Annotated in this window: 44 protein-coding genes and 1 pseudogene; 24 read left to right on the forward strand and 21 right to left on the reverse strand. The window is 71.1% G+C overall.

Annotated elements, in window-relative coordinates; all coding sequences use genetic code 11:
* The first annotated feature begins 124 nt into the window (after positions 1-124).
* Positions 125-511, forward strand: a complete 387-nt coding sequence (locus D7X74_RS06060; RefSeq protein WP_120531963.1) for a two-component system response regulator — start codon at positions 125-127, stop codon at positions 509-511.
* Position 512: 1 nt separating this feature from the next.
* On the opposite strand, the gene rpe is transcribed toward D7X74_RS06060, so the two are convergent.
* A complete protein-coding gene (gene rpe / locus D7X74_RS06065; protein ID WP_120531964.1) occupies positions 513-1,166 on the reverse strand; it encodes a ribulose-phosphate 3-epimerase in 654 nt (217 codons plus the stop codon).
* A gap of 174 nt (positions 1,167-1,340) precedes the next feature.
* On the opposite strand from rpe, the gene D7X74_RS06070 reads away from it, so the two are divergent.
* On the forward strand, positions 1,341-2,855 hold the full coding sequence (locus tag D7X74_RS06070; RefSeq protein ID WP_120531965.1) for an HD family phosphohydrolase: 1,515 nt from the start codon (positions 1,341-1,343) through the stop codon (positions 2,853-2,855).
* Positions 2,856-2,864: 9 nt separating this feature from the next.
* Here the strand turns inward: D7X74_RS06070 and pyk are convergent, their stop codons facing one another.
* From pyk to D7X74_RS06090, 4 genes are all read right to left on the reverse strand, one after another.
* Positions 2,865-4,295, reverse strand: coding sequence for a pyruvate kinase (pyk, locus tag D7X74_RS06075; protein ID WP_120531966.1), 1,431 nt, complete (start codon positions 4,293-4,295; stop codon positions 2,865-2,867).
* A gap of 99 nt (positions 4,296-4,394) precedes the next feature.
* On the reverse strand, positions 4,395-5,216 hold the full coding sequence (locus D7X74_RS06080) for a hypothetical protein (RefSeq protein ID WP_120531995.1): 822 nt from the start codon (positions 5,214-5,216) through the stop codon (positions 4,395-4,397).
* Positions 5,217-5,421: 205 nt separating this feature from the next.
* On the reverse strand, positions 5,422-6,882 hold the full coding sequence (locus D7X74_RS06085; RefSeq protein WP_120531967.1) for an NFACT RNA binding domain-containing protein: 1,461 nt from the start codon (positions 6,880-6,882) through the stop codon (positions 5,422-5,424).
* A gap of 114 nt (positions 6,883-6,996) precedes the next feature.
* The gene (locus tag D7X74_RS06090; protein WP_193429026.1) at positions 6,997-7,224 is read right to left on the reverse strand and encodes a hypothetical protein; all 228 of its coding nucleotides are present in this window, start codon (positions 7,222-7,224) and stop codon (positions 6,997-6,999) included.
* Between the two features lie 346 nt (positions 7,225-7,570).
* Between D7X74_RS06090 and D7X74_RS06095 the strand changes: the two genes are divergently transcribed.
* Positions 7,571-8,896, forward strand: a complete 1,326-nt coding sequence (locus D7X74_RS06095; protein ID WP_120531968.1) for a glycoside hydrolase family 1 protein — start codon at positions 7,571-7,573, stop codon at positions 8,894-8,896.
* On the opposite strand, the gene dusB is transcribed toward D7X74_RS06095, so the two are convergent.
* Positions 8,875-9,888, reverse strand: coding sequence for a tRNA dihydrouridine synthase DusB (dusB, locus tag D7X74_RS06100; RefSeq protein WP_120531969.1), 1,014 nt, complete (start codon positions 9,886-9,888; stop codon positions 8,875-8,877). The genes D7X74_RS06095 and dusB overlap by 22 nt on opposite strands.
* A gap of 110 nt (positions 9,889-9,998) precedes the next feature.
* On the opposite strand from dusB, the gene D7X74_RS06105 reads away from it, so the two are divergent.
* The 3 genes from D7X74_RS06105 (at position 9,999) to D7X74_RS06115 (ending at position 12,922) form a co-directional block, all read left to right on the forward strand.
* Positions 9,999-11,426, forward strand: coding sequence for a site-2 protease family protein (locus tag D7X74_RS06105; RefSeq protein WP_120531970.1), 1,428 nt, complete (start codon positions 9,999-10,001; stop codon positions 11,424-11,426).
* Positions 11,427-11,522: 96 nt separating this feature from the next.
* A complete protein-coding gene (locus tag D7X74_RS06110; protein WP_233595565.1) occupies positions 11,523-12,095 on the forward strand; it encodes an RNA polymerase sigma factor in 573 nt (190 codons plus the stop codon).
* Entirely contained in the window at positions 12,092-12,922 is an 831-nt protein-coding gene (locus D7X74_RS06115) for a DUF1109 family protein (protein ID WP_120531971.1), read from the forward strand. The genes D7X74_RS06110 and D7X74_RS06115 overlap by 4 nt, the downstream gene beginning before the upstream one ends.
* A 34-nt stretch (positions 12,923-12,956) precedes the next feature.
* On the opposite strand, the gene D7X74_RS06120 is transcribed toward D7X74_RS06115, so the two are convergent.
* Entirely contained in the window at positions 12,957-13,397 is a 441-nt protein-coding gene (locus D7X74_RS06120; protein WP_120531972.1) for a peroxiredoxin, read from the reverse strand.
* A 174-nt stretch (positions 13,398-13,571) separates the two neighbouring features.
* Between D7X74_RS06120 and D7X74_RS06125 the strand changes: the two genes are divergently transcribed.
* Positions 13,572-15,683: a chloride channel protein gene (locus tag D7X74_RS06125; RefSeq protein ID WP_199741776.1), complete on the forward strand. Its 2,112-nt coding sequence runs from the start codon at positions 13,572-13,574 to the stop codon at positions 15,681-15,683.
* Between the two features lie 70 nt (positions 15,684-15,753).
* Positions 15,754-19,311: a hypothetical protein gene (locus tag D7X74_RS42935; protein ID WP_158622191.1), complete on the forward strand. Its 3,558-nt coding sequence runs from the start codon at positions 15,754-15,756 to the stop codon at positions 19,309-19,311.
* 29 nt (positions 19,312-19,340) lie between these two features.
* Here D7X74_RS42935 and D7X74_RS06135 read toward each other — a convergent pair whose 3' ends face one another.
* From D7X74_RS06135 to D7X74_RS06145, 3 genes are all read right to left on the reverse strand, one after another.
* On the reverse strand, positions 19,341-20,429 hold the full coding sequence (locus D7X74_RS06135) for a glycosyltransferase (RefSeq protein ID WP_120531973.1): 1,089 nt from the start codon (positions 20,427-20,429) through the stop codon (positions 19,341-19,343).
* 227 nt (positions 20,430-20,656) lie between these two features.
* The gene (locus D7X74_RS06140) at positions 20,657-21,217 is read right to left on the reverse strand and encodes a peroxiredoxin (protein WP_120531974.1); all 561 of its coding nucleotides are present in this window, start codon (positions 21,215-21,217) and stop codon (positions 20,657-20,659) included.
* A 57-nt stretch (positions 21,218-21,274) separates the two neighbouring features.
* Positions 21,275-22,552, reverse strand: a complete 1,278-nt coding sequence (locus D7X74_RS06145; RefSeq protein ID WP_120531998.1) for an amidohydrolase family protein — start codon at positions 22,550-22,552, stop codon at positions 21,275-21,277.
* Between the two features lie 371 nt (positions 22,553-22,923).
* On the opposite strand from D7X74_RS06145, the gene D7X74_RS06150 reads away from it, so the two are divergent.
* Genes D7X74_RS06150 through D7X74_RS06160 form a run of 3 tightly spaced genes read left to right on the forward strand, consistent with a single transcriptional unit; the run spans position 22,924 to position 26,901 of the window.
* The gene (locus D7X74_RS06150; protein ID WP_120531999.1) at positions 22,924-25,113 is read left to right on the forward strand and encodes a serine/threonine-protein kinase; all 2,190 of its coding nucleotides are present in this window, start codon (positions 22,924-22,926) and stop codon (positions 25,111-25,113) included.
* A 10-nt stretch (positions 25,114-25,123) separates the two neighbouring features.
* Positions 25,124-26,143: a PHB depolymerase family esterase gene (locus D7X74_RS06155; protein ID WP_120531975.1), complete on the forward strand. Its 1,020-nt coding sequence runs from the start codon at positions 25,124-25,126 to the stop codon at positions 26,141-26,143.
* Positions 26,110-26,901: a carbohydrate deacetylase gene (locus D7X74_RS06160; protein WP_233601994.1), complete on the forward strand. Its 792-nt coding sequence runs from the start codon at positions 26,110-26,112 to the stop codon at positions 26,899-26,901. Before D7X74_RS06155 ends, D7X74_RS06160 begins: the two co-directional genes overlap by 34 nt.
* A 13-nt stretch (positions 26,902-26,914) precedes the next feature.
* Here D7X74_RS06160 and D7X74_RS06165 read toward each other — a convergent pair whose 3' ends face one another.
* Positions 26,915-28,813: an ATP-binding protein gene (locus D7X74_RS06165; protein WP_120531976.1), complete on the reverse strand. Its 1,899-nt coding sequence runs from the start codon at positions 28,811-28,813 to the stop codon at positions 26,915-26,917.
* A gap of 194 nt (positions 28,814-29,007) precedes the next feature.
* On the opposite strand from D7X74_RS06165, the gene queF reads away from it, so the two are divergent.
* The gene (gene queF, locus D7X74_RS06170; protein ID WP_120531977.1) at positions 29,008-29,367 is read left to right on the forward strand and encodes a preQ(1) synthase; all 360 of its coding nucleotides are present in this window, start codon (positions 29,008-29,010) and stop codon (positions 29,365-29,367) included.
* 30 nt (positions 29,368-29,397) lie between these two features.
* Here the strand turns inward: queF and D7X74_RS06175 are convergent, their stop codons facing one another.
* Positions 29,398-30,408, reverse strand: coding sequence for a serine/threonine-protein kinase (locus tag D7X74_RS06175; RefSeq protein ID WP_233595566.1), 1,011 nt, complete (start codon positions 30,406-30,408; stop codon positions 29,398-29,400).
* A 265-nt stretch (positions 30,409-30,673) separates the two neighbouring features.
* Between D7X74_RS06175 and D7X74_RS06180 the strand changes: the two genes are divergently transcribed.
* From D7X74_RS06180 to D7X74_RS06195, 4 genes and pseudogenes are all read left to right on the forward strand, one after another.
* Positions 30,674-31,474 (forward strand): hypothetical protein, encoded by an 801-nt coding sequence (locus D7X74_RS06180; protein WP_147446484.1) that lies wholly within the window; start codon positions 30,674-30,676, stop codon positions 31,472-31,474.
* Entirely contained in the window at positions 31,471-32,388 is a 918-nt protein-coding gene (locus tag D7X74_RS06185; protein WP_233601995.1) for a DUF3396 domain-containing protein, read from the forward strand. The genes D7X74_RS06180 and D7X74_RS06185 overlap by 4 nt, the downstream gene beginning before the upstream one ends.
* A 651-nt stretch (positions 32,389-33,039) precedes the next feature.
* A pseudogene (locus D7X74_RS06190) lies at positions 33,040-34,416 on the forward strand (HD domain-containing protein); the annotation flags it as partial.
* A gap of 157 nt (positions 34,417-34,573) precedes the next feature.
* On the forward strand, positions 34,574-35,797 hold the full coding sequence (locus D7X74_RS06195) for a zinc-dependent alcohol dehydrogenase (RefSeq protein WP_120531980.1): 1,224 nt from the start codon (positions 34,574-34,576) through the stop codon (positions 35,795-35,797).
* Positions 35,798-35,801: 4 nt separating this feature from the next.
* Here the strand turns inward: D7X74_RS06195 and D7X74_RS06200 are convergent, their stop codons facing one another.
* Positions 35,802-36,827 (reverse strand): S-adenosylmethionine:tRNA ribosyltransferase-isomerase, encoded by a 1,026-nt coding sequence (locus tag D7X74_RS06200; protein WP_120532003.1) that lies wholly within the window; start codon positions 36,825-36,827, stop codon positions 35,802-35,804.
* Positions 36,824-37,546, reverse strand: a complete 723-nt coding sequence (locus tag D7X74_RS06205) for an SDR family oxidoreductase (protein ID WP_120531981.1) — start codon at positions 37,544-37,546, stop codon at positions 36,824-36,826. Before D7X74_RS06205 ends, D7X74_RS06200 begins: the two co-directional genes overlap by 4 nt.
* Before the next feature lie 87 nt (positions 37,547-37,633).
* Here D7X74_RS06205 and D7X74_RS06210 point away from each other — a divergent pair, with 87 nt between their 5' ends.
* Complete coding sequence (locus tag D7X74_RS06210; RefSeq protein WP_120531982.1) at positions 37,634-38,191, forward strand: helix-turn-helix domain-containing protein; 558 nt, start codon at positions 37,634-37,636, stop codon at positions 38,189-38,191.
* Positions 38,192-38,208: 17 nt separating this feature from the next.
* Here the strand turns inward: D7X74_RS06210 and D7X74_RS06215 are convergent, their stop codons facing one another.
* Positions 38,209-38,931 carry a hypothetical protein gene (locus tag D7X74_RS06215; RefSeq protein ID WP_147446485.1) on the reverse strand — a complete coding sequence of 241 codons (723 nt, stop codon included), beginning with the start codon at positions 38,929-38,931 and terminating at the stop codon, positions 38,209-38,211.
* A 219-nt stretch (positions 38,932-39,150) separates the two neighbouring features.
* Between D7X74_RS06215 and D7X74_RS06220 the strand changes: the two genes are divergently transcribed.
* Entirely contained in the window at positions 39,151-40,677 is a 1,527-nt protein-coding gene (locus D7X74_RS06220) for a hypothetical protein (RefSeq protein ID WP_120532004.1), read from the forward strand.
* A 71-nt stretch (positions 40,678-40,748) separates the two neighbouring features.
* Here the strand turns inward: D7X74_RS06220 and D7X74_RS06225 are convergent, their stop codons facing one another.
* The gene (locus D7X74_RS06225) at positions 40,749-41,453 is read right to left on the reverse strand and encodes a hypothetical protein (RefSeq protein WP_120531984.1); all 705 of its coding nucleotides are present in this window, start codon (positions 41,451-41,453) and stop codon (positions 40,749-40,751) included.
* Positions 41,454-41,725: 272 nt separating this feature from the next.
* Here D7X74_RS06225 and D7X74_RS06230 point away from each other — a divergent pair, with 272 nt between their 5' ends.
* Positions 41,726-42,274 carry a hypothetical protein gene (locus D7X74_RS06230; RefSeq protein ID WP_147446486.1) on the forward strand — a complete coding sequence of 183 codons (549 nt, stop codon included), beginning with the start codon at positions 41,726-41,728 and terminating at the stop codon, positions 42,272-42,274.
* On the opposite strand, the gene D7X74_RS06235 is transcribed toward D7X74_RS06230, so the two are convergent.
* Entirely contained in the window at positions 42,256-42,858 is a 603-nt protein-coding gene (locus D7X74_RS06235; RefSeq protein ID WP_120531986.1) for a 2OG-Fe(II) oxygenase, read from the reverse strand. The two genes, D7X74_RS06230 and D7X74_RS06235, sit on opposite strands and share 19 nt — an antisense overlap.
* Positions 42,859-42,960: 102 nt before the next feature.
* On the opposite strand from D7X74_RS06235, the gene D7X74_RS06240 reads away from it, so the two are divergent.
* Positions 42,961-43,575, forward strand: a complete 615-nt coding sequence (locus D7X74_RS06240) for a DUF4230 domain-containing protein (protein ID WP_120531987.1) — start codon at positions 42,961-42,963, stop codon at positions 43,573-43,575.
* A gap of 11 nt (positions 43,576-43,586) precedes the next feature.
* Here D7X74_RS06240 and D7X74_RS06245 read toward each other — a convergent pair whose 3' ends face one another.
* Positions 43,587-44,840: a tetratricopeptide repeat protein gene (locus D7X74_RS06245; protein WP_120531988.1), complete on the reverse strand. Its 1,254-nt coding sequence runs from the start codon at positions 44,838-44,840 to the stop codon at positions 43,587-43,589.
* Positions 44,841-44,854: 14 nt separating this feature from the next.
* A complete protein-coding gene (locus D7X74_RS06250; RefSeq protein ID WP_120532005.1) occupies positions 44,855-46,897 on the reverse strand; it encodes a hybrid sensor histidine kinase/response regulator in 2,043 nt (680 codons plus the stop codon).
* Positions 46,898-47,071: 174 nt separating this feature from the next.
* On the opposite strand from D7X74_RS06250, the gene D7X74_RS06255 reads away from it, so the two are divergent.
* The 4 genes from D7X74_RS06255 to D7X74_RS06270 all read left to right on the forward strand — a co-directional run bounded on the left by D7X74_RS06255 (position 47,072) and on the right by D7X74_RS06270 (position 50,311).
* Complete coding sequence (locus D7X74_RS06255; RefSeq protein WP_120531989.1) at positions 47,072-47,860, forward strand: DUF2270 domain-containing protein; 789 nt, start codon at positions 47,072-47,074, stop codon at positions 47,858-47,860.
* A gap of 161 nt (positions 47,861-48,021) precedes the next feature.
* On the forward strand, positions 48,022-48,573 hold the full coding sequence (locus tag D7X74_RS06260) for a hypothetical protein (protein ID WP_233601997.1): 552 nt from the start codon (positions 48,022-48,024) through the stop codon (positions 48,571-48,573).
* A 19-nt stretch (positions 48,574-48,592) separates the two neighbouring features.
* Complete coding sequence (locus D7X74_RS06265; RefSeq protein ID WP_120531991.1) at positions 48,593-49,012, forward strand: hypothetical protein; 420 nt, start codon at positions 48,593-48,595, stop codon at positions 49,010-49,012.
* Positions 49,013-49,303: 291 nt separating this feature from the next.
* Entirely contained in the window at positions 49,304-50,311 is a 1,008-nt protein-coding gene (locus D7X74_RS06270; RefSeq protein WP_120531992.1) for an isocitrate/isopropylmalate dehydrogenase family protein, read from the forward strand.
* Positions 50,312-50,368: 57 nt separating this feature from the next.
* On the opposite strand, the gene D7X74_RS06275 is transcribed toward D7X74_RS06270, so the two are convergent.
* Positions 50,369-50,749: a translation initiation factor gene (locus tag D7X74_RS06275; RefSeq protein WP_120531993.1), complete on the reverse strand. Its 381-nt coding sequence runs from the start codon at positions 50,747-50,749 to the stop codon at positions 50,369-50,371.
* Positions 50,750-50,764: 15 nt separating this feature from the next.
* The coding region (locus D7X74_RS06280) for a thioredoxin domain-containing protein (protein ID WP_120531994.1) at positions 50,765-52,135 on the reverse strand (1,371 nt) is incomplete at its 5' end.

A 52,135-nucleotide genomic window follows, 5' to 3' on the forward strand; every position in this document is an offset into this window, starting at 1 on the left:
CCTCGACTGTTGTCCTACCTACCCTTCAGGACGGGACAATGTTCACCCGCTTCACAAGATCCAGGCCTTCCTGTAGTTCCAAGGAGTAACACGTTGCTCTGCCCCTGTTCCCCCACAGAGGACCATGACGCCCCCGACCGTCCTCATCTCGGATGATGAACCCCTCCTCGTCTCCGCCCTCGTGCGGGAGGCCAAGCGCTCCGGCCTCGTGTGCATCTCCGACACGACCTCCGAGCGCGTGCTGGAGCTGGCCCGCCAGCACCAGCCCGCCGTCATCATCCTGGATCTGAACCAGCACCAGGACGGCCGGGACCTGCTCGCGCAGCTCAAGAAGGACCCCACCACCCGCGACTGCAAGGTCATCATCCTCAGCGGCGTGGAGGACCAGTTCACCCGCCACGTGTGCTTCGAGCTGGGCGCGGACGACTACGAAGTGAAGCCGTGCGACCCCACCTTCATGACCCGCATCGCCCGGCTCGCCGCCGCCGTCGCTCACACCCGCGCCGCCTAGCTCAGGGCCGCAGCGACCGGATGGCCTGCGCGTAGTCCTTCGCGCCGAACACGTAGCTGCCCGCGACCAGCACCGTCGCCCCCGCGTCCACCACGCGCTTCGCCGTCTCCGCGTTGATGCCGCCGTCCACCTCGATGTCCACGTCCAGCCCCCGCGCGTCCAGCATCGCGCGCAGCCGGCGAACCTTGTCCACCGTGGACTCGATGAACGACTGCCCCCCGAAGCCCGGGTTCACGCTCATCAGCAGCACCATGTCCACGTCGCCCAGCACCTCTTCAATCGTCACCAGCGACGTGCCCGGGTTCAACACCACCGCCGGCTTCGCCCCTGCCTTGCGGATCTGCTGAAGCGTGCGGTGCAGATGCGGGCTCGCCTCCTGGTGCACCGTCAGCACGTCCGCGCCCGCCTTCACGAACGCCTCCACGTACTTCTCCGGCTCGACAATCATCAGGTGCACGTCCAACGGCTTTGTCGCCACCCGTTTGATCGCCTCCACGATGACCGGCCCCAGCGTGAGGTTGGGGACGAACCTGCCATCCATGACATCCACGTGAATCCAGTCCGCTCCGGCGGCCTCGATGGCACGGACCTCTTCGGCCAGACGGCTGAAATCACAGGACAACAGCGAAGGAGAGATGCGGACAGGGCGGCTCATGGCCGCGCTTCATAGTCGCTTCCGTCCGGCCACGGTACTTCCGCCCGGCTGGAGAGAAGGCTGGCGGACACCGGTGGACCTGGTGGGTGGGGGGGCCGGGCGGCCGCTACACCGTGCGTGCTACAACCTGGGGCGCAACGCGGCGGTCCGCCGCATCCCACGGAGCCCGCCTCGGTGCTTCCCCAGTCCGTGCCCGCCTCCCCCAACCTGTCCCGCCGGCTCGCCAAGCTGACCTCCATCCTGGATGTCGCCAAGGCGATGAGCGCCGAGCGGGACCTCGACCTGCTGCTGCCCCTCATCCTCTACGAGGCCACCAAGGTCGTGGAGTCGGACCGCTGCTCGCTCTTCATCCTGGACCGCGAGCGCGAGGAGCTGTGGAGCAAGGTCGCCCAGGGCTCCAAGAACGAAATCCGCCTGCCCATGGGCAGCGGCATCGCCGGCCAGGTCGCGCAGACGGGCGCCGTCATCAACATCCCGGACGCCTACGCCGACTCGCGCTTCAACAGCAGCTTCGACATCTCCAGCGGCTACCGCACGCACACCATCCTCTGCGTCCCCATGCGCGACGCCAACGGGGACGTCACCGGCGTCATCCAGGCCCTCAACAAGCGCGGCGGGATTGTCTTTGACGCCGAGGACGAGGAGCTGCTCCTCGCCCTGGGAGCCCAAGCCGCTGGCGCCATCGAGAACGCCCTCCTCCACGAGGAGATCAACCGCCTCTTCGAGGGCTTCGTCTCCGCGTCCGTCGTCGCCATCGAAGCGCGCGACCCCACCACCGCGGGCCACTCCGGCCGCGTCGCCGACCTCACCGTGTCCCTGGCCCAGGCGCTGGAGCACCACACCACCGGCCCCTATGCCCAGGTGCGCTTCTCCCCCGTGGAGCTGCAGGAGCTGCGATACGCCTCGCTCCTGCACGACTTCGGCAAGGTGGGCGTGCGCGAGAACGTGCTCGTCAAGGCGGAGAAGCTCTACCCCCATGAGCTGGACAGCCTGCGCGCCCGCTTCCAGCTCGCCCGTAAAGACTTGCAGCTGCAGAGCTCCCGCCGCCGGCTCGCCTCCGTGGAAGCGCGCGGCCTGTCCGCCCTGCCTACCATCCACCAGGAAGAGGACGCGCGGCTCGCCACCGAGCTGGCCCAATTGGATGAGGTGATGGGCTTCCTGCTCACCTGCAACAAGCCCACGGTGCTGGCGCAGGGCAACTTCGAGCGGCTGCTGGAGCTGGGCAAGCTCACGTTCACCGACGCGCACGACCATGGGCAGCCGCTGCTGTTGCCCACGGAGATCCAATCCCTCTCCATCACCCGCGGCACGCTCTCACCGGAGGAGCGCCGGGAGATCGAGAGCCACGTGGACCACACGTACCGCTTCCTGTCTCAGATTCCCTGGACGCGCGCGCTGCGCCGCGTGCCGGAGATCGCCTACGCGCACCATGAGAAGCTGGACGGCACCGGCTACCCGCGCGCCATCCCGGACACAACCATCCCCGTGCAGTCCCGGATGATGTCCATCTGCGACATCTACGACGCGCTCACCGCGAGCGACCGGCCCTACAAGAAAGCCGTGCCGCATGTGCTCGCGCTCGACATCCTCAAGAAGGAGGCGAGCTCCGGACAACTGGACCCGGAGCTCTTCTCCATCTTCGTCGGAGCGGAGATTCCCCGCCGGGCCCTCAAGAAGAGCCCGGCGTAACACGCTGAATCAGGCGCTGATGGTGTGCAGCCGGAGGCTGTTGATCTTCCCCGGCTGTCCCACCGGCGCTCCGAACACCACGACGATGCGGTCACCCCGGCGCGCGAGGCCGCGGGACACCAGTTCCTCCTCCACGCGGCGGAGCATGGTCTCCGTCTCCTGGATGGGCTCCAGCACGCGCGGCACCACGCCCCAGAGCAGCGACAGGCGGCGGCGCACCTCCTGGTTCGGGCTGAAGGCGACGATGGGCACCGTGGGCCGGTAGTGCGCGAGCAGCCGCGCCGTCACGCCCGACAGGGTGAAGGCCGCGATGAGCGTGGCACCGCTCGACTTCGCCGCCTCGCACGCCACGCGCGCGATGACGTCCGGGAAGTGCAGGGGCAGGCCCAGCGGCGCCTCGATGCTGCGCGGCAGGTACTGCGCGCGCACGGAGGACTCGGCCGCCAGGATGATGCGCTCCATCATCTGCACGGAGTCCACGGGGAACTTGCCGCTCGCCGTCTCACCCGAGAGCATCAGCGCGTCCGCGCCGTCATACACGGCGTTGGCCACGTCGCTGGCCTCCGCGCGCGTGGGACGGGGGTTGTCGATCATCGAGTTGAGCATCTGCGTGGCCACGATGACGGGCAGGCCGCGCAGGTTGGAGCGCCGGATGATGTCCTTCTGGACGGCCGGCACCTCCTCGGGGGGAATCTCCACGCCCAGGTCGCCTCGGGCCACCATCACGCCGTCCGTCTTGTCGAGGATGGCGTCCAGGCGCGCGATGGCCTCCGGCTTCTCCAGCTTGGAGATGATGGGCACCGTGCGGCCCACCTCCGCCATCGCCTGCCGGGCGGCGTCCAGGTCCGACGGCTGACGCACGAAGGACAGCGCGATGTAGTCCACGCCCGCCTTGAGGCCGAAGATGAGGTCCTCGCGGTCCTTCGGGGTGAGCGCGTCCGCGCGCACCGCCACGCCGGGCAGGTTGATGCCCTTGTTGTTCTTCAGCGTGCCGCCGTGGATGACCTCCGTCTTGATGAGCTGCTTCTTGTCCGTCTCCACGACGCGCAGCTCCAGGAGGCCGTCGTCCAGGAGGATGCGGTCGCCCGGGTTCACGTCCGCCGCCAGGTGCGGGTACGTGGTGGACACGATTTCATCCGTGCCCTTCACCGTTTCGTCGGTGGTGATGTGGAAGGTGGCGCCGTGCTTCAGCTCCGTGCTGCCGGTGACGAAGCGGCCGGTGCGGATCTTCGGGCCCTGCAGGTCGCCGAGGATGCCCACCGCCTTGCGGACCTTCAGCGAGGCCGCGCGCAGCATGTCGATGTTCGCCTGATGCTGCTCGTGGCTGCCGTGGGAGAAGTTGAGCCGGGCCACGTCCATGCCGGACTCCAGCAGCGCCTCCAACATCTCCGGGGTCTGACTGGCGGGACCGAGGGTGCAGACAATCTTTGCTCGTCGCATAGGTGCGCGAACATCCGGCCCCACCGCGTTTCGGTCAAGCACGCACAAGACGTGCTCGGTCAGGTAAACCAGTAAATGTCCAGGCCGCTCGGCGGGAGTTCAACCGCGCAGGAGCGTGCCCAGATTCTCGCGTTCCCAACGCAGCGCGGCGCCGTAGTGCGGGTACGTCCGCTCACGCTCGCGGAAGGCGCGCGGATGGTGCACGCGCCTGCCCATCCGGCCGCTGCTGGGGAACAGCTGGTGGAGCATCTCGTGGAAGACGATGAACTCCACGAAGAAGGCGGGCACCTCCGGCCTGTCGAGCGCGGGGTGGATGCGGATCTCCCGCGTCTGGTGGTCGTAGACGCCCAGGCGGATGGACTTGCGCCGGCGACGCGGAGGCATGCGACCCCAGCCGATGCGCGCCTGGATGCCGTTCTGGAAGTAGATCTCGTTGACGCCGTTGTAGAGCGCCCGCAGGTCGAAGCAGCGGCCGAGCGGGTTGAGCTCCGCGTCGGATTCCCGGCGGAGCTGGCGGATGAGCGGCTGCTGGCCCCGGATGTACTCGTCCAGGAGCTGACCCGCGGCCCGGTGTCCCCGGCCCGCGTAGTCCGCCACCGCGCGCACCACCGTCTCCGGCGCCTCCAGGAACATGTGGTGCAGCCGCAGTTGCAGCACCTGCGAGCCCCGGCGGAAGGACACCATGGTGGAGCGGTTGTCCGTCACGGCCAGCCGCACCGGCATCCCCAGGTTCGCGCTCAGGCGCCACGCGAGCGACTCCGCGCGCGACCACAGCTCCTCGCGCGTCGTCGTCGAGGAAAGGACGCGCGGCGCCTCCTCCGCGACGCGGTTGCGCGGCGGCAGGGGCGCGGGACCTTCGGGCACACGCGAGGCGGGAACGGCGGCGCGTTCCGCGGTCGAGCCACGCGGGAACAGGGACATCTGGCGGAAGGCTTCGGGCGTCACGCGGAGGGCATCGTACCCGGCACTTCCCCGGACTCAAGGCCGGGGGTTGGACGCCCGTCTGCCCGTCGACCACGCCCACACGCAGCGCGTGACACCTCGGGTCGAAGCTGCCCCCGGCGTGCCCCGAATCCCGCGGAGACTCCGCGGGCTTCCGTGGGCTCGGAAACGCGAGGCTCGTCCTTCAGGGCAGGGGGGGCTGTTCACCGTGGCGTGACTTGAGCAGGCGCTCCAGCCGCTCCGGCTCCATGCGCACCACGAAGGTCTTCTCCCGCGCGTACGTCACCTGCCCGGGGGCCGCGCCCTTCAGCTTGCGCACGAACTTCACCGGCATGTAGCTGACCTCGCCGCGCGGCTCGCCCTTCGCCCCCGAGTGGTGCAGCGCCAGGTGCGCCGCGTCCAGCAGCACCTCCTGCGCCACGTCCCCGTTCTTCTCCAGCGGCACCACCACGTGGCTGCCCGGCAGGCCCCGGGCGTGCAGCCACATGTGCCAGGGCCTCGCCACCTTGAAGGTGAGCGCGTCGTTGTCCTCCGCGCCCCGCCCCACCCAGATGCGCGCGCCGCCGTGGCCCACGTACTCCTTGAAGGGCAGCCCCTCCTTCGGGCCCTCCTCCCCCTGGGTCACCTGGAGGACCTCCACCTGCGCGAGCAGCGCGGCGCCGTCCATCGCTTCAATCTGCTGGAGCGCCACCTGCGCGTGCGCCACCTCGCGCGACAGCTCCGCCTCGCGGTGGCGCGCCGTCTCCACGCCGCGCAGGAGGCGCCGGTACTGGTGGAAGTGCCAGTCCGTCTCCTCTTTGGGGGTGCGCTTCGGGTCCAGCTTCACCTGGACCTCCTCCACGCCGGACTCCGTATAGGCGGTGAGCGTCACCTCGGAGGCGCCCCGCTTGAGCCGGTGCAGGTTCTGCGCGAGCAGCTCGCCCACCTCGCGGTGCTTCTCCGCCTCCGGACCCCGCGCCGCCTCCGCGCGCACCTTCTCCAGCGTCCGGGAGGAGCGCTTCAGCCGGGCGCGGTACGGCTGCGCGAGCCGGCGGCGGATGGTGTCCGCGCGGCTGGTGCGGTCCTTCTGCCCGAGCACCCGTTCGGCGGCCTGCAGCTTCGGAAGGAGGTCCCCCTCCTGAGGCTCCAGGCGCGAGGGCTGCGCGCGGCCCTTCGTGAGCGCTTCTTCGGACACGGGCTCCGGTGGCGTCCAGGCGGCGCCCGCATAGAGGTTGCGCCGCGAACCGAAGCCTTCTCCGGAGAGCATCAGCACCCGGTTGTTGTCGCTCAGGAGCAGCAGCCCCCCGGGGGAGCCCAGCTCCAGCACCAGCCGGCGGCGCACGGTTTCGCGCTCGAACTCCAGCACCACCGTGCGGTTTGGCTCCAGGTAGCGCGCGCCCTGGAGCTTGAAGCCGGTGAGCTCCTGGCGCAGCCAGCGCTGGAAGGGGGCGGGTTCGCCCGGCGTGGGGAAGCGGTCCTCCGCGACGGACAGGCGGGACAGTTCGCCTTCCGAGCACAGGCACAGGACCACCGATCTGCCCGGGACCCGCAGCTCCACGTAGGCCAGGCGGGGCAGCGGGCACCAGGCCTTCTGGGCCACCGCGCCCACCAGCCGGGACGCGACCTCCGCCACGACCTCTTCGAACTCCACCGGACGCAGCGACATGGCCCCTCCCGGACGGGCGGGGTGTCACCCCAGCCCGCAAAAAGCAAAACGGCCCGGCGGGTTTCGCCGAGCCGTTCACTGGACGTCAACCGACGTCCATCATGACGCCGTACTTCAGGACTGAGGGGCCTCAGGGGCCGCCGGCGCCGTCTTGGCGCTCTTGCGCTTCGCGGGAGCCCGCTTGGCGGCCTTCTTCGCCGTCGTCTTCTTCGCGGCGCCCTTCTTGGCGGCCGCCTTGCGCGGAGCAGCGGCCGTCTTGCGGGCCGTCTTCTTCGTCGCGGCCTTCTTCGCCGTCGTCTTCTTCGCGGGCGCCTTCTTCGCGGTCTTCTTCTTCGCGGCCATCGGAATCCTCCGTTCAGGTTGAGGCCCGCGGTGACGCGAGCCCTGCACCCACTTTGGACTGAACGTGAGTGCTTGAAATGAATGGTACGGGCGACATGCCAGTGTGTCAACGCATGGTGATGTATTGCAGTGCGCGGCGAGGCCGATTTCTAGGCGTCGGGCGCTTCCAACCGTTCGTGGCGGTCACTTCGGGGGGTGGAGCGCGTCGCGTGCGGAGGCCAATTTCCGGCTCCGGACGCATTCCGCGGGTCCGAGCGACAGGCCTGAGTGTCCGCTGCCGCGCATCCGCGCGCGTTCCTCGCGTCGCTTCCCGTCGTTGAAGCGCCGGCCTACGGTGCGCGCCCGCATGCGCACTGCCCCGCTGACCTTCCCTGAGTCCTTCACCTTCGGCGTCGCCACGTCCGCGTACCAGGTGGAGGGCGGCATCGAGAACGACTGGGCCGGGTGGGAACGGCTGGGGAAGTTGAAGGAGCCCCACGTCCGCTGTGGCCGGGCGGTGGACCACTGGCACCGCTACGAGGAGGACTACGCCCTGGCGAAGGCGGTGGGGGCCACGGCGTTCCGCCTGTCGCTGGAGTGGGCGCGCATCGAGCCCGAACGCGGCCGCTTCGACGGACAGGCGCTGGAGGCGTACCGCGAGCGGCTCCTGCGCCTTGGCGCGCATGGCCTGCGGCCGGTGGTGACGCTGCATCACTTCACCCACCCCACGTGGTTCCACGCGGCCACGCCCTGGCACCTTCCGGAGAGCCTGGAGGCCTTCCGCCAGTACGTGCGCCGATGCGCGCCCTTGTTGGAGGGGTTGGACGCGCTCGTCATCTCCTTCAACGAACCGATGGTGCTTTTGTTGGGCGGCTACCTCCAGGGCCTGATGCCTCCGGGCATCGCGGACGGGGCGAAGACGATGGCGGCGCTGGAGAACATGGTGCGCGCGCACGCCATCGCGCGCGAGGAGCTGGGTCAGCGCCTGGGCCGGGTGGAGCTGGGCATCTCCCAGAACATGCTGTCGTTCGCGCCGGACCGCTGGTGGCATCCGCTGGACCGCTCGCTGGTGCGGCTGGCGGCCCCGGCCTACAACCACGCCTTCCACGAGGCGCTGTCCTCCGGCCACCTGCGCGTCTTCATGCCCGGCGTGGCCTCCACGGATGTGCGCATCCCGGAGGCGCGCGACTCGGTGGAGTTCGTGGGCGTCAACTACTACACGCGCGCGCACCTGCGCTTCATGCCGCGCCCGCCCTTCATCGACTTCAAGTACCGGGACCCGGATGGGCGCGGGCTCACCGACATTGGCTGGGAGCAGCGCCCGGAGGGCTTCGGTCAGCTGCTCCAGGAGGTGAAGCGCTACGGCAAGCCGGTGTGGGTGACGGAGAACGGCATCGACGACAGGAAGGGCACCGTCCGGCCGGAATACATCCACGCGCACCTGAAGCAGGTGCTGGACGCGCGCGCCTCCGGGGTGGACGTCCAGGGCTACCTTTATTGGAGCCTGCTGGACAACTTCGAGTGGCTGGAGGGCTGGGGCCCGCGCTTCGGCCTGTACCACGTCGACTTCGACACGCTGGAGCGCCGGCCCACCCCGGCCTGCGACTACTTCCGCACCGTGGCCACCGGGCGCGTGCTGGTGCCGCCGTCCGAAGCCGGCGCCACCGCCACTCAGCCCAGCGCGGCCCGGTAGTCCACCTCCGGCTCCTCTAGAGGAGCCGAGGGGTCGGTGTCCGCGCCCGCGAAGAAGCGCCGGACGCTGTCCTCCACCGCCTGGGGCGAGTCGAGCTGGTTCACCTCCGAGCGGAAGTGCGCCGCGCCCTTGAGGCCGTGCGCGTACCACGCCAGGTGCCGGCGGAAGGAGCGCACCGCGCCCACGGGGTCCCCGAAGAACTCCGCGTGGGCCTGGGCGTGCTCCAGCACCAGCTCGCAGCGCTCCTCGGGCGTCGCCGGAGGTCCGCCGGTGAGTTCCCGGAAGAGCCACGGGTTGCCCAGGGCGCCCCGGCCAATCATCACGAAGTCGCAGCCGGTGGCGTCCAGCATCCGGTGGGCGTCCGCCACCGTCTTCACGTCCCCGTTGCCCATGATGGGCAGCTCCGGGAAGTGGCGCTTCAGGGACGCGATGTGGGACCAGTCCGCCTGGCCCGAGTAGCCCTGGGCGCGCGTGCGCGCGTGGATGGCGAGCCCGGCGCAGCCTGCTTCCTGGAGGGACTCCGCCATCTGGAGGTAGTTGAGGCTCTGGGCGTCCCAGCCCGAGCGGATCTTGCAGGTGACGGGCAGGCCGGTGGCGTCGCGGATGGCCCGGACGACGGCGGCGGCGCGGGGCACGTCGCACAGCAGGCCGCTGCCGGCGCCGTTGCGCACCACCTTCTTCACCGGGCAGCCCATGTTGATGTCGATGATCTGCGCGCCCGCGTCCTTGCCCACCTTCGCCGCCAGCGCCATGGCCTCCGGCTCGCCGCCGAAGATTTGAAGCGAATAGGGCTTCTCCACCTGGGCGTCGTAGCGCAGGTACTTGAGCGTGCGCTGGTTCTGGCGCATCAGGCCCTGGGCGCTGACGAGCTCCGTGGGGCACAGGGCGGCGCCCAGCCGGAAGGCGATGACGCGAAAGGGGCGCTCGCTCACGCCCGCCATGGGCGCGAGGATGTAGGGGTTGGGGAGCGTGTAGGGACCCAGCTTCAGCATGGCGGCGACACCCTATCGACGTTTGGACCCTGGCGGGGCGGGAACAGAAGCGCGCGCGAGGGGCACAACGGCCCTGCGCGGGTGGGGGTCAACGATTAAGGTCCCTTCCCATGTTCCGTTTCAGGCTCGGGAGCGTCCCCGTCCACGTCCACATGAGTCACCTGCTGTTCTCCGCGGTGCTCGCCTACAACTCCCTGCCGGTGCCGGGCAGGAGTTCGAGCGCAGGGTGGCTGGGGGACCGGCTGACCGACCCCGACTCGTCGGGCTACGCGGGCGCGGTGGCGGCCTACGTGCTGTCGTGGATGTTCATCGTCTTCGTGTCCGTGCTCGTCCATGAGCTGGGGCACGCGGTGGCCTTCCGCTTCTTCGGCTACCAGCCGAGCGTGGACCTGGTCTTCATGGGCGGCGTCACCCGGCCCAACACGGACGCGCCCCTGCCCTGGCACAAGGATGTGGTCAGCAGCTTCGCGGGCCCCCTCGCGGGACTGACGCTGGGCGTCCTGTGCTGGTTGGTGCTGATGCAGGTGCGGGGCCGCTCGGAGATGGCGGACTTCTTCCTGAACAACTTCTTCTTCGCCAACATGGTGTGGGCGGTGCTGAACCTGCTGCCCGTGCCCCCCTTGGATGGCGGCCACATCAGCACGGCGCTCGCCACGCGGATGTTCGGCCGGCGGGGGTTCATCGTGTCCCATGTGCTGGCCCTGGGCCTGTGCGTGGGTGTCGTCCTGCTCAGCATCAAGAGCGGAGCCCTGTTCATGGGCGTCCTCTTCGCCATGTTCGGCTTCCAGGCGTTCCGCGTGCTGGCGGACGTGATGCGCGCGCGCAGCGAGGACAAGGAGGCCGAAGGCCCGAAGGCCCAGGGGCTGCGCGAGGCCCAGCAGGCCCTGCGCGAGGACCGGCTGGATGACGCGTGGCGGATGGGTCAGCAGCTGCTGGAGGGGGAGGGGCTGTCCGCGAGCCTCACCAGCCGGACGCACTACCTGCTGGGCTGGGTGGCGCTGAAGCAGGGCCAGGGCCGGCCCGCGCTGGACCACTTCTCCCAGGTGCAGGGCCAGCCGGTGGAGATGCACGCGGTGGCGGCGGCCTTCTCGCTGGTGGGCGACGACGCTCGGGCGGTGGGCTACTGGAAGCAGGCGTGGGGCGAGTCGCAGGACCGCACCGTGATGCACGAGTACGCGGGCGCGCTCATCCGCCTGGGCCAGGTCCAGGAGGCGCTGCGGCTGCCCGGCGTGGACCCGGCGTCAGCGTTCCGGTGCGCGGAGCGGGCGCTCTTCATCCGGGGGGCCTATTCGGAGGCCGCGGCGGTGGGCGAGGCCGCGCTGCAGCACGCGAAGGACCCGGGCATCGCCTATGACGCGGCCTGCGCCTTCGCGCGCGCGGGCAACACGACGGACGCGGTGCGCCTGCTCCAGCGCGCCCAGGCCCTGGGCTTCCAGGACGCGGCCTATGCCGCCTCCGACGAGGACCTGGCGCCCCTGCACGGGCAGCCCGCGTTCGAGGCGTGGCTGTCCCAACTGCGGCCCTCCGCCGCGACCTGAGTGGGGCCCCTGCTCCAAGGTTAGAGTCCGCGCCCTCCCGTGAAGCCGCCCTCCCCTTCCGTGAAACCTCCCGACGCACCCGTGCGTACCGGTGCCATGCCGGCACTTCCGGAGGGCGCCGGGGACTCGGACGAGGTGTTGATGGAGCGGTTCTGCCAGGGAGATGCGCCCGCGTTCGATGCGCTCTTCCAGCGCTACGCGCGCCCCATCCAGGGCTACCTGACGCGCCTGACGGGCAGCCCCGCCACCGCCGAGGACCTGGCCCAGCTCACGTTCCTGTCCATGGTGCGCGCCCGTGGCCGCTTCCAGGATGGGGCTCGCGTGCGTCCATGGCTGTACGCCATCGCCACCAACGCCGCGCGGGACCATGCGCGCCGCCACCGCCGGCCGGAGGACCTCACGCCGGAGGGAGAGCTGCCCCTCACCGCCGTGGCCGACACCCCGCAGCCCCGGGACGCGGGCCTGGAGCGCGCCGTGCACCGGGCCCTGGAGCAGCTTCCGGAGGGCCAGCGCCTGCCCATCCTCATGCACCGCTTCGAGGGCATGGGCTTCGCGGAGATCGCCGAGGCCCTGGGCCTCACCGAGAGCGCGGTGAAGGTCCGCGCCCACCGGGGATATGTGCGGCTGCGCGAGCTGCTCGCCCCCCTTCATCAGGAGACCGCGGAATGACGCCCGAGTGCGAACGCGTCATGGACTGCCTGGAGGGCCCGCTGCCTCCGGACCTGGCCTCCCACGCGGCCGGCTGCGAGGACTGCCGCGCGCTGCTGGAGGGCTTCCACGCCCTGGCGGCGCCGACCGCCGTGCGCGCGCCTCCGACCATCGCTTCGCCCCTCCATGAATCGGCGCCTCTCCGTGACGCCTCGCTCATCCGTGAAGCGAAGCTGGAGGAGACGCGGCGCAAGTCGCTGACGGAGCTGGCCGCCGCTCCCCTGCCCACGCCATGGTGGCGGGATGCCCTGGTGCTGCTGGTCACCTACCTGGCCGTGGGCGCGGTGGGGCTCGTCCTCGTCGGACGGCACGGGATGCTGCTCAACTCCGCGCCTCCTCCTGTCGTGGCGGCCGTGGCGCTGCTCATCGTCGCGGGCGTGGGTGGTGGGGCGCTGCTGGGAGTCGCGCCGGGCCGGAAGCGCTGGCCCCTCGGCCTGGTGGCACTGGGCGCGGTCGGCGTGGCGCTGGCGCAGCTCACGGGGCGCTCCGGCGTCCAGGTGCGCCCCCTCCTCACGGGCGCCCTGGGGTGCATGGGCACGGAGGTGGTCCTGTCGGTGGTGCCGCTGGCCCTGGCGCTGGTGCTCCTGTGCCGCTCTGCCTACCAGCCCGTCCGGGCGCTCGCGGCGGGCCTGTCCTCGGCGGGCGTGGGCCTGCTGGTGCTGCACGTGCACTGCCCCGACGGCGCCGCGGGCCACCTGATGCTGGGCCACCTGCTGCCGTGGGTGGCGCTGGCAGGCGTGGCGGTGTTCATCCGCTCACGCCTGCCGTCCCGCACCTTCGCGCCCTGAACCGTCCGGGACACGAAGGTGGGGCCGTGCGCAACTACTGGAGCCGCGACAGCGCTTCCTGCGGGAAGGCGCGTGCGTCCACCTTCGCGTGCCACTCCTTCACCTTGCCATCCGGCCCGATGACGACGCCCACCCGGCGCGCGTTGGCGGCCGAGGCGTCATCCGCGGCCCCGTAGGCCAGCCCCACCTTGCGATCCACGTCGCACAGCAGCGGAAAGTTGAAGTCGAACTTCTTCGCGAAGGCCTGGTTCTCCTCCGGCGTGTCGAAGCTGATGCCCAGGATGACCGTGCCCTTCTGCTCGTACTGGGCCTTGTGGTCGCGGAAGGAGCAACCCTCCGCGGTGCAGCCCGGCGTGTCCGCCTTCGGGTAGAACCAGAGCACCACGTTCTTGCCCCGATAATCCGACAGGTGGTGCGTCTTCCCCGTGTGGTCCTTCACGGTGAACTCCGGCGCCACGTCTCCCTGCTTGAGCATGTGCGATGCCTCCTAGAGGTGGGAAAACGGCGCCGTCCTAGCACGCCGGGGGGCAAGCAGCCGGGCACCGCTCGGACGATGTGTGGAGTGGAGTGCAGCCGGACGGGCCCCGTGCGACGCCTTCACCAAGAAACTTGAAACCCAAGGGGCTCCTCCGTTTAGTAGGGGCTCCAAATGAACAACAGTGACGAACCTCCGCCTGCTCATGAGCAGCGCGTGCCCGCGCTCATTGCGTGGGTGAAGCAGAACCTCTCCCGCCTCATCTATTTCCTGCTGGGTGCGTCCAACCGCATCCGCCTGCCGACGCCGTCGGTGCTGCCCATCGCGGGCGCGGTGGTGGGGCTCTACAGCGGCCTGGCCGCCGGCATCTTCTCCAACCTCATTGGCGTGATGAGCGGCATCACGTTCAGCGCCGCGGAGCTGGCCGCGGCGCTCAAGCCGCAGCGGCTGCGCACGCTGATGGAGTCGCTGGCCTCCGCGCGCTGGCACCTGGAGTACGCGCTGGTGGGCGTGCCGCTCGCGCTGGGCGCGCTGCTGCTCGCGCGCATCATCGAGCCGGGCGGACCGCGCGACGAGGTGAAGCGGCGCCTGCGGCTGCTGGCCCTGCTGACGCTGGGCGGACTGTCGCTGTACTACCCGCTGGTGGGGCTGGCGGCCATCAACGCGGTGTTCGGCCACGCGCACAACCTGCCCGCGGCGCTGCCGCACCTGCCCTGGTGGCTGGTGCTGCTGGCGCCCACGCTGGGCGGGCTCGCGGTGGGCCGGCTGCTGCGCGACCGGCCGGAGACGCACGGCCACGGCCTGCCGGAGGTGGTGCGCGCGGTGAAGAGCGGCGCCAACGTGGTGCCGGCGGACCGGGGGCTGCTCAAGCTCATCGCGTCGGCCATCACCATCGGCAGCGGCGGCTCCGCGGGCCGCGAGGGCCCCATCGTCTATGGCGGCGCGGCGTTCGCCTCCAGCGTGGGACGCGTGCTGGGCTTCAGCCGCCGGGAGCTGTCCATCCTGCTGGCGTGCGGCGCGGGGGCGGGCATCTCCGCGTCCTTCAACGCCCCCATCGCGGGCGCGGTGTTCGCGATGGAGATCATCCTGCGCGAGTTCGAGCTGCGCGTCTTCTCCCCCATCATCCTGGCGAGCGTGGCGGGCACGCTGGTGAGCCGGGGCGTGCTGGACGAAGCGCCCATGCTCAACCGGGTCAACTACGAGCTGGTCAGCGGCGCGGAGGTGTTCGCCTACGCGGCGCTGGGCATCGCGTGTGGCCTGCTGGCGTTCGCGTTCGTGAAGATGCTCCACGGTGTGGAGCACTTCTTCCAGGGACGCGGGGGCGGCCGGCTCTCCCCGTGGCTGGGCAGGAAGCCCCTGCCGATGCGCGCGGCGCTGGGCGGCCTGTGCACCGGCGTGCTCGTGTTCCTGAGCCCCACGGTGTGGGGCAGCGGGCACGACTTCATCAACCTGGCGGCGGCGGGCCAGCTGCCCTTCATCTTCCTGGTGACGGCGTGCGTGCTGAAGCTCGTCGCCACGTCCATCACCATCGGTTCGGGCGGGTCCGGCGGCACGTTCTTCCCGGCGGCCGTGATTGGCGCCATGGCGGGCGGCGCGTTCGGCACGCTGGTGCACTACTTCTTCCCGCTGGCCACCGGGCCCAGCGGCGCGTACGCCATCGTGGGCATGGGCGGCGCGGTGGCGGCGCTCACGCGCGGTCCGCTCACCGGCATGATGATGCTGTACGAGCTGAGCGGCAGCCACGACATCATCCTGCCGCTGATGGTGACGTGCACCATCGCGTCCGCGCTGTGCCACTACCTCATCGAGCGCACCTCCACCAAGGTGGTGAGCGACGAGGACCTGCTGACGGGCACGCAGGTGCGGACCCTGATGACGCAGGTGGCGGCGGTGCCCGCGGGCACGCCGCTGCGCGCGCTGACGGACCAGCTGCTCACGTCGGAGGCGGGCACGCTGCCGGTGCTGGACACGATGGGCAACCTCTACGGCACCGTGCAGGTGGAGCAGCTGCGCGAGGTGTGGCGCGACGAGTCCATGTACCCGCTGCTCGTCGCCAGCGACCTGGCGCGCAAGCTGCCCGCGCTGGCGCCGGACACGGACCTGGCGCACGCCCTCCAGTTGATGGACCAGGAGGACGTGGACGCGCTGCCGGTGGCGCCCGTGCTGGGCCTGGCCCCCTGCGGGCTCATCACCCGGGCCTCGGTGCGCCGCTTCCTCTTCGCGCAGCACGCGCGCGAGCATGCGAGTGGCGACTACCCGGTCACCCCGTCCGAGGCGACGCACTGAGCCGGCCGGCCTGCGTGAAGAAGGCGCGGGGTCTGTCAGGAAAGCGGGGGAGCGGGCATCCTTGGGCGCCATGTCCGACCCCGCCCTGACCGCCCTGCGTGCCGAGCTGACGTCCACCTTCCATGACGCCCGCGTGCGTCACATGGTGGACCTGGGACGAAAGGCCCGCACGGAGCCGCGGGCGCAGGCGCTGCTGGAGGCCCTGGCGCGGGGGGACGCCTCCGAACGGCGCCTGGCCCTGGCGGCCCAGTTCACCCGGCGCGACGGCGTGGCGGTGCTGAAGGCCACGGCGGACGACTCGTTCCGGGTGCGCACGCTGGCGTTCGAGCTGGTGCCGCTGGCCTGTGACGATGCCCAGGCCCTGGAGGCGCTGCGCATGGCGCACGGCATGCGCCGGGAACAGTCCCTGCTGCGCCAGCTGGTGCTGCGCAAGCGGCACGCGGTCATCGACGCGTACCTGGACGGACTGGTGGAGAAGGGGGACAGCGCCACGTTCGCGGACGCGGTGCCCCTGGCCTCGGAGCAGGGCCTGCGCCGGCACCTGGCGCGCGCGCTGGAGCGGCCCAGCCACCGGTTCTGGGCGCGGCTCGCGAAGTTCGCCCCGGAGGTGCTGGGCGAGGTGTTCATCGAGCGGATGCGCGCGGTGACGGGCGAGGCGGATCCGGTGACGCGGATGAACGTGGACTGGAGCCTGGTGCGCCTGTCGGAGCAGGTGCCCGACGCGGCGGAGACGCTGCTGGAGCTGATGCTCGCGCGCGGCATTCCTCCGAACCCGGTCGCGCTGCGGTCGCTGGTGCGGCTTCGTCCCGCGCGCACGGTGGCCCTCCTGCGCCAGTACCCCGGCGTCGCCCTTCCCCACCTGCTGTTCGCGAAGGCCGTGGGGACGCTGGACGCGGAGACCCTGACATGGCTCATCCAGCGCGACCCGAACCTGCTGGGCACCGCGAAGGACGTGCTGAAGAAGGTGGCGCAGCCCCTGCACCGGACCGTGACGGAGGCGTGGTGCGCGGCGGTGGATGGTGCGCCCCACTGGGGCACGGAGCTGATTGCCCACATCCAGGACGCGGGCGTGCGCGAGCACGTCTTCCAGCGCTGGAGCGCGGCGATGCGCAACCGCGATGGCGTCATCCCCGTGGGCTACCTGGAGCGCCTGCCCGTGGACCTGCGCGAGCGCGAGGCGCGGCGGCACCTGCATGAGGTGGTGGCGCTGGGCACCCGGGCCGAGTCGCGCGTCGTCTACGCGCGGCTGCTGCCCTGGGACGAGGCGCTGGGCGTGCTCCGGGGCGCGATGGGGCATCCCGACGCGGCCATGCGCGGCGTGGCGCTGGGCGCCGTGCTGGCCCTGCCCGGCCTGCGTCCGGACGAGCCCGCGTGGGTGGCGCCCGCGCTGGCGCTGGTGCTGGCCCGGAAGAACGAACAGGACCCCGTGCGCGGGGCGATGCTGCAGGCCCTCAACGGGTGGCCCCGCCGGATGTGGCGCGCCGAGCACACCGAGGCCGTGGGCCGCGTCCTGCGCGATGCCCTGGACGCGGCGGACCTGTCGCCGACGACGGCGCTGGCGGCGGAGGTGCTGCTCGTGCGGTCCTTCGGCGCGGATCCCTCATGGGGTGCGCCGTGGCTGGGCACGTTCCTCAAGGAGCGGGGCAGCCTCCGGGACGCGGGGCTGGGCCACCGGTTGAACGACGAGGAGGTGCGCCGGGCCGCGCCCTACCTGTTGTCGCTGGCGAAGTCGTGGGCGGAGCGCGAGCGGGGCGGTCCCCTGCTCCAGCTCGCGCAGAGCCTGGGCAAGCGCGCGGCGCTGGTGCCCGGCTTGTCGGAGTGGCTGGTCTCCGTGCGGGACGTGACGCCGGACGGGCGGCTGGCGGTGGCGCTGAGCCAGTGGCTGTCGAAGGAGGACCGGCCCCGCTTCGAGGCGACGCTCGCGGGCGCGCTGCGGCGCTGGAGGGACCGCGGCTGGGACGACGAGGTGGTCACGCTGGCGCTCCACGAGAAGCGCGACGTGCCCCTGCACCCGGAGCTGGTGGCGGAGCTGGAGCGCGTGGCGCTGCGGCTGGGCAAGCCGTCCGGGAACGCGCTGTGGCTCTTGCGCTACCGCGCGTGCAGGGACTTCGACCGGATGCTGCCCACGCTGCTCAAGCGCGACGAGAGCGTCATCGCCATCCCCGTGGTGCGCGAGTACCTGCACCGGCGGCGGCAGGACCTGCTGGGGCCGTACCTGGGCGCGCCGGCCATCACCGGCCAGTTCGCCACGGGCGCGACGCATTGGATCCTCCCCTTCGACTCGGGCTTCTTCCGGTGGACGGCGGAGCAGAACCGGACGTATTCGCGCGCGCTCGCCAAGCTGTGCGAGGACCCGGAGCGGGACACGCCCACGCTGCTGGCGGCGGTGACGCGACTGGCCGCGCTGGACTGGGCGCCCATGGACGCGCTCCAGGCGATGGCGGACGACAAGCGGCCCGCGGTGCAGGAGCGGGCCCTGCGGGTGCTGGCCCGGTGCGACCAGGGCCAGGGCGTGCCCACGCTGATTGAGTGCCTGGGGGATTCGCGCGCGCGCATCGCCATCTACGGCCTGCGCCGGGCGTTCAACGGCATGCCTCCCGCGCGGGTGCTGTCGCTGCTCGCGGAGGTGCCGCTCGCGAAGGTCACCGTCGCCAAGGAGGTGGTGCGGCTTTTGGGGGAGCTGCGCTCGGACGCGGCCTATGGGCGGCTGCTGGAGCTGGACGCGCTGCCCCTGCACCGCGACGTGCGCATCGCGCTCTTGCGCGGGCTGTGGGACCACCTGGACCGCGAGCCCACGTGGGCGGTGTTCGAGCGGGCCGTCGCGGGGGATGACGCCATCATGGCCTCGCGCGTGGGAGACATCCCCGCGGACCGGCTCACGGAGGCCCTGGACGCGCGGCTGTCCGCGCTGCTCGCGAAGGTGCTGGCGCGGCCGGAGCCCGACGCGCGCATCGACCTGCTGCGGCGCGCGGCGTTCCTCCAGGTGAAGGACCGGGAGCGCGTCTTCCTCGCCGCGTGCGGCGCGCGGCTGGTGTCCCCTTTCGATGACGAGGTGCGCGCGGCGATGGGGGCGCTCGTCCACCGCGCCGACGAACACGACCTGCCGCTGATGGCGCGGATGCTGGAGGCGGTGGTGGCGGACCGCAAGGCGCTGAGCGTGGCGCTGGATTCACTGCTCCAGCCCCGGGAGCGGATGCGCCCCGTGCCCCTGCGCACGACGCGACTGCTGGCCGAGGTCGTCCTCACGAAGGACCCCCGCCTGGCGGTGCCTCGCGTGCGCTGCGCGGCCATCGCCCTGGAGCCGTTGGTGTTCGCGGGCCACCTGGATGCCCTGGGACAGGCGGGCTGGCTGCACGCGGATGCCCTGATGGCGGCCCAGGTGGCGGTGGCCCAGTTGCCGTTGGATTCGATGCAGGCGGTGGGCGCCCGATTGGGGAGCAGCCCCGTTCCGGAGGTGCGGCGGCTGGCCGTGCAGTGCGTGGTGCGCGACGCGCAGGAGGGGCGGGGCTGGACGCCGGAGCGGCTGGAGGCGCTCGCCGGGCTCCAGCGGGATGAGTCGCCGCTCGTGGCCGGTGCGGCGCAGTTCGTGTTCCCGCCCCGGGAGCTGATGAAGACGCCTCACGTCTAGGGCGTCGCGCCCCGCCGGGACGTGTCGCCTCAGTTCAGCGAACGCTCACGTGGCTCCAGAACACTGACGGGCGCGCCCGCCGAGCCGCCCCGCACGGCCTCCTGCGCGTACCGCTCCAGCGCGAGGGCCCGGTGGTCCACGGTGTGCTCGGCCAGCACGCGCTCGCGGGCGCGCGCTCCCAGTTGGAGCCGGTCCGCCTCTGGCATCTCGCGCAGGTAGCGCAGCACGTCCTTCGCGGTGCGCGCCAGGACCACCTCCTCGCCCAGCGAGAAGAGGTCCTCCAGCCCGGGCCAGGGGTCGCAGATGAGCGCCGCGCCACGGGCCGCGGCCTCGAACAGGTGCGGCCCCGGCGTGTGCTCCGCGCGCGAGAGGGCCAGCGTGAAGCGCTGCGCCGCCTGGAAGTCCGGCTGCGCATCCGAAGGAGGGGCCGCCTGCAGCGTCACGTTGGAGGGCCACGCGGCATCCACCACGGACATCCCTCCGGCGAGGACGAACCGCCCTTCGGGCCATTCGCGCGCGGCGTCGAACAGCAACGGCCCCAGCAGCGCCCGGCGCTCCGACGATGACGGCCCCAGGTGCCCCAGGTCCCAACGCGTTGGCACCGCTCGCGGCGCGAAGGACTCTGGCTGCACACCGGGCGGAAACGCACGCGCCCGGGACACGCCCCACTCGCGCTCCAGACGCGCGGGCACGGGGCCTCCGCAGGAGCACAGGCAGAGCTGGTAGCCCGCGAGCTGTTCGGGGGGCAGCCGTGTCGAGCCTTCAGGGTGGGGCTGTCGCAGCGTCCGGGGCGTGTCGCGATCCCAGCAGACGGTGAGCCCGCGCGCGGTGTCCGTCGCCCAGCGGCCCACCTCCGCGACCCGGGGCACGTCCGCGTCCACCAGCACCAGGTCCGCCCGGCGCACCCGGGAGCGGAAGCGCGCGTGCAGGTCCGCCACGTTCAGGTACGGCGCGCGGGAAGGCTCCCCCTCCAACCACGCGGAACCGGACAGGGCCTGTTCCAACAGGAGGACCGAATGCCTTCTGTGCCTCAACGCCTGCGCGAGCAGCCTCGATGCCGTGCCGTGCGCGCCGTCAGTGGACGCCTCGCACGGCGGACCCAGGAAGACGATGTCCATGCCTACGGGCTTCCTTCACGCCCCCGCCCCCAGCGGACGGTGATGCCCGCGCGGCACCTCCAGGGCTATCGCTTCCGGCCGCCGACGAACAAGGCGGCGGCCCCGGGTCCGCGTGAACTCCTCAACGGCCGGACGCCCCTCCAGCCCGCGCGGACCGGTCGGACGTCCGCGAGTGGACCGTGGCCCCTCCCTCCAAGGCGAGGAGCCCCTGCATCACGACGCCGTGACTACTTCGTCGGCGGTGCGGCCTTGATGGGAGGCGTGTTCCCGGCGGGCGCCTCCGCGGGCTTGGCCGCGCCGCCCTTGCGCAGCGGGCACGCGACGATGGCGCCCGTGGGGTCGATGGCGTCCTTGCCCTCGTCCACCTTGAGCACCTTGCGGTCCTCGCCCACGACGAACGTGTAGCGCTTGGACACCGTCACCACCGGCATCTTCACGTCGTACGCGTTGACGACCTTGCCGTCCGGATCCGGGATGAACGCGAAGGGCGCCTTCAGCTCCGTCTTGAAGCGCGCCAGCGTCTCCGCGTCGTCCGTGGAGAAGGCCAGCACCTGGCCCTGCACCTTCTCGATGTCCTTGTAGCGGTCGCGGTACGCGGTCAGCTCCTTCGTGCAGCCGCCGGTGAACGCCTTGGGGAAGAAGGCCACGATGACGGGCCCCTTCTTCACCATCTCCGACAGCGTGTACGACGTGCCCCCGGTGTCCTTCACCGTGAAGTCCGGGGCGGTGTCGCCCACCTGGGGAATCGCTGCGCTGACCAGTCCGACCACGAGCAGGGGAATGAGCATGGCCGGGACTTAACGGGCCCCGGACATTGGGACAAGCCAGGAACAAGTCCGCCCCCGCTACGTCGTCAGCCGTGCCCAGACGGCCGCCGCGGCCTCGCGTGACTGCTCGGCCACCACGGTGGGGTTCACCGACAGCGGCCGGCGCGCCCAGACGCGCCACACGCCGTCCACCATCACCGCCTCCACATGCCGGCTGCCCAGCCCGTGGACCACGTGCCACGCCAGCGTCTCCGCCGTCAGCGGCGTGGGCGACTGGTAGTCCAGCACCAGCAGGTCCGCGAGCGCGCCCTCGCGCATCGGGCCAATGGCCGCCTCGAACACCTGCGACGCCAGCCGGTGGCCGTTGGCCAGGTAGCGCAGCACGTCGATGGGCTGCCCCGCCTCGCGCGAGCGCAGGAACGCCGCCTGCGCCTCCGCGAACAAATCCGGCGACGTGCCGTCCGTGCCCAGCGACGCGCGGGCCCCGAACTTCAGCGCCGGCGCGTAGCCGACTTCGAGTCCCTGGTTGGAGCGCGGCGTGTGCACCAGCCACGTGCCCGTGGCCAGCACCTGCGCCAGGTCCGCCCACTCCAGGTGGCCCGCGTGCGCCGCCATCGCCCGGGGCGACAGCAGGTTGCCGTTGAGCAGGCGCGTCACCGGCGGGTTGCCGTGGCGCTCGGTGGACAGCCGTTCGTCCAGCGGATCCTCCGCGAGCGGGAAGTGCAGGCCGGTGTTGGTGGTGTTGAGCGCCTCCCCCAGGCCCTGGAGCGCGTCGTCGCCCAGGGTGAACACGGGCCCCGCGCCCACCTGCCCCCGGAAGCGGCCCCGGGCCTTGCGCGCGAAGCTGACCGTCTCCTCCAGGCCCTCCTCGCGCCCCACCGCGCCCATGCGGTCCGTCACCGCGTAGGACAGCACGCCGCGCACGCCCACCTCATGGAGCCCGCGCGCGATGCGCAAGAGCGAGCCCGTCACCGCCTTGGGCGAGGCGTGCAGGTCGAACAGGGTCGTGGTGCCGCACTGGATGGATTCGAGTCCGCCCGCGGTGGCGCCCACCTGCACCGCGTCCAGGTCGAGCGCGTTCTCGAACGGCCAGCGCACCTGCTCCAGCAGCGCCTGGTAGGTCTCCGGCGCCGGCCGCACCATGCCGCGCGACAGCACGCTCGCGAGCCGGTGGTGCGCGTTGACGAGCCCCGGGAAGACGAGCTTGCCGGACAGCGCCACCACCTCGTCGTCGGGGCCGGGCGTCAGGTCCTCGCCGCGCGCCACGATGCGCTCGCCTTCGATGCGCAGGTCCACCCGCTCGACGGAGGCGGGTTCCAGTTCGACGACGTAACCACCCTTGAGGACGGTGCCCAACATCCCTCCCTGCATGCGCGACGGTGCGCGAGGTTCGTGACGGCGGCCCCCTTCCCCTTAGGGGTCCCACTTCGAGCGCGGCAGGTTAGCACTGCACCCCCGCCCCCGGTCACCGGGTACGCCCCTCCTTCCACCCACACCCGTCGTCCCGGCCCGACCAATACGGTGCGCATGGGCCCGGTCCGGGGCCCGCGACGCCCTGAAACATCCTTGAAGCAAGGGTTCAGGGGTGGGGACGACCAGGCAGGCATCCCCGCATGACCTTGGGTGCTGGGGGCGCGGGCCCGTAGACTGCCGCCACCTTGGTGTCGGAATCCGGCTTCTCGTGGGCAGGTCACTACCGCTTGAGTTCGCGCATCGCGACGGGCGGCATGGCCGAGGTGTATCTGGCGCGCCCCATCGCTCCGGACGGGCAGCGTGGCCCGGCGGTGGCGGTGAAGAAGCTGATGCCGCACATGGTCGCGGACCGGCGCATCGTGCAGATGTTCCTCAACGAGGCGCGCATCACCGCGCAGGTCCGGCACCCCAACGTGGTGTCCATCCTGGAGCTGGGCATGGAGGGCGGGGAGCCCTTCATCGCCATGGAGCTGTTGGAGGGCTGTTCGTTCGCGGAGCTGCGGCGGGAGGCCGCGGAGCTGGGGCACCGGGTGCCGCTGGGCATCACCCTGCGCGTGCTGGTGGATGCGTGCCGGGGGCTGGATGCCGCGCACCGCGCCGTGGACGAGGCGGGCCGGCCCCTGAAGATCGTCCACCGCGACTTCACGCCGGACAACATCCACGTGGGCGTCAACGGCGCGGTGAAGGTCATCGACTTCGGCATCGCGAAGGCGGACGCGCTGGGCTCCGGCACGGAGCCGGGGACGCTGAAGGGCAAGTTCTTCTACATGTCGCCGGAGATGATCGCCGGCCGCAGCGTGGACCACCGCGCGGACCTGTTCGCCGCGGGGGTGATGCTCTACGAGCAGCTCTGTGGCCGCCGGCCCTTCACCGGCATGTCGCCCGACGAGGTGCTGTCGCGCATCGCGGAAGGACGGCCGAAGCCGCCCACCGCGTTCGACCCGTCGGTGCCGCAAGCGCTGGAGGCGGTGTGCTTGATGGCGCTCGCGAAGGATCCGGAGGCGCGCTTCGACAGCCTCCAGACCTTCATCACCGCCATCGAGTTGCTCGGCGGCCCCGCGGAGGTCGCCACGCCCGCGCAGGTGGCCGCGTACCTGGACACGTTGTTTCCGCCGGACCGCGACCCCAAGCGGCTGGCCCTGCGGCGCGCGAGGCTCGCGGATCCATCGAATTCGGGCACCGATGCGAAGCCCGCGGCGGACGCGATGCCACCGTTCGGCATGGCGCGGTGGCCCACCGAGCCGGAGCGCACGGCGTCACAGACGGGAGTGTACGGGTCGGGTTCGTGGCCCGGGATTCCCGATGGAACCGAGGTCCTGCCCCACGGTCCGGCATCCCTCCCCGCGCAGCCAGGTGAAGCCCCGGGCAAGCCGAACGCGCCCTCCGCCGCTTCACGTGATGAGACCTCGGGCAAGCTGGGCGCGCCTTCCGCCGCTTCACGCGGTGAGGTCCCCGGCAAGCCGAACGCGCCTCCATCCACGACGGGTGGAAGCAGCACGGCCCCCCGGTCGCGCAAGGGCATCGCCCTCCTCGTGGGCGTGCTCGCCCTGGGCGGAATGGGTGCGGGGGCGACCTGGTTCCTGCGACGTCCGGATGTGCCTCCCACCGAGCGGATCGCCGCCGCCGAGGCCGCGACGACGCCGGAGGCGAAGGTCTCCGCGCTGGAGGGACTGGGCAAGGACGCACGCGCCACCGCCAAGGAGCTGGCCCGCGCGGGCACCCTGCTGCTCAACGCGGGCGCCCACCCCCAGGCCCTCGCCCTGGCGGAGGCGTACACCGCGCGCTTCCCGAAGGAGGCCGAGGCCCACCTGCTCGCCGCGCGGGCCGCCACCGAGCTGCGCATGGGCAAACGCGCCGAGCGCGCCATCGACGAAGCCACCCTGCTCGCACCCAAGGACATCCGCGCGCCCCTGGCCCTGGCCGACCTGCGGGCCCTCCAGGGCGATGTGCCGGGCACCTTGACCGCGCTCGCGAAGGCGTACGCGCAGTCCCCGGGCTCCGCCGAGGTGGCGCCCCGCTACGGACACCTCCTGTCGCAAGGCGGCCGGCTGGACGAGGCCGCCAGCGTGTTGTCCGCCTGGACGCGTCAGCACGACGACGCGGCGGCCCTCGCGGAGCTGGGCTTCGTGCGCTTCCGTCAGGAGAAGCTGGACGACGCGGCCTCGCTGCTCAAGCGCTCGGTGAGAAAGGCCCCTTCGCTCGCGGTGGCCCACTCGTACCTGGGGGCCGTCCTCTTCCGGCAGGGCGACCTCCGCGGTGCCGAGCGCGAGTACCGGGAAGCGGAGCGGCTGGCCCCGGATGATCCCCGGGCGCTGACGGCGCGCTGCCGCCTGCATGCCCACTCGGGCGACACCGCCGCGGTGGATGAGGTGAAACGTACGCTGGCGGAAAGGTTCCCCGCCCAGGCGTCGGCGCTGGCGGCGGAGTGCGGTCCGGGGAATTAAATCCCCTTCCATGCGCCTTCGCCTCCTCGTCCTCGCCGCGTCCAGCCTGCTGATGACGGCCGCCGCCTGCGACTCCGCCTCGGATGAGCCCGCCCCCACGCCCGACGCGGGGACGCAGGGTCCGGACCCCACCGCCGGGGATGTCGCGCCCCCGGACCGCACGTCCTGCACCGGCCTCACCGTGGCCGCGGGCACCTACGACTGGACGGTCGAGCACGGCGGCCGCACGCGCGCCTACCGCGTCCACGTTCCCACCGGCTACGACGCCACGAAGCCCACGCCCGTGGTGTTCAGCTTCCACGGCTTCGCCTCCACCGAGGTGGAGCAGGAGCAGTTGAGCCAGTTCTCCACGCTGGGCGACACCGAGGGCTTCATCGCGGTGTACCCGCGCGGCCTCAACTTCCCGGAGGTCTACGGGCAGGGTGAGCCGGACACCCGGAGCTGGAACGGCGTCGCGTGCTGTGGCCCGGCGCAGATCGCCAACGTGGATGACGTGGGCTTCGTGGACGCGCTGCTCGCGGACCTGGACACGCGCGTGTGCACGGATCCGCGCCGCATCTTCGCCAGCGGCTTCTCCAACGGCGGCTTCTTCTCCTACCGGTTGGCCTGTGAGCGCGCCCAGCGCTTCGCCGCCGTCGCACCGGTCGCGGGCATGGAGGGACTGGCGGACTGCAACCCGTCCCGCGCCATCCCCGTGCTCCACTTCCACGGCACCGCGGATCCGACCATCCTGTACGACGGTGGCAACAACATCATTGGAGGCAAGCCCTACCCGTCCGCGACCGAGTCCGTGCGCCGCTTCGCCGAGCGCAACGGCTGCACCGGCCCGGAACAGCAGACGTACAATCAGGGCAACAGCACCTGTGTCGCCGCCACCGGCTGCACGCCGGAGAGCGCCACCGCGAGCCTGTGCGCCGTCACCGGCGGCAAGCACGCCTGGCCCGGGCAGACGGGCTACAACGAAGGCACCCCGGACCTGGACGCGACGCAGGCGATGTGGCGCTTCTTCCAGGCCCGTCCCCGGCCCTGAAGGAGCCCGCCACGCCGCCCCGCGCCCTCATCCTCAACGCCGATGACCTGGGCTACGACCCGGGCATCACGCGGGGCATCCTCCAGGCCCTGCGCGAGGGCGTCGTCTCCTCCTCCACGCTCCTGGTGAACACGCCCTGGTCGGAGGAGGCCGCGAGGCAGGCGCGAGGACTCGCCATCGGGTTGCATCTGAACCTGGACCGGGGTCCGCCTGTCGGCCCCGACTTCCCGCTCGAATTTCGCTCCGTGGACGGAGGCTTCATCGGGGCACGCGTGGACGCGCTCCCAGCGGACGTGGTGGAGGCGGAGGCCTTCGCGCAACTGGGCCGGGCGGAGCGGATGCTGGGTCAGGCCGTCACGCACCTGGACGTGCACAAGCACCTGCACCGTCATCCCCGGGTGCTGGAGGGACTGGCGCGGGTCGCGCGGCGCGCGGGGCTTCCGGTGCGGTCCATCGACGCGGACATGCGTGAAGCCCTCCGGGTACTGGGCGTGGCCACGAATGATCACTTCGTGGGTGAGTCCGGAGAAGCGGCATACTGGACGCCGGAGCGCTTCGCGGCGGCACTGACGGCGCTGCCCTCCGAGGGCATCACGGAGTGGATGTGTCACCCGGGCCACCTGCCGGAGGTCGTCACCAGCCGCTATGCCGCGCAGCGCGAGGTGGAGCTGGCCACCTTCCTCCATCCGCGCTCACGTGAAGCGTTGGACCGGGCGGGGCTGCGCACCACGGACTTCCGCGTGCTCGGCACCTCCTGAGCAGGCGCCCGCCCTACGACGCGAGCACGGTCTCCGACTCCACCGGCGGCACGCACCGGCGCCGCTCCCGGGCCAGCACGTCGTGCACGCCCGCGAGCAGCTCGTCCGCGCGGTAGGGCCGGGCGCACAGCGCGGCGTTCTCATGCGCCCACCACGGCCGTGAATCCCCCGCCAGCAGGATGGGCACCGGCCGGGCGCGGGGCAGCGTGGCGAACGTCTCCAGGAAGGAGCCCATCTGGGGCTGCGTGGCGCTCGTCGACAGCACGATGAGGTCCACGGGCAGGTGCGTCGCCTTGCGCAGGGCCTCCGCGCCGTTCTGCACGGTGAACACCTCGAAGCCCTCCGCCCGGAGCGTGCGCTCCGCGGAGGCTTCCTGCCCCCGGTCCTCGTCCAGCACCAGCACGCGACGCGGCAGCCGGCGCACTTCATGGGCCGCCATGCGCGGCAGGTCCAACGTGAAGGTGGAGCCTTCGCCCTCGCGGCTGATCAACGCCAGCGAGCCGCCGTGCATCTTCACGATGGAGTGGCTGATGAACAGCCCCAGCCCCAGCCCGCCGAAGTTGCGGTGCGACACGTTGCGCGCCCTGTAGAAGCGCTGGAACACCTGCCCCTGGTCCGCGCCCGGAATCCCGATGCCGTGGTCCTGCACCTGGATGCGCGCCGCGTCCGCCACGCGCGCCACCCGCACCGCGATGGGCGCTCCCGCCGGGCTGTACTTGTGCGCGTTCTCCAGCAGGTTCACCAGCACCTGCTCCAGCCGGTCCCGGTCGCCCAACATCCACACGCCGTCGGGAGGCACCTCCAGCGTGAAGGGGCGCTCGAAGGCATGGCGGAAATGGTCCACCACCTCCGCCACCAGCTGCCCCACCTCCAACGGAGCCGAGTCCAGCGCCAGCCGTCCCAGCTCCAGACGGCTTGCGTCCAGCAGGTCCTCCACCAGTCCCGCGAGCCGGTCCACCTGCCGCTTCGACTTGAGCACGCTGGCCAGCTCCACCGGCTGCCCTGCGGCGATGCGGCGCTCCATCGTGTACAGGCCCAGCTTCAGCGGCGTGAGCGGCGTCTTCAGCTCGTGCGACGCAATGGACATGAACTCCTCGCGCACGCGCAGGGCCGCCTGGGCCTCGCGCAGCAGGCGCGCGTTCTCCACCGCCACCGCCAACTGACTGGCCGCCGCGCTCCACATCTCCAGCTCCCGCACGGAGAACGAAGCGCCCTGTTCCTTGTAGATGAGCAGCAGGCCCACCGTGCGGCGCGGCGCGCACAGGGGCACCGCCGCGAACACCGAACCCACCGCGTCCCCGTAGCCCCGCTGGATGCCCAGCTGCGGCTGACGCAGGGCCAGGGCCTGCCGGTACGGATCCTCCGAGGGGTCGAACGCATCCCCCGGCGCTTCGAGCCCTTCCAGGTCCGACACCGCCATGCGGCGCAGCGTCGCGTCGTCCTCCTCGTAGAGGAACACCTCCGCGCGTCGCACCTGGGCACACCTCACCAGGGACACCACGGCGGCCGAGCAGACGTGGTCCACCTCCAGCGACTCACCCACCGCGCGGGCAATCTCCCGCACGGCCTGTGAAAAGGCGCCCTCGTCGTCCACGCCGGAGGGCTCCATCACCAGCCACGCCCCGGCGCCGTCGCCCGTGCGGGTGGGCTTCACCTGCACGCGCACCTGGCGGAGCGCGCGGGTGACGACATGCCCCGTGTGGGGCCGGCCCTCGCGGATGGCGCGCTCCAGGGCGTCCAGGCTGCGGCCGCGCTCCAGTGCATCCAGGAGCAGGCCGCCGGGTGGAAGTGCCACGCCCGTCTTGGCCGCGAAGCCCTCCTCGCACCACTGGACGCGCAGGTCGGGTCCCACGCGCAGCAGCGCTTGGGGCAGGCACGAGAGGACATCCTCGACGTCATTGGGTGGCAGCATGGGAGGGGGCGCGGCAGGGGTCGCCTGGGGGAGATATGAACCCCCTCGCATGATCGCAAACCACCCCCCGGCGATCTGCTGCCCTGAAGGGCCCTGGCACGTTGGAACCCGGACAGACACGGCGCCGGGCAGCCAGGGAGGCAACGCTCGGGAGGGCGGCGACAGGCGGCGGACGTGTGCTAGACGACACCGCCATGTCCTCTCAGCCGTCCAAGGAAGTCCAGACCTTCCCCAATCCCGCCCCCGAGCGCGATTATGAGATCGCCTTCGATGTCCCGGAGTTCACCTGCCTGTGCCCGCTGACGGGCCAGCCGGACTTCGCGCGCTTCACCATCAAGTACGTGCCGGATCAGCTCTGCGTGGAACTGAAGAGCCTGAAGCTCTACATGTGGTCGTACCGCAACGAGGGCGCCTTCCACGAGAAGGTGACCAACACCATCGCGGACGACATCGTGAAGGCCATCCAGCCGCGCAAGCTCACCGTGGTGGGCGACTTCTTCGTGCGCGGCGGCATCGGCACCATCGTCACCGTCACGCACGAAAAGAAGAAGTAGGCGCGCGCCCGGCCTCCTTCGCCCCGGCCCTCAGCGGGTGAGCTGCTCCAGCAGCGGCATCCATTGGGCCTGGGAGAGGTAGAGGCCGGTGCCCGCGGCGACCGTGCCCGCGACGAGCGCGGCCAGCTTCCACTGGCCCTGGCCGCGCTTCGCGGGCTTCGGCGCGGAGAAGACGTCCAGCACGCCCAGCTCCTGCTGGGTGAGGTGGGCCAGGGCCTCCGTCTCCGTGAGCTTCTCGCGGTAGCGCAGGAAGGCGACGAGCAGCGCGGGGTGGGACACGCGCACCTCGTGGGCGAGGAACAGGTCCAACTCACGGCGCATGGCGGCGGCGTCCGGGAAGCGGGCCTCCGGCTTCACGGCCAGCGCGCGTTTCACGATGCGCGCCAGGGGCGCGGGCACGCCGGGCGCCACCTTGTGGAGGGGCGTGAACTTGCCGTCGCGGATGCGGGCGAACACCTCGCCGGCCGTCTTGCCCACGAAGGGGCGGGTGCCGGAGAGGGCCTCATAGAGGAGGACGCCCAGGGAGAAGATGTCGGTGCGCGCGTCGATGGCGGCGCCCGTCACCTGCTCCGGGGACATGTAGGACGGCGTGCCCACGGCCATGCCCTGCTGGGTGAGGGCTTCGAGGCCCACGTCCTTGGCGATGCCGAAGTCCATGAGCTTCACCTCACCGGACTTGGTGAGCATGACGTTCGCGGGCTTGAGGTCGCGGTGGATGATGCGGCGGAAGTGCGCGTGGTCGAGCGCGCTGGCGATGCGCGCGCCGATGACGGCGGCGACGTCCGGGGGCAGCGGGCCATCCTTGATGAGGGCGTGGAGGGTGGGGCCGTCCACGTACTCCATGACCATGAAGAGGCTGTCGTTCTTCTCCACCAGGTCATAGAGGGTGACGATGTTCTGGTGGCGGAAGGCGGCGAGCGCCAGGGCCTCGCGGCGGAAGCGCGACAGGGCCTCCTTGTCGCGCTGGCCTTCGGGCAGCAGCTCCTTGATGGCCACCTCGCGCTGAAGCAGCTCGTGCAGGCCGCGATACACGAGCGCCATGCCGCCCCGGCCCAGCTCTCCCAGCACGCGGCATGCGCCAATCTTGCGGTGACGAACGGCTTTATCGGTCTTCGGCTCGGCGACGCTCACGGGGGCGAAGGGTAGCGACTCACGCCGCATGCGTCGATGGGCCCTCGGGCGACAGGGAGCATTCGCACAGGTGTGATGGAAAGACGCGGTGTCGCTGTCTCACTCCAGGACGCCTACCCGGGACGCGCGGGCTGGCAGGATGGGCGGCGCGGGTGGACACGGACGCGGAGGCAGGGTGTCGGGACCGAGGACAGGGTGGTGGGTGCTGGTGGCGGTGGGGCTTGGCGCCTGCGCGGGTCCGCGCGGAGGCTCGGGGACCTTCAAGCAGACCGTGGACAGCGCGACGAACAGTTGTCGACATTCACCGTCGCTGTGCGCCGGAGCGGATGCGGTGGTGCCCGTGCCTCGCGCGGTGCAGCTGGCCGTGGTGGTCGCCGGGGCCCAGGCCATGCTGGACGAGGACACCCGGCGGGCGGTGGAGCAGGTGCTGAAGAAGTGCGCGGATGACGCCCGTTCGGAGATCCTGGACCAGCAGCATGGAGGCAAGAGCCCGACGAAGGAGGAGTGCAACGAGGTGGTCGAATACAACGCTCGGGAAGAGGCCGTGACACGGGCCATGAAGTGGGGAACCTCCATGCACCAATTCGCATTGGAGTGCGCCCGGCAGAAGCTCGACGCCGTGATTCCGGGAAGGTTCAGCCTGGAGCCCACGTACCGGTATGACCGGGGGATTCCCAGAACGACACACCTCACGCAGGAGCAGGTGAACGCCCTGCTCAATCAGGGACGCGGCGCCGAGCTCAAGGGCACCCTCGTTCCCGACGTGGTCATCCACCAGGGCGACCCGCTCCAGGCCCAGTCCGTCTATGACTTCAAATTTCCCTGTGTGAACGCTGAGACAGCGCCCCCGTGGCGCAGGTATCCCCGGGGCCACCCCTACGAAGGCGAGTATCAGGACCAGCTCTACCGGGAGGCGCTGCGCCTTCTCGAAGGTCCCTTGCGCGTCATGCCCCGGATGGGAGTTGTTCCGCCATGAGCCAGCACATCCCCCGGATCCGGGTGTACGCCCAGGATGGAACCCTGCTCATCCGAGAGGGCCTGCGCATCCACTTCCACATGCCCCAACCGCACTCACGGCTGGAGCATGTCGTGCAGAGGGCCCTGGACCTCTATCTGGAGACCGTGGGCAGGGATGCCCTGGGCTGGTACGCCACCGAGGAAGGCGAATGGCTGGCGCTGGATGACAACGGGTGGCGCATCGCACGGCAGGAATTGCACGCGGAGGGCTTCTCCAATGTCATGCTGAGTGACACGGAGCACGGAGCCCTGCGCTATCGCTTCGAGTACTACGGCAAGGACCTTGGCAATCCAGCGCGCTGCTACAAGCCGACGGTGAGCAGTGCCCTGGGCTTCTGGCTGCCTGCGGAGTTCATGGACGAGCGAGGTCCGGACCGCGTGCGCGAGTTGGCGCTGGCACTGGCGACGGAGCTTCCCTTCTCGTTCGGACAGGCAGGACCTTCCCTTCAATGCCAGCTCGACATCCTGGGTGTCCGCGATGAGGTCGCCACGCGGAGCCTGCGCCATCCAGGAATGGATGTGTCCCTGTTGGGGACGTTGGCCATGGACCTGGGAACCCGCGTACGCGGCCCCTCCTGGATGACCTTCCTGGGCCCCCCTGTGCTCGCGGAGCTGGGAGGCACCGGAGCCCTGCGCGCCCGTCTTCATTCTCCCGGCACCACCGTGCAGGAACTGGGGCCTGACCGCGCTGTCGTCACCCTGGGCCCGGCCCCCCAGGCCGGCGACACCGAACAGGGTCAGACACTCCCTGCCTACCGGGAACTCGCGCGCGTGCTCGAACCCTGGCTGTTCCAGACGCCCCCGGGCCCTTCCGCCGAACAGAGCCCCTTCATCAATGACCGACGAAGCTGGCAGCGGCGCTTCCTCGACTGAGCGCTCCGCCTCCTGTCCCCCCTCCCCGTGCACCCACGGGCCCGCGTTTCCATGCTGTTCCCATCCAACGTGCCCAGGGGGAACGTCATGACGGAACGTGAGGCCTACATCCAGAAGATGGAAGCGGAGCACCGTGAAGCGACCGCGCGCTTCCAGGAACTCGAAGCCCAGTCGGACCTCGCGGAGAGCGAGGACGAGCTGGACCTCATCACCGGCGCCAAGGAGCGCAGCGACGACTTCCACCGCGAAGTCCAGGCCCTGCGCCACGCGGATCAACAGGACTGGCACCGCGTGAAGACCGCCGCGGAGAAGGCCCGCACCCGGTTCATGGACCACCTGGACCGCGCCGGCCTCCAGTGGGACCAGCTGCGCATGGGCTACCGCCGTGAACGCGAAGCCGAGCTGCGCAACCTGGGTGCCCAGATGGACCAGTGGGAAGCCGCCCACCAACGCACCGCCGCCGAGGACTCGCTCCTCACCCGCCAGGAGTTCGACTTCATGAAGCGCGACCTCTTGAACACCCGCAGCCTCCTGCTTCACCTGGGCCACGCGCGCGGCGCGGCCTGGAAGCAGGCCCGTGAGGAGTACGAGGCCGCCTGGCGCGACCTGCGCGAGCTCCAGGCGCACGGCGTTGGTGCCCACATCGATGGCGGCGAGGGCGTCTTCGCCACCGGCGAGATGTCCCCGGAGACCGCCGAGCGCCTGCTGTCCACCCTGCGCCGCTACGCCGCGCTCTGCCGCCGCCACAAGGCCCAGGTGCGCGCCGTCGCCACCAGCGCCCTGCGCGAGGCCAGAAACCGCCAGGACATCGTGCGCCGCGTGCACGAGGAGGCCGGCCTGGACCTGGAGGTCGTCAGCGGCAAGGAGGAGGCCCGCCTCATCTGCCTGGGCGTGCTGCACAGGAAGCCCGCCAACGCCCGCTCGCTGCTCGTGGACATTGGCGGGGGCAGCACCGAGGTCGCCATCGCCACCGGGGAGAAGCCTGACGACCTGTGGAGCCTGGCGCTGGGCTCCGTGCGCCTCACGGAGGTGTTCGACACCTCGCGCACGGTGACGCCCAAGCAGTTGCGCCTGATGCGCGGCTTCGTCAACGAGGTGCTCCACAAGACCCTGCCCGAGCAGATGCCCGCGCTGCCCCGCGTGGCCCTGGGCTCCTCCGGCACCATCCAGGCCGTGGTGGGCTTCGCGGTCAACGACAACGGAGGCAACGCCACCGTGAGGCAGCTCACCCAGTCCGTGGAGACGCTGGCCTCCATGCCGCCCGAGCGCCGCCGCAAGCGCTTCGACCCGCGCCGCGCGGACATCATCGTCTCCGGCGCCGTCATCCTGGAGGGCGTCGTGAAGCATCTGGGCGTGGACTCCGTCAGCATCGTCAACCGGGGCCTGCGCGACGGCCTGCTGGTGGATCTGCTCTACCGCCAGGACGAGTCGCGCGACGACCACAGCCTCGCGGACGCGGCGCTCGCCATCGGGCAGCGCTTCTTCTTCGACGAGAAGCACGCCCGCCAGGTGGCCCGCATGTCCCTGGCCCTCTTCGACGGGCTGGCCGCGCTGCACCAGCTCCCCCTCTCCGTGCGCCCGCACCTGGAGGTCGCCGCGCTCTTGCATGACATCGGCACGGCGGTCAGCCACGAGCGCCACCACCGGCACACGTACTACCTCATCCACAACGCGGACATCCCCGGCCTCGCGGACCGCGAGCGCGAAATCATCGCGCGCGTCGCCCGCTACCACCGGCGCTCCCAGCCGGAGCTGTCCCACTCCGGCATGGCGGGCCTCACCCCGTCCGAAGCGCGGCGCGTGCGCAAGCTGGCCACGCTGCTGCGGCTGGCGAACGCGTTGGACCACAGCCACCACCAGCCCATCCGCGACTTCAAGGTCACGCACGGCCGCGACATCGTGACGCTGCACCTGCACGCGAAGCAGCCGCTGGACCTGGAGCTGTGGAACGCGGAGCGGGAGGTCGCCCCCTTCCGCAAGGTCTTCGGCAAGCGGCTCGCCTTCCAGGTGCACTCGGCCGGGCGTTAGGACCGTCGCATCCCTGCCTGCCCTCCAGAGAGGGCAGCAGCGCGGGTTTTGCCTGGCCCCACCGCCGTGTCCACCTCCAGTGACAACAGGTCCCGTGCGCGGCGCGCACCGGGGACCGTTTCGTCATTCGAGGCCCCGGGCGGGCAAGGAGCGCACCATGAAGGCCGTCGTATTCCATGGGATTGGGGACATCCGGCTGGACGACGTCCCGGAGCCGAAGCTCAAGGAGCCCACCGATGCCGTCGTGCGGCTGACCGCCAGCGCCATCTGCGGCACCGACCTGCACATGATTCGCGGCACCATGGCCGGCATGAAGCCCGGCACCGTGCTGGGCCACGAAGGCGTGGGCGTCATCGAGGAGCTGGGCGAGGACGTGCGCAACTTCAACGTGGGCGACCGCGTGGTCATCTGCTCCACCATCGCGTGCGGCAACTGCTCCTACTGCCGCGCCGGCTATTACGCCCAGTGCAACGACGCCAACCCCAACGGCCCCGCCGCGGGCACCGCCTTCTTCGGCGGCCCCGGCATGACGGGCCCCTTCGACGGCCTGCAGGCGGAGAAGGCGCGCATCCCGTTCGCGCACGTCACCCTGGTGAAGGTGCCCGCTGGCGTCACCGACGACCAGGCCATCCTCGTCTCCGACATCTTCCCCACCGGGTACTTCGGCGCGGAGATGGCGGAGATCAAACCCGGTGACACCGTGGCGGTGTTCGGCTGCGGCCCGGTGGGCTTGTTCGCCATCGTGAGCGCGAAGCTCCTGGGTGCGGGCCGCGTGTTCGCCATCGACTGCCACGAGGACCGGCTGGAGCTGGCGCGCATCCAGGGCGCGGAGGTCATCAACTTCGAGAAGGAAGACCCGGTGGAGACGCTCAAGCGCTTCACCGCCGGCATCGGCGTGGACCGCGCCATCGACGCGGTGGGCGTGGACGCCGTGCACGCGCACCACGGCCCCGCCGCCAAGAAGGCCAAGGTGGAGAAGCCGGAGTTCAAGCGCGAGGTCGCGCAGGTCGCGCCCAAGACGAAGCCGGACGGCGACAACTGGGTGCCGGGCGACGCGCCGTCGCAGGCCGCGCAGTGGGCGGTGGAGTCGCTGGCCAAGGCCGGGACGCTGTCCATCATCGGCGTGTACCCGCAGACGATGAACGCGTTCCCCATTGGCGCGGCGATGAACAAGAACCTCACCCTGCGCATGGGCAACTGCAACCACCGCAAGTACATCCCGCGCCTCCTGGAGCTGGTGCGCTCCGGCACGGTGGACCCCACCGCCATCCTCAGCCACGTGAAGTCCATGGCCTCCGCCATCGACGCGTACCGCAACTTCGACCTGCGCAAGCCCGGCTGGGTGAAGGTGGAGCTGGAGCCCGGCGCCACCGTCCAGTGACGGCTCAGGCGTCCAGCACCAGGCACGTGTCGCCGAACTCGTGCCCCAGGTAGCCCGCCGCTTCCGCATGCGCCGCCGCGCGCTGCAACAGCGGAAGCGGCGCGAAGGCCTGGAGCAGCGCATGGTGGCTGCTCCCCGGTTCATGCACGCCGGTGAGCAGCCCGTGCACCACCCGGAGCACGTAGCCCGGCCCCAGCAGCAGGTCCGTCACGTCCTCCCCCGCCACCAGCCTTCCTCCGTGCTGCGTCGCGCGGCCTTCCAGGGCCCGCACCACGGTGGTGCCCACCGCCACCACGCGCCCTCCCTGCGCGCGCGTCTCCTCCACCCACTCCACCGTGCGCGCGGGAATGTCCGAACGCTCCGGCCGGGGCAGCGCCGCGTCCAGGACCGCGTCGCCCGTGGAGGACAGCCCCGCCGCGTGGGTGAGCGAAGCCCAGCGCACGCCGCGCGCCTTCAGCCGCGAGAACACGGACGCGGTGAGGGGCAGGCCCGCGGACGGCATCTCCGCGGCCCAGGGGCGCGCGGCGTAGAGCGTCTGTACGTGCCACAGCGCCAGCGGCCCGGCGGTGTGCGAGTACTGCACCGGACGCCCCGCTTGATAGAGCGCGTGCCAGAGCGCCGCGCCGCTCAGGTCGAAGGCCACGCGCACGAGCCGGGGCGAAGGCGGCAACACCTCCACCACCCGGGCCTTGAGCCCTCCGACTTCCAGGTGCGCGCCCACGGGCAGCTCGGGCGGAGGAAGGCGGTCCTCGGTGCGGCGGCGCCAGTCTCCCGCGCCGAAGAGCACCGCCGTCCAGGTGTCGTCCGGTTCGTGGGCCAGCAATCGCAGCTCGATGGGCGCGCCCGCGCCGGTGCGGCCCGTGAGCGAGCCGGGCAGCGTGGCCGCGTCGTTCAGCACCAGCAGGTCGCCCTCGCGCAGGAGGTCGGGCAGGCCCGCGGCGATGCCATCGGAGAGGCGTCCCGCGCGGGGCTCGACGTGGAGCAGCCTCGCCGCGTCGGGGTGTTCCCGGGGCCAGCGGGCGGCGTTCATGCGGCCTCCCACCGGGCGGCCTCGAAGCGCTGACCGGCCGGGATGGCGCGGGTCTCCACCAGCGCGAGGATGCGCGCGGCCACGTCCTCCGGCTTCGCCAGCGTCGCGGGGTCCGCGTCCGGAATCGCGTCGCTGTGCATGCGCGTGTCCATGTCCCCGGGGTCCACCGACAGCAACCGCACGCCGCTGCCTTCCAGCTCCGCCGCCCAGATGCGCGTCAGGTGGTCCAGCGCCGCCTTCGACAGGCCGTAGGCGCCCCAGCGGGGATACGCGGACACCGCCGCGTCGGAGGTGATGTTGACGACGAGCCCCCGCCCTCGCAGCACCATGCTCCCCGCCACCGCCTTGGTGAGCCGGAAGGGGCCCAGCACGTTGACCTCCAGCACCTGGGACAGGTCCTCGCACGCCGTGTCCAACAGGAGCGGCAGCGGCGTGGGGCCCAGGCTGCTCGCGTTGTTCACCAGCACGTCCAGCGGTCCCACCAGCGCGGTGGCCGCGCCCACCAGCGGGTAGATGGCCTGCTTGTCCCCCACGTCGTAGGCCAGCGCGTGCACCTGCAGGCCCTGCATCCGGAGCGGCGTCACCGCCGCCATCAACGCCTTCGCGTCCCGGGCCACGCCCACCACCCGGGCGCCACGCCGCGCGAAGCCCTCCATCAGCGCACGCCCCAGCCCCCGGCTCGCGCCCGTCACCAGCACCGCCTGGTTCTTCACATCCATGGGTTTGCTCCTCCTTGGGGAAGAGGGATAGCGCGAGGGCTCCGATGTGATGGCAACGCCGCCAACGGGTTGGCAGAATGCCAGCGCATGAGCGACGAGGACCTTCCGGGCAGACTGGCGCGCAACCTGCGGACCCTGCGCGAGACACGGGGTGCCACGCAGGTGCAGTTGGCGAAGCTGGCGGGCGTGCCCCGGGCCACCTGGGCGCACCTGGAGTCGGGCGCGGCCAACCCCACGCTCTCCGTGCTGCACCGGGTGGCGGGGGCGCTCCAGGTGTCGCTGGAGGAGCTGCTGGCCCGCCCCAAGGCGAGCGCGCGGCACTACCGGCGCGACGGCCTTCCAGTGCGCCAGCGCGGCGCGGCCTTCCTGCGCAAGCTGCTGCCCGACCCGCTGCCCGGCATGGAGTTCGACCGGCTGGAGTTGCCCGCGCAGGCGCGCATCACCGGCGTGCCCCACACGCCCGGCACCCGCGAGTACCTGGCCTGTGAGTCCGGCACGCTCGCGCTGGTGGCCAGCGGGGAGCGCTTCGTCCTCGAAGCGGGCGACGTCGTCGTCTTCCGGGGCGACCAGAAGCACTCGTACGAGAACCCCGGGCCGCGCACGGCGGTGGGCTACTCCGTCGTGCTGCTCACTCCGTCCCTCTGAAGCGGACGCGAGCCCCGCTACGCCCCACCGCCCTGCCAGATGAGCATTCCCATCACGCCCACGTCGCGCGCGCCGTCCGCGTGGAGTCGCCACGGCACCGCGACGCCCAGCTCCAGCGACTTCGCCGGATGCGCTAGCAGGCCCGGCGCCAGGAGCACCGTGGAGGTGCCATCCTCATCACGCCACGCGGCCTCCACCGTGGGCCGCAACGGTCCCAACTCCAGCACCGCGCCGGCCGCGAAGTCCGGATGCAGCTCCCCGCCCAGGCCGCGCACACCGGGAAGCTCCTCGGCCTTGAGCTGGAGGTTGAAGCCCAGCGGGCCCACGTCCTGATACGCCAGCAGGTACGGTTCAAAGCCGGGACGGAAGCGGTCGTCCACCGCGTCGCGCGTGGCCAGCAGGTCCATGCCGACGCTGAGCGTGAAGCCGCGCCGTCCGTCGTTGATGAGCGCCCAGCCCACGCCGGCCTCCGCGGAGTCCAGCCCGCGCGGATCCTCCGGCGTCGTCAGCGCCACCGACGCCTCCACCTGCACCCGGTCGCTGAGCCCGTACTCGGCGAACACCGGCAGCTCGAAGCGCGTGTCCCCTTCCTGCCGCGTCCACTCCAGACCGGTGCCCAGTTGGACCTGCCGCTGCTGCTGGGGCGCGGCCCCATCCCCGAGGAAGAACTCCTGCACCCGCCCCTCGACCCCGTCCGCGGCGAGTGCGGGCGCCGACAACAGGCCCAGCAATACCATCACCCCAAGCACCCCAAGCCGACATGCGTCCGCCATTCCCAAAGGCTGCACACGGCCCTGCTGCTTCGGGGACTCCCGGTCGTGCCACCGGGGGCCCGTCTGCCCGCCTGCTCCCATGCACGGGGAAACAGGCAGGGGCTCGGAGTGGAGGCTTGCATCACCAGGGGTGAGGGTGGCAGGAGACCCAGGCACTTCTCCAAGGGACCGACCATGACCTCCGGAATGAAGACGACCCCGCATCCCTTCGCGCGCGGCGCCGTGGCCCTGCTGGCCCTGGGGCTGGCGTCCTGTGGCGGCAAGGATGTGCGCCCGGGGGACGAGAATCCCGATGACGTCATCGTCGCGGATGCATGCGCGACGGACGTGCCCTCCAGCGACCCGGCCAGCGGTGCCTGCGCGCCGGTGCGGTTGCAGTGCGCGAAGGACCTGAGCGGCTTCAAGACGGACCGCTACGTCTGGCGGGATGGCGACTGCCGCGTGCGTTCGGTGTCGCTGGTGCGCAACGACGCGGCGGATCCCGCGGGCTGGAATGGCGGCTACATCCGCCGCTACACCTACGAGGTCGCCGGAGCGCAGCGCACCTGTGATGGGCAGAGCGCGCAGGTGCCCGGCTGGGGCATGGTGACCAGCCACCTGAAGGACGGCCAGACGTGGGGCGCCTGGACGCAGGACGTGCGCGGCACCGGGCGCGTCCTCTTCAAGGGTGCCCACCACGCGCTGCATGAGTTGAAGTGGCCGCTGTCGCTGGACGGGAACGTGGTGCAGGTGACGGTGCAGTACCTGTTCGCCACCGGCCGCGACCATCCGCTCTACGCCATTACCCACGACGCGTCTGGCTTCCCCGCGGACCGCATCGAGGCCGACGTGCGCTCGCCCTACGGCGACCTGGCCTTCGACGACAACGCCAACACGGACATCGCCGGCCTGGGCTGGGGCGACCGCCACCGCTTCGTCACGCTGGACTCGCCGGTGACGCTGCAAAGCGGCTGGGACTACCGCGAGAAGAACGTGGTGCCCTACACGCGCATGTGGACGGCGGCGCCGGACGCGGAGATGGGCGTCGTGCAAACGCAGACGTGGCAGCAGAAGCCCGCGGGCGGCTACTGGCTGTATCCGCAGTGGGGCACGCGCCACGAGGCCGGCCCCATGCCCGAGAACTACAACTGGGCCTACCAGCTCAACCAGTACGAGCTGCCCGACGTCACCAACTCCCACCGGCTCGCGTGGGGCAGCAACTTCGGCGCGGTGGGCAAGACGGAGTACCCGCGCATCGGGGATGACGAGATGCTCTCCGGCTACCCGTACCAGAGCTATTCGGTCTTCATGGTGCTGGGCACGCACGCGTCCGACCCGGTGCTCAAGCTCGCATCGCAGGTGGAGGCATGGCAGGGCGTGAAGCTCACCGCCACCGAGGGCACCGTGCGTACGCGCGGCCCGGGCGGCGTGGGGCGCACCGACCCGGTGACGTACGACGTGCCCGGCTACAACCCCGTCTATGCCACCTGGGAAGTGGACGCCGCCTCCAACCGCGTGGCGCTGGCGTTCGACACCGGGGGCCGCACAATCGTGCACCCGATGCTGGTGGTGCACGGCTACACCGCCACCAGCGCACCGAAGACGGTGACGCTGAATGGCCAGGCGCTCACCGCGGACACGGACTACTTCGCGTCGGTGGATGCCTCCGGCAAGAGCCTGTGGCTCACGCTCCAGCGCGATGTGGTGGGCAACGCCACGCTGCGGGTGGAGTAGCGCGCTTCAATGCAAGACACGACAGGCCCCTGGCACGCGAAGGTGCGAGGGGCCTGTCGCTTTTCAGCGCGTCAGTCCGCGGAGCCGCTGCCGCCAAAGGCCTGCGGGGTCTCCGAGCGCAGCCGCTCCCACTGGGCGCGGGCGTCCTTCTCCACGCGCTTCTGCGCGTCCACCTTGCGGAGTGAGTCCTCCACCTCGCGCTTGGCGTTCGCCACCGCGGACATGAAGTTGGCCTCGGACATGTCCTTGGTGCGGACGTCGCCGGTGCGCTCCAGGGCCTTGAACTGGGCCAGGTTCAACTCCGCGTCCGCCACGTTCAGCTCGGCGTCGCGCAGGTCCTTCTCCGCCTTGCGCGTGTCGATCTGCCGGTCATGCCATGCGACCTGGGCCTCGGCCGCGGCGCGACCCGCTTCGGCGCCCTGGAGCTGGGACCTGGCCTGCGCGATGGGGCTGGACTGGCCCGTCGCCTCCGCGGCCTTCACGGCGGCCCGCTCCGCATCCACGCGGCTCTTCGCGGCGTCCCCGTTGCGGCGGGAGACCTCCGCGGCGCGCTCGGCGTCACGCACGGCCACCTCGGCGCGCGTCACGTTGTCGGCGGCCTTGGTGCGAGCGAGCTGCGCGTCACGCACGTCTCCCAACTGATCCTCGGGAACCCTCGCCATCATCGCGTCGTCAACGCGGGCGGCCTTCGAGCTTCCGCAGCCCGCGAGGAACACCATCGATGCCCCCATGGCCAACCCCATCATCCACTGACGCTTCGTCCTGTTCTGGAACATGAGCTGATCCCCTCGTACGAAGATGACTGTTGGGCAACGTAGGCACTCCCCGGCCGGGGAACAGGCGTTGCGGGCGCTCCGGACGCCGCCGCCCCCCTGGAATGCCCTTGGAAAATCGAAGCGGGCCGCAGGGCAGGCGAGCACGGTCTCCCACGCTCCCGGACAGTTGCCGCGAAATGGGCCGCCGCACGGGGGAAGAGAAAGTCATGTCCCAACCAGGCGGGCGAGCGTGTCCGAAGGGGGCGCGGTCCATGCGCCATCAGGGAGGGAACATGAAGCGAGCCGGCTGGGGAATTGCGCTGGGAATGAGCTGTGCGCTGTTGGTGGCCGCTTGCGGGCCCGAAGAGGCCGTTGACGAGCCCCGGGAGGGGACGGAGGCCGTGGAGATGCGCATCTCCCTGGAAGGGGATCAGTGCGGCGTCGTGTCCGCGCAGGCGCACGTGTGGGGCGACGACTTCTCCCCCATTGGCCCGGTGAACATGTACGTCGGGAACGGCTACATCGAGGGCGGGGTGAGCAACATCCCCGCCGGCTCCCAGCGGGGGGTGGGCGTGGCGGCCTACAACGCAGCGGGGAGGGTTGTGTACACCGGCACCGCGTACGTGGACGTCTACGACGGACCGATGTCGCAGGTGCAGCTCACCCTGACGCGCATCCCGGAGAACTGCCCGGGCTCCGGCACCGGGAGCATCCACATCATTGGCGTGCTGGAAGGCCGGCCCCGGACGGACGGCGGAGGCGCGGTCGACGCGGGTCCGGGCCCTTCGTACGACGCGGGTCCGGGTCCTTCGTTCGACGCGGGCTACGGCCCCCGGCCGTAGAACCATGCGGTGAGGGCCAGGCGCCGGGCGTGCGAGGGCAGCACCTCGTGCTCCAGCCTCTCGCTCAGGAACACCACCAGCCTGTCCAACACCGGCGCCACGTCCAACGGGGCGCTGGTGTCCTCCGGGTAGAGGCGCAGCAGGCCGCCGTCCGTCGGTGCCCACCCGGCGTTGGCGTACCAGATGGCGGTGAGCCTCCGGTTGGACTGGCCCGGGAACGCATCCCGGTGGCGGGCGTAGTGCGCGCCGCCGCCGGGGTAGCAGGCAAGCTGCACGTCGAAGCGGCCCAGGCCCAGGTACGCGCTCGCGGACACGGCTTCGCCCAGCGAGCGGAAGTGGTTCCACAGCGCTTCCAGCTCGGCGTCCGCGCCGGGCAGCACCCATTCGATGTGGTCTCCACGCACGGAGGTGTCGAGCGCGTGGTCCGCACCGCGCCGGATGCCCGCGGGCCGGAGCGTCCCCGCCTGCACGCGAGCCAGCGCCGCGTCCCGCACCGCGAGGGCGCGGGTCTCACCGAGGAAGGCGTCGCGCATGAAGTAGCCGTGCGAGCCCAGCGCCTCCACCTCCGCGTCCGTCAGGTCCACATGGGCCTCCCTGGCCTGCGGACTCCAGCCACCCGCCAGGAGCCCTGACCGGCACGCTGCCCCAGGACGCCCCCGGGAAGGAAGCGGGTAGAATGCCGGGCCATGGCGAACCTCTCGCGAGTCCTCTCCGTCCTCGCCGCCGCCGCCCTGGGCGCGCTGGTCGCATGGCTGCTCTTGCGTCCGGCGTCCTTCCGGCAGCCGGACCCGGCCGTGGTGGTGGAACAGATGCGGGAGGTGGCGCGGCTGGAGACGCTGGACGTGGCCCTCTACAAGAAGGTCACCTTCGCGCCGGAGCCGGAGGCCACCGACGCGCTGTGGAAGGACGTGTTGCTCTGGGCCAGCTACACGCTGAAGAACCCGCACGGCCGCGCCATCGTCTTCGCGGACGCGCACCTGGGCTTCGACTTCCAGCGCTTCGACGCAAGCCACCTGCGCGCCACGGGCACGCGCGTGGACGTGCTCCTGCCTCCAATGGTGGTGACGGTGGCGCTGCGGCCGGGAGAGACGGAGATCATCGACTCCAACCTGGACAGCGCGCAGACGGCGCAGTTGCTGGAGAAGGCCCGGCTCGCCTTCGAGCGAGAGGTGCGGCAGGACGCGCGCTTGAAGGACAAGGCGAGACAGTCCGCGGAACGTTCGCTCCGGGGCCTGCTGCTCACGCTGGGCTTCCGCGAGGTGCACTTCGTGGAGCGGCTGCCTTTGGGAACGGCGGGCTGAAGCGCCAGGCTTCACGCCGACCGCAGCGAATCGCCTTCCAGCAGGAACAGGCCAGGGACACCGTCCGGCGCATGTCCCAGCGAGGTGAGGATCCGCACTGAATCCGCATCCGAGTCCCGGCACAGCAGCACCACTTCACGCCGGCCCAGGTTCACGCGCAGGCGTCCTCCACCCGTGGCGGCATCCAGCCACCGACGCTGCGCCTTCGTGAGCAGACGCGCCCCATCGTGTCCGTCGCCACCCGTCACGGCCCACACGCCGGAGAACGCCTCCGCCAGCCGCACCTCGCCCTGGTCGATGACGACGGGGCGCACGTCCGCGGGATGTGCCTCCAGGTTGCGCCACGCCGCCGCGTCCACGGCTTCGAGCGTGAGCCCTGAAGCCACCAGCGCGCTGGCGGGCAGGTAGCGCACGAACTCCGCGTCCTCCAGCACGTAATAGATTTCCAGCCCCTCCGGACCCGTCCGGAACAGCGCGCCCTGGGTCCCCGCCACGAACCCCGTCGGCCGCAGCACCGGCCGCACCGTCTCCAGCGCCACGCCCACTGGCCCCACGCCGGAGGACAGACCGCCCAACCGCGCCGCCAGCGCTTCCACGTACGCGGTGAGCCCCTGCGCTCCAGGTGCTTCGCGATACGCCGCGTACAGCGAGCCCACGTCCACGCGGCCCACGCCCCCCGACGCCAGCTTCACCAGCAGGTCCTTGCCCTGGCGTCGGAAGCCCATGCCCGCACGGCCCAGCGCGGCGGTGAGCGCGGCGGTGAACTCCGGTCGCAGCACCTGCTCCTGGGGCGTCGGGGCCGGTGGCAGGTCCGCGGCCTCCAGTTCCGCGCGCAGCAGCTTCGCTTCCGCATCGAAGGGGTCGCGCTCCACGGCCTCAGCCACATAGGCGCGAGCTCGCGCGGCCTCGCCCTGCCGCAGCGCGAGCACGGCCAGCACCTTCAGGGCCTCCGGGTCGCCGGGGCTCAGGACCAGGGCGTCTCGCAGCTCGGCCTCCGCGTCGCGGTGCCGCTCCAGGCCCAGGAGGGCTCGCGCGAGCCCCAGCCGCACCTGGAGGTCCTGCGGGAAGTCGCGCCGCAGGGCCTGCATCAACGGCAGGGCTTCGCGTTCGGCGTCCGCGTTCACCAGCGCATGCGCCACGGTGAGGCGCAGCGTGGCGCCGGGACGTTGCGCGGCCTCGGCGCGCAGCGCGTCCAGCTCCGCGTCGGTGAGCACGTCTCCCGCCTCCACCTTGCGGCGCAGGCGCTCCAGTTCCGCCAGGGGCATCACGCGCCGGGACTCTAGTGGGCCGGGTCGGGAGCGCCCAGCCCTTCAGCGGGTTCGTCCTCGCTCCGGGTCTGCGTGAGGAACTCGTCCAGGGCCCCCACGTCGATGGGCTTGCGGAACACCGCGTCCACCAACGCAAGGCTCGCGCGGTTCTGCCCGCGCACGTCGGCGCCGGTGACGATGGCCAGCAACGCCTGGGGCGAGCGCTGCCGCAGCTCCCGCGCCAGCTCCCAGCCGGTCATCTCCGGCATCACCGCGTCCAGGAGCGCGGCGTCGAAGGCGTGCTTCTCCCAGATGCGCAAGGCCACCTCCGGGCTGTGCGCCACCTGCACGTCGTAGCCTTCTTCGCCCAGCACCTCGGCCATCATCCGCGCATTGTCCAGGTCGTCGTCCACCACCAGCACGCGGCGCGCGGGCCGCTTCAGGTGCGGCACGCCTCCCGGAGCCAGCTGCGGGGGCAGCGGCGACAGCGCCTCCACGTCCTCCGCGGTGTCACGGAAGCGCGGCAGCCGCACGGCGAAGCTCGCGCCCGAGCCGTCCGGCCGGTTCTCCACCGTCAGCTCTCCACCCCAGCGCTGCACCTGCGTGCGCGCCACCGCCAGGAACAGCGAGAACTGCGGCGCGCCCGGGTCGCGGCGCAGCGGATCAAACAGCCGCGCCAGCTCCTCCACCGCGTAGGGAGAGCCCCCGTCGTCGATGCGCAACGCCAGCCATCCATCCCCTTCCGGCCGGGTGCGGACCAGGAGCGTTCCACCACCGTCCATGCGGTCCCTCGCGGACAGCAGCAGGTTGACGATGAGCTCGCGGAAGAAGCCCGCATCCGCCTTCACGCCCCACGGGAAGCCCAGGTCCAGCTCCGTGTGCACGGGGTGCTCGCGCTGCTCCAGTTCACCTCGCGCCAGCTCCAGCGCCTCGCGCACCGTCTGGTCCACCGGCACCTCGGCCAGGAGCTCCTCGGTGCGCTGCACGCTGAACTCCTGCAGCCGCGCCACCAGCTCGCCAATCTGGCGCACCGTCTTGTCCAGCGCCTCCACGTGCTCCGGCTTGTATTCGCGTTGCAGCAGCGTGATGCGCAGCCGCAGCACGTTGAGGAAGTTGTTGAGCGCGTGCGCGGCGCCGCTCGCCAACTGCCCCAGCGCCTGCTGCCGCGTGCGGCGCAGCAGCTGCCCCTGGAGCCTGCGCACCTCCTCGTGGGCGTTCTCCAGCGCCTTGGTCTTCACCGCCGCTTCGGTCCGGTCGCTGAAGGTCTGGATGACGCCGGCCAGGACGTGGTCCTCCTCCCACACCGGCGTGGCGCTCATCTCCAGCGTGGCGTCGCTGCCGCCAGGGCGCTCCACCACCATCATCACACCGCGCACCGGGCCCTTCTCCCGCAGCGAGCGCAGGAACGGCATGTCCTGCACTCGGAAGGGCTCACCCGTCGGGTGGCGGGCGTTGACCTGCGTCAGCACGGGGGCCAGGGAGCCGGCGGCGCGCGCGCCCACCACCGCGCGCATGGGCACGCCCATCAAGCGGCTCACCGGCGGCGAGGCGAAGGACACCATGCCGTCCGTCTCCGCCAGCAGGATGCCCACCTCCACGTGGTTGAGCACCGACTCCATCACCGCGGCCTCGCGGAAGCGGACCTCCTCTGTCTTCAGCACGCGCGCGTAGGACGCCTGCGCGGACGCATCCGCCTCCCAGATGAGCTCCGACACCAGCTCCGCGACGTCCGAGTCGATGACGCCCCCGTTGCGGCGCGAGTAGACGTAGAGCAGCACCTCCTGGAGGGACTTGAACTCGCGCGTCAGGTCCTCGGGTTCGAAGTTCTGGTCGTACCGGTAGGCCCCGTGCGAGCGCACCACCTCCGGCCACAGCCGCACGGCGTCCTCTCCCCGGTCGCGGAGCAGGCGGGCAAGCTCGTCCAGCAGGTGGCGCAGGGGGGCGCGCAGGTCGCGGCCGGGGACCTCCACCTCGTAGGTCTCCGCGCGCAGGCGCTTGGCCCACAGGCGCGTGATGCGCTCGCCCTCGTCGGAGAGCAGGCCGGACAGGGCGGTGATGGCGGTATCGGAAGGCACGCTCAAGGGCGGACGATGCGCACGCTCCGGGCGCCCAGCCACCCGGCCCCCCTGGTGACGCCGCGCGTGAATGTCCGCCTCCGCACAGCCCCGGGGCCGTCGCGGGGCACGAGGGCCAGACTGGCTGCCTCCCCTGGTCAGGGGCGGCGGTCGTCCCCACCTTCCCAGTCACGGATGAGCGTCAAAGAGCGCAGACAGAATGATCTCGAACAGCCGCTGGTCTCCCAGCAGGCCATGGCGCAGCTCTTCCGTGGGGAGCTGAGCCGTTCGGACACGTGGCGTACGCGGCTGGACACGACGACGAACTGGGCGCTCACGACGACGGCGGCGGTCATCTCCTTCGGCTTCGCGACGCCGGAGAGTTCGCACGTGACGTTCCTGGTGGGCATCTGGATGGTGGTGTCCTTCCTGCTCATCGAGGCGCGCCGCTACCGGTACTACGACCTGTGGAACCGCCGGGTGCGTCTGCTGGAGGACGGCTGGTGGGCACCGATGCTGCGGCGCGAGCCGGTGGATCCAGACGCCCTGCGGGAGCTGGCGGTGGAGATGTCGCGGCCGCAGATCCAGTTGTCGCTGGGATCGGCCATCGCCACGCGGCTCAACCGCGCGTATGGCCCCATCCTCATCGTCCTGTTGGTGACGTGGTTCTTCAAGGTCTACAGCCACCCGCGACCGCCTCGCGACTTCGACGACTTCACGGAGCGGGCCCACGTGGCGTGGATCCCCGGTCCGATGGTGATGGGCTCACTGCTGCTCATCACCCTGGCTGCGGGCTACCTCTTCATCGCGTCCTTCTTCATCCGGGCGCCGCTGGGCGAATTGCGCACGCGCCCACGAGGACGCCGGGCCGCGATGTGGGAGACCTTCTACCGGCCCTACGCCATCCAGCGGCGCAAGCGCCCGCGCCGCGCGGCGCCCAACCGCCCCACGCAGCCCCGCTCACCGCCGCCGTTCGACCACTGAGCGGGTGACGACCTTCACGAAAACGCAGCGACTTCCGCGCGCTCGTGTTCTTGCCATAGAACACGAGGCAGATGAGGACGCGCCCTTCCCTTCGCTGGCTCCTGCCCGCGCTGCTCTCCGCCTGCGCAGGAAGCACCTATCGCGTGAGGAACGAGGGCAGCTTGTTCGGGCGTACCGGAAACACGGTCTGGGTCCAGGGCCCGTGGGAGGAGATCCAGCCGTCCACGGATGTGGATGAGGTCATCGACCAGCTCTGCCCCGCCATCATGAAACTGGAGGGTGCCGCCGCCAACGACTACGGCCAGGAATACTGCGGAGCCATCTACTCACTGGGCGACGGCACCTATTACGCCAGTCACGCCTCCCCTCTGGGCAAGACCGTTCCGGTGGGCGCCTCCAGGCGCAAGCAGTGCACCCCACCCAGTCGTGTGGTGGATGCGAGGGGACGAACCTCGACCCTGGCCGACTATCACAGCCATCCGTGGTCGCCTTCGCCCCTGTCCATCTTCGACCTCAAGAATGACAACCAACTCTGGTTCATCCGGATCCAATTCGACCGGGGATGCACCGTCATGAAGTACCTGCCCTACAAGCACGTCGCCCATCCGGGAGAGGTCTATGTGCGGCGAAACGCGACGTGGATCCTGATCGGCCTCCTTCAGTCATCCCTGGACAAGGACCTGGGAATCGTCACCCCGGTGGAGGCGAAGTAGCGTCCCCGACGGAATCACCATGAACCAGCCCACCCTCCTCCTCATGGCCCTGTCGTTGACGGGGTGCGGTCTCTTCCAGCGCCCGTTCCGACCGGAACATGCGCCCCCAGCGGAGGCCGCCGCGTTCCAGTTCCCGTTGGGCTTCCCACCGGGAGAGCACACCTTCATCCCGAGCACCCACTCCGCGGCGGTCCAGCTCGCCATGGACGACTTCCTGCCGCGGGATGCCAGGCCTCCTCGGAATGCCACACCGGACGAGGTCTGCCTCATGCGACGTGAGTCCTACGACGTCCTCGCCAAGAACCTGTCCGAGGATGTCGTCCTCGTGGCCTTCACGCCCGGCAAGGGCGTCTGCGCTTTGGAGGGCCTGACCCTGGACCTGGGCGCCACCTACGCTGTCGACGTGCGCGGATGGCGCATCCTCGCGGTCCAGCGATAGCGCCCTTTACCCCTCCACGCAGACGACCGGGTCCACCCATGCGGTCCCCCCGGTCGAGCGTCTGGAACGCGGCCAGGTCCTCCGCGTCCAGCGTCGCACCGGCGTCACAAGGCCCGGGCCATGCCGGACGTCCACCCTGGCCTGGAGCCCCCGAGCAGGCCCACCCCTCGCACCCCGGCCGGGCAGGGGTGCGCGGAGCCCGGCCTAGCCTGATGGGGCCCATGCCCCGGGATGAAACAGGCCCGTTTTCGTCCTTCCGGCCCCCCCGGATTTGTGGTGTGAACCGCCCCCATGGCGAATACGCGCACTGTGACGGTCATCAACGGCGACGGCATCGGTCCCGAGGTCTCGGCGGCCACCATTCGCGTCCTCGAAGCGCTCAAGGTCCCCCTGGAGTTCGAGTTCAAGGACGCCGGCGCGGAGGTCGTGGCCAAGTTCGGCACCAACCTCCCCCACGAGACGGTGGAAGCGGTCCTCAAGAGCGGCGTCGCCCTCAAGGGCCCCACCGGCACCGTCGTCGGCGGTGGCCTGCCGTCCGCCAACGTCGGCCTGCGCAAGCGGCTGGACCTGTACTCGTCCCTGCGCCCCGTGAAGAGCGTCCCCAACGTCAAGACGCGCTACGAGAACGTCGACCTGGTCGTCGTGCGTGAGAACACCGAGGACCTCTACGCCGGCCTGGAGCACATCGTGGTGCCGGGCGTCGTGGAGGCGCTGAAGATCATCACGGAGAAGGCGTCCACGCGCATCGCGCGCTTCGCCTTCGAGTACGCCCGGAAGAACGGCCGCAAGCGGGTGTCCGCCATCCACAAGGCGAACATCATGAAGCTGTCGGACGGCCTCTTCCTGGACTGCTGCCGCAAGGTCGGCCGCGAGTTCCCCGAAATCACGTACGACGAGGTCATCGTCGACAACCTCTGCATGCAGTTGGTGAAGGACCCGACCCGGTTCGACGTGATGGTGACGGAGAACCTGTACGGCGACATCGTCAGCGACCTGTGCGCGGGCCTCGTCGGCGGCCTGGGCATGGTGCCGGGCGCCAACATCGGTGAGCGCACCGCCGTCTTCGAGGCCGTGCACGGCACCGCCCCGGACATCGCGGGCAAGGGCATCGCGAACCCCACCGCGCTGATGATGTCCGCGGTGATGATGCTGGAGTGGCTGGACCTGAAGGACGAAGCCCGCCGCATGCAGGGCGCCATCCAGAAGGTCTACGGCGGCGACGTGAAGGTGCGCACTGGCGATTTGGGCGGCAGCGCCACCACGCGCGAGTTCACCGACGCCATCATCGCCGCGCTGTAGGCCCGGCGCGCAGCACCGGGGTGGAGCAAACCCTCCACCCCGCGCCTCACCTGAGCCTCAGCCGATGATGACCTTGCGGACGCCCCGCGCTTCCAGGAGCGCGGGAAGCCGTTCGCGCTGGTCGCCCTGCAACACCAGCGCGTCCTCCTCCACCACGCCGCCGCAGCCCAGGCCGCCCTTGAGCGCCTTGAGCCAGGTGTCGAGCTGGGCCGCGGGCAACCCCAACTGCTCCACCACCGTCACCTCCTTGCCGCCCCGGCCCTTGCGCTCCATGCGCACGACGGCGCGCGCGGGGCCCTTGGGTTCGGGCTTCGCCTTGGGCGCGGGCGGAGGCGGCCCCACGGGCAGCGCCTCCCGCTGCGCGGACAGGGCGGCGAAGGGGTTGTTGAAGGGCCCCGGGGACGCCGGGGCCTCGTCCTTCTTGTCGCGCTTGCCCATGGCGTGCGGTGACTCCTACGGGTGGGCGTGGCCCTCGTGGCCGCCACCGCCGACCGGCGCGCGGGCGGGCGGCAGCACGACGAAGGCCGCGTGGTTGGGGTCACCGTTGGCCAGCACCAGCGAGTAGATGAGCGGCGCGGACGGCGGCACCTGCCGGCCGTTCAACAGCACCAGCGGCGTGCCCTGGATGTTGAACTTCATGGCGTACTCGACGTCCTGGCGCAGCTTGCCCAGCGTCTGGGGGCTGCTCATGCACGCCTCCAGCTGCGGGCGCGCCACGGAGCCGGACGTGGCGATCTCCATCACCTTGTCCGTGCTCAGGAAGGCCTGGGAGGCGAACAGCCGGTTGCGCAGCTTCCAGAAGTCCTGCGCGTCCTCCAGGCACACCATCGCCTTGGCGGCTTCGCACCGCACGCTGGGCGCGTCCGGGCCCCGGCGGGGAATGGCCGGGTTGCACGCGCCATCCAGCGGGAAGTGACGGGCCTCCACGGACAGCCGGCCCTCGGGCGAGCCGCGCTTGATGGCCGCCAGTTCCTCCACCAGCGACTTGCAGTGAGGACACTTGCTGTCGGTCCACTCCACCACCTTCACGGGCGCGTCCACGGGGCCGTAGATGCGGCGCGCGGGGTAGAGGGCCGGCTCCGGGGTGGCGGCGCGGTACTGGGCGAGCGCGTTGGACAGGTACTGCTTCTGCTCCTGGGGCAGGCTCGCCAGGTAGGCCTCCAGCGTCGGCGGCGTCACGGGCGGGGGCTCCACCTCATCCCCATAGGTGATCTTCGCCGGGGCCGTCGCGCCCGGCAGGAACGCGCCGGCCTTCTGCGCGTGCGGGGTGGCGCGGCCGGGCATCTGCATGGCCACGAAGGCGACGGCGGAGATGCCCACCGTCCACTTGAGCGCGTCGCCCCACTCGCCCGCCTGGGGCAGCAGGGGACCGGGGAGGCCCTTCCACGCGACGCCCGCGAAGGCAATCACCAGCGCGTAGGTGCCCAGGCACGTGGGGCACACCACGCCCACCTGGGCGCTGACCCCGGCGAAGACGACGACGGAGACGATGCCCGCGGCGGCCAGCAGGCGCAGGCCGTTGGTGGCCGGGCGCACGGAGCGCTTCGCCTTGGCCCACGCGAGGTACAGCGCGGACAGGCCCACGGCGGCGAGCCCCCACACGAGGCCCAGGCCGGCGATGGGGATGCCCAGCGTGTCATGCACCGCGCTGGCGAAGTCCGAATTCCAGACGGTCTCGCAGTTGACCTGCTCGCTGATGCCGCAGCTGGTGGAACCGCCCGCGCGCAGCGTGAGCAGCTCCATCCACTGGTAGATGGCGAGCCCGCTGGTGAGGATGCCCAGGACCAGCAGCGCGAGGGCGCCACGGGTGGGGACCTGTCTCTT

It is taken from the genome of Corallococcus sp. CA047B, assembly GCF_003612065.1.
Lineage (GTDB): Bacteria > Myxococcota > Myxococcia > Myxococcales > Myxococcaceae > Corallococcus > Corallococcus praedator.

Excerpts from the sequence above, each read along its gene's own strand:
- D7X74_RS06060 (WP_120531963.1), top strand. The coding sequence starts at position 125 with ATGACGCCCCCGACCGTCCTCATCTCGGATGATGAACCCCTCCTCGTC.
- rpe (WP_120531964.1), bottom strand. The coding sequence starts at position 1,166 with ATGAGCCGCCCTGTCCGCATCTCTCCTTCGCTGTTGTCCTGTGATTTC.
- pyk (WP_120531966.1), bottom strand. The coding sequence starts at position 4,295 with ATGCGACGAGCAAAGATTGTCTGCACCCTCGGTCCCGCCAGTCAGACC.
- D7X74_RS06080 (WP_120531995.1), bottom strand. The coding sequence starts at position 5,216 with ATGTCCCTGTTCCCGCGTGGCTCGACCGCGGAACGCGCCGCCGTTCCC.
- D7X74_RS06085 (WP_120531967.1), bottom strand. The coding sequence starts at position 6,882 with ATGTCGCTGCGTCCGGTGGAGTTCGAAGAGGTCGTGGCGGAGGTCGCG.
- D7X74_RS06090 (WP_193429026.1), bottom strand. The coding sequence starts at position 7,224 with ATGGCCGCGAAGAAGAAGACCGCGAAGAAGGCGCCCGCGAAGAAGACG.
- D7X74_RS06095 (WP_120531968.1), top strand. The coding sequence starts at position 7,571 with ATGCGCACTGCCCCGCTGACCTTCCCTGAGTCCTTCACCTTCGGCGTC.
- dusB (WP_120531969.1), bottom strand. The coding sequence starts at position 9,888 with ATGCTGAAGCTGGGTCCCTACACGCTCCCCAACCCCTACATCCTCGCG.
- D7X74_RS06105 (WP_120531970.1), top strand. The coding sequence starts at position 9,999 with ATGTTCCGTTTCAGGCTCGGGAGCGTCCCCGTCCACGTCCACATGAGT.
- D7X74_RS06110 (WP_233595565.1), top strand. The coding sequence starts at position 11,523 with ATGCCGGCACTTCCGGAGGGCGCCGGGGACTCGGACGAGGTGTTGATG.
- D7X74_RS06115 (WP_120531971.1), top strand. The coding sequence starts at position 12,092 with ATGACGCCCGAGTGCGAACGCGTCATGGACTGCCTGGAGGGCCCGCTG.
- D7X74_RS06120 (WP_120531972.1), bottom strand. The coding sequence starts at position 13,397 with ATGCTCAAGCAGGGAGACGTGGCGCCGGAGTTCACCGTGAAGGACCAC.
- D7X74_RS06125 (WP_199741776.1), top strand. The coding sequence starts at position 13,572 with ATGAACAACAGTGACGAACCTCCGCCTGCTCATGAGCAGCGCGTGCCC.
- D7X74_RS42935 (WP_158622191.1), top strand. The coding sequence starts at position 15,754 with ATGTCCGACCCCGCCCTGACCGCCCTGCGTGCCGAGCTGACGTCCACC.
- D7X74_RS06135 (WP_120531973.1), bottom strand. The coding sequence starts at position 20,429 with ATGGACATCGTCTTCCTGGGTCCGCCGTGCGAGGCGTCCACTGACGGC.
- D7X74_RS06140 (WP_120531974.1), bottom strand. The coding sequence starts at position 21,217 with ATGCTCATTCCCCTGCTCGTGGTCGGACTGGTCAGCGCAGCGATTCCC.
- D7X74_RS06150 (WP_120531999.1), top strand. The coding sequence starts at position 22,924 with ATGGCCGAGGTGTATCTGGCGCGCCCCATCGCTCCGGACGGGCAGCGT.
- D7X74_RS06155 (WP_120531975.1), top strand. The coding sequence starts at position 25,124 with ATGCGCCTTCGCCTCCTCGTCCTCGCCGCGTCCAGCCTGCTGATGACG.
- D7X74_RS06165 (WP_120531976.1), bottom strand. The coding sequence starts at position 28,813 with ATGCTGCCACCCAATGACGTCGAGGATGTCCTCTCGTGCCTGCCCCAA.
- queF (WP_120531977.1), top strand. The coding sequence starts at position 29,008 with ATGTCCTCTCAGCCGTCCAAGGAAGTCCAGACCTTCCCCAATCCCGCC.
- D7X74_RS06175 (WP_233595566.1), bottom strand. The coding sequence starts at position 30,408 with ATGGCGCTCGTGTATCGCGGCCTGCACGAGCTGCTTCAGCGCGAGGTG.
- D7X74_RS06185 (WP_233601995.1), top strand. The coding sequence starts at position 31,471 with ATGAGCCAGCACATCCCCCGGATCCGGGTGTACGCCCAGGATGGAACC.
- D7X74_RS06195 (WP_120531980.1), top strand. The coding sequence starts at position 34,574 with ATGAAGGCCGTCGTATTCCATGGGATTGGGGACATCCGGCTGGACGAC.
- D7X74_RS06200 (WP_120532003.1), bottom strand. The coding sequence starts at position 36,827 with ATGAACGCCGCCCGCTGGCCCCGGGAACACCCCGACGCGGCGAGGCTG.
- D7X74_RS06205 (WP_120531981.1), bottom strand. The coding sequence starts at position 37,546 with ATGGATGTGAAGAACCAGGCGGTGCTGGTGACGGGCGCGAGCCGGGGG.
- D7X74_RS06210 (WP_120531982.1), top strand. The coding sequence starts at position 37,634 with ATGAGCGACGAGGACCTTCCGGGCAGACTGGCGCGCAACCTGCGGACC.
- D7X74_RS06220 (WP_120532004.1), top strand. The coding sequence starts at position 39,151 with ATGAAGACGACCCCGCATCCCTTCGCGCGCGGCGCCGTGGCCCTGCTG.
- D7X74_RS06225 (WP_120531984.1), bottom strand. The coding sequence starts at position 41,453 with ATGTTCCAGAACAGGACGAAGCGTCAGTGGATGATGGGGTTGGCCATG.
- D7X74_RS06230 (WP_147446486.1), top strand. The coding sequence starts at position 41,726 with ATGAAGCGAGCCGGCTGGGGAATTGCGCTGGGAATGAGCTGTGCGCTG.
- D7X74_RS06240 (WP_120531987.1), top strand. The coding sequence starts at position 42,961 with ATGGCGAACCTCTCGCGAGTCCTCTCCGTCCTCGCCGCCGCCGCCCTG.
- D7X74_RS06245 (WP_120531988.1), bottom strand. The coding sequence starts at position 44,840 with ATGCCCCTGGCGGAACTGGAGCGCCTGCGCCGCAAGGTGGAGGCGGGA.
- D7X74_RS06255 (WP_120531989.1), top strand. The coding sequence starts at position 47,072 with ATGAGCGTCAAAGAGCGCAGACAGAATGATCTCGAACAGCCGCTGGTC.
- D7X74_RS06265 (WP_120531991.1), top strand. The coding sequence starts at position 48,593 with ATGAACCAGCCCACCCTCCTCCTCATGGCCCTGTCGTTGACGGGGTGC.
- D7X74_RS06270 (WP_120531992.1), top strand. The coding sequence starts at position 49,304 with ATGGCGAATACGCGCACTGTGACGGTCATCAACGGCGACGGCATCGGT.
- D7X74_RS06275 (WP_120531993.1), bottom strand. The coding sequence starts at position 50,749 with ATGGGCAAGCGCGACAAGAAGGACGAGGCCCCGGCGTCCCCGGGGCCC.